The organism is Terrisporobacter glycolicus ATCC 14880 = DSM 1288 (assembly GCF_036812735.1).
In the GTDB taxonomy this organism is placed as follows: Bacteria; Bacillota; Clostridia; order Peptostreptococcales; family Peptostreptococcaceae; genus Terrisporobacter; species Terrisporobacter glycolicus.
The window spans coordinates 461372-519042 of sequence record NZ_CP117523.1 but is presented as its reverse complement, the minus strand read 5'-3'; the positions used below and the strand labels follow the sequence as shown (position 1 = coordinate 519042).

The 57671-nt window shown below is 29.0% G+C and carries 62 protein-coding genes (2 of these 62 running past the window's edge); 9 read left to right on the top strand and 53 right to left on the bottom strand.

Annotated elements, in window-relative coordinates:
• The 19 genes from fabG to TEGL_RS02615 form a co-directional block, all read right to left on the bottom strand.
• Positions 1-712, bottom strand: the 5' portion of a protein-coding gene (fabG, locus tag TEGL_RS02705) for a 3-oxoacyl-[acyl-carrier-protein] reductase (RefSeq protein ID WP_018592438.1). It extends 29 nt beyond the left edge of the window; 712 of the gene's 741 nt are visible here — the first part of the coding sequence; the start codon lies at positions 710-712; the stop codon falls past the left edge of the window.
• A gap of 25 nt (positions 713-737) precedes the next feature.
• A complete protein-coding gene (gene fabD / locus TEGL_RS02700) occupies positions 738-1688 on the bottom strand; it encodes an ACP S-malonyltransferase (RefSeq protein ID WP_018592439.1) in 951 nt (316 codons plus the stop codon).
• Positions 1681-2616 carry an enoyl-[acyl-carrier-protein] reductase FabK gene (fabK, locus tag TEGL_RS02695; RefSeq protein ID WP_018592440.1) on the bottom strand — a complete coding sequence of 312 codons (936 nt, stop codon included), beginning with the start codon at positions 2614-2616 and terminating at the stop codon, positions 1681-1683. Before fabK ends, fabD begins: the two co-directional genes overlap by 8 nt.
• Before the next feature lie 24 nt (positions 2617-2640).
• On the bottom strand, positions 2641-2862 hold the full coding sequence (locus TEGL_RS02690) for an acyl carrier protein (RefSeq protein ID WP_018592441.1): 222 nt from the start codon (positions 2860-2862) through the stop codon (positions 2641-2643).
• 142 nt (positions 2863-3004) lie between these two features.
• Complete coding sequence (locus tag TEGL_RS02685) at positions 3005-3982, bottom strand: beta-ketoacyl-ACP synthase III (RefSeq protein ID WP_018592442.1); 978 nt, start codon at positions 3980-3982, stop codon at positions 3005-3007.
• Between the two features lie 151 nt (positions 3983-4133).
• Positions 4134-4523 carry a holo-ACP synthase gene (acpS, locus tag TEGL_RS02680; protein WP_018592443.1) on the bottom strand — a complete coding sequence of 130 codons (390 nt, stop codon included), beginning with the start codon at positions 4521-4523 and terminating at the stop codon, positions 4134-4136.
• Positions 4524-4689: 166 nt separating this feature from the next.
• Positions 4690-5475 (bottom strand): sugar phosphate isomerase/epimerase family protein, encoded by a 786-nt coding sequence (locus tag TEGL_RS02675; RefSeq protein WP_018592444.1) that lies wholly within the window; start codon positions 5473-5475, stop codon positions 4690-4692.
• 1 nt (position 5476) lies between these two features.
• On the bottom strand, positions 5477-6565 hold the full coding sequence (locus TEGL_RS02670) for an ABC transporter ATP-binding protein (RefSeq protein ID WP_027626966.1): 1089 nt from the start codon (positions 6563-6565) through the stop codon (positions 5477-5479).
• 9 nt (positions 6566-6574) lie between these two features.
• Complete coding sequence (locus tag TEGL_RS02665) at positions 6575-7402, bottom strand: carbohydrate ABC transporter permease (RefSeq protein ID WP_018590949.1); 828 nt, start codon at positions 7400-7402, stop codon at positions 6575-6577.
• Entirely contained in the window at positions 7392-8294 is a 903-nt protein-coding gene (locus TEGL_RS02660) for a carbohydrate ABC transporter permease (RefSeq protein ID WP_027626967.1), read from the bottom strand. Before TEGL_RS02660 ends, TEGL_RS02665 begins: the two co-directional genes overlap by 11 nt.
• Before the next feature lie 72 nt (positions 8295-8366).
• Positions 8367-9665, bottom strand: coding sequence for an ABC transporter substrate-binding protein (locus TEGL_RS02655; protein WP_027626968.1), 1299 nt, complete (start codon positions 9663-9665; stop codon positions 8367-8369).
• A 17-nt stretch (positions 9666-9682) separates the two neighbouring features.
• Positions 9683-10480, bottom strand: coding sequence for a Cof-type HAD-IIB family hydrolase (locus TEGL_RS02650; RefSeq protein ID WP_027626969.1), 798 nt, complete (start codon positions 10478-10480; stop codon positions 9683-9685).
• Positions 10481-10636: 156 nt separating this feature from the next.
• Complete coding sequence (locus TEGL_RS02645) at positions 10637-11212, bottom strand: glycerol-3-phosphate responsive antiterminator (protein WP_027626970.1); 576 nt, start codon at positions 11210-11212, stop codon at positions 10637-10639.
• A gap of 175 nt (positions 11213-11387) precedes the next feature.
• Entirely contained in the window at positions 11388-12545 is a 1158-nt protein-coding gene (locus TEGL_RS02640) for a hypothetical protein (RefSeq protein WP_027626971.1), read from the bottom strand.
• Between the two features lie 213 nt (positions 12546-12758).
• On the bottom strand, positions 12759-13514 hold the full coding sequence (locus TEGL_RS02635; protein WP_207637450.1) for an ABC transporter ATP-binding protein: 756 nt from the start codon (positions 13512-13514) through the stop codon (positions 12759-12761).
• The gene (locus TEGL_RS02630) at positions 13514-14584 is read right to left on the bottom strand and encodes a FecCD family ABC transporter permease (protein WP_154653297.1); all 1071 of its coding nucleotides are present in this window, start codon (positions 14582-14584) and stop codon (positions 13514-13516) included. Before TEGL_RS02630 ends, TEGL_RS02635 begins: the two co-directional genes overlap by 1 nt.
• Before the next feature lie 4 nt (positions 14585-14588).
• A complete protein-coding gene (locus TEGL_RS02625) occupies positions 14589-15686 on the bottom strand; it encodes an iron ABC transporter substrate-binding protein (protein ID WP_051149959.1) in 1098 nt (365 codons plus the stop codon).
• A 44-nt stretch (positions 15687-15730) separates the two neighbouring features.
• Positions 15731-16255 carry an FmdE family protein gene (locus TEGL_RS02620; RefSeq protein WP_027626975.1) on the bottom strand — a complete coding sequence of 175 codons (525 nt, stop codon included), beginning with the start codon at positions 16253-16255 and terminating at the stop codon, positions 15731-15733.
• Positions 16256-16266: 11 nt separating this feature from the next.
• On the bottom strand, positions 16267-17079 hold the full coding sequence (locus tag TEGL_RS02615) for a class I SAM-dependent methyltransferase (protein WP_018590947.1): 813 nt from the start codon (positions 17077-17079) through the stop codon (positions 16267-16269).
• A 269-nt stretch (positions 17080-17348) separates the two neighbouring features.
• On the opposite strand from TEGL_RS02615, the gene TEGL_RS02610 reads away from it, so the two are divergent.
• The gene (locus tag TEGL_RS02610) at positions 17349-18029 is read left to right on the top strand and encodes a Crp/Fnr family transcriptional regulator (protein ID WP_081650696.1); all 681 of its coding nucleotides are present in this window, start codon (positions 17349-17351) and stop codon (positions 18027-18029) included.
• 100 nt (positions 18030-18129) lie between these two features.
• Here the strand turns inward: TEGL_RS02610 and TEGL_RS02605 are convergent, their stop codons facing one another.
• Positions 18130-18435 (bottom strand): DUF1540 domain-containing protein, encoded by a 306-nt coding sequence (locus tag TEGL_RS02605; RefSeq protein WP_027626976.1) that lies wholly within the window; start codon positions 18433-18435, stop codon positions 18130-18132.
• A gap of 230 nt (positions 18436-18665) precedes the next feature.
• Here TEGL_RS02605 and TEGL_RS02600 point away from each other — a divergent pair, with 230 nt between their 5' ends.
• The 3 genes from TEGL_RS02600 (at position 18666) to TEGL_RS02590 (ending at position 21234) form a co-directional block, all read left to right on the top strand.
• Positions 18666-19862: a PucR family transcriptional regulator gene (locus TEGL_RS02600; protein WP_027626977.1), complete on the top strand. Its 1197-nt coding sequence runs from the start codon at positions 18666-18668 to the stop codon at positions 19860-19862.
• Between the two features lie 10 nt (positions 19863-19872).
• Positions 19873-20628, top strand: a complete 756-nt coding sequence (locus TEGL_RS02595; protein WP_242827338.1) for a creatininase — start codon at positions 19873-19875, stop codon at positions 20626-20628.
• A gap of 96 nt (positions 20629-20724) precedes the next feature.
• On the top strand, positions 20725-21234 hold the full coding sequence (locus tag TEGL_RS02590) for a hypothetical protein (protein ID WP_027626979.1): 510 nt from the start codon (positions 20725-20727) through the stop codon (positions 21232-21234).
• 605 nt (positions 21235-21839) lie between these two features.
• Here TEGL_RS02590 and trxA read toward each other — a convergent pair.
• The 12 genes from trxA to TEGL_RS02530 form a co-directional block, all read right to left on the bottom strand.
• Positions 21840-22154 (bottom strand): thioredoxin, encoded by a 315-nt coding sequence (gene trxA, locus TEGL_RS02585; RefSeq protein ID WP_027626980.1) that lies wholly within the window; start codon positions 22152-22154, stop codon positions 21840-21842.
• 19 nt (positions 22155-22173) lie between these two features.
• Positions 22174-23046: an NAD(P)/FAD-dependent oxidoreductase gene (locus TEGL_RS02580; RefSeq protein ID WP_027626981.1), complete on the bottom strand. Its 873-nt coding sequence runs from the start codon at positions 23044-23046 to the stop codon at positions 22174-22176.
• Between the two features lie 15 nt (positions 23047-23061).
• On the bottom strand, positions 23062-23538 hold the full coding sequence (locus TEGL_RS02575; RefSeq protein WP_027626982.1) for a glutathione peroxidase: 477 nt from the start codon (positions 23536-23538) through the stop codon (positions 23062-23064).
• 112 nt (positions 23539-23650) lie between these two features.
• The gene (locus TEGL_RS02570; protein WP_027626983.1) at positions 23651-24082 is read right to left on the bottom strand and encodes a MarR family winged helix-turn-helix transcriptional regulator; all 432 of its coding nucleotides are present in this window, start codon (positions 24080-24082) and stop codon (positions 23651-23653) included.
• Between the two features lie 168 nt (positions 24083-24250).
• The gene (locus TEGL_RS02565; protein WP_027626984.1) at positions 24251-24688 is read right to left on the bottom strand and encodes a gamma-glutamylcyclotransferase family protein; all 438 of its coding nucleotides are present in this window, start codon (positions 24686-24688) and stop codon (positions 24251-24253) included.
• Positions 24688-25329, bottom strand: a complete 642-nt coding sequence (gene pcp, locus TEGL_RS02560) for a pyroglutamyl-peptidase I (RefSeq protein ID WP_027626985.1) — start codon at positions 25327-25329, stop codon at positions 24688-24690. The genes TEGL_RS02565 and pcp overlap by 1 nt, the downstream gene beginning before the upstream one ends.
• Positions 25330-25362: 33 nt before the next feature.
• A complete protein-coding gene (locus TEGL_RS02555; RefSeq protein WP_018590944.1) occupies positions 25363-26292 on the bottom strand; it encodes a DUF979 domain-containing protein in 930 nt (309 codons plus the stop codon).
• Positions 26292-26981, bottom strand: coding sequence for a DUF969 domain-containing protein (locus tag TEGL_RS02550; RefSeq protein ID WP_027626986.1), 690 nt, complete (start codon positions 26979-26981; stop codon positions 26292-26294). The genes TEGL_RS02555 and TEGL_RS02550 overlap by 1 nt, the downstream gene beginning before the upstream one ends.
• Positions 26982-27297: 316 nt before the next feature.
• Entirely contained in the window at positions 27298-29256 is a 1959-nt protein-coding gene (locus TEGL_RS02545) for an SHOCT domain-containing protein (protein ID WP_027626987.1), read from the bottom strand.
• 354 nt (positions 29257-29610) lie between these two features.
• Positions 29611-31479 (bottom strand): sensor histidine kinase, encoded by a 1869-nt coding sequence (locus TEGL_RS02540; RefSeq protein ID WP_161618797.1) that lies wholly within the window; start codon positions 31477-31479, stop codon positions 29611-29613.
• Between the two features lie 329 nt (positions 31480-31808).
• Positions 31809-32267, bottom strand: a complete 459-nt coding sequence (locus TEGL_RS02535) for a YdeI/OmpD-associated family protein (protein ID WP_034855012.1) — start codon at positions 32265-32267, stop codon at positions 31809-31811.
• Positions 32268-32292: 25 nt separating this feature from the next.
• Positions 32293-32676, bottom strand: a complete 384-nt coding sequence (locus tag TEGL_RS02530) for a VOC family protein (RefSeq protein WP_027626989.1) — start codon at positions 32674-32676, stop codon at positions 32293-32295.
• Between the two features lie 271 nt (positions 32677-32947).
• Here TEGL_RS02530 and TEGL_RS02525 point away from each other — a divergent pair, with 271 nt between their 5' ends.
• Positions 32948-35059, top strand: a complete 2112-nt coding sequence (locus TEGL_RS02525; RefSeq protein WP_027626990.1) for a hypothetical protein — start codon at positions 32948-32950, stop codon at positions 35057-35059.
• A gap of 106 nt (positions 35060-35165) precedes the next feature.
• Here the strand turns inward: TEGL_RS02525 and TEGL_RS02520 are convergent, their stop codons facing one another.
• From TEGL_RS02520 to TEGL_RS02425, 20 genes are all read right to left on the bottom strand, one after another.
• The gene (locus TEGL_RS02520; RefSeq protein ID WP_034855015.1) at positions 35166-35477 is read right to left on the bottom strand and encodes a phage holin; all 312 of its coding nucleotides are present in this window, start codon (positions 35475-35477) and stop codon (positions 35166-35168) included.
• Positions 35478-35595: 118 nt separating this feature from the next.
• Complete coding sequence (locus tag TEGL_RS02515) at positions 35596-36525, bottom strand: DUF362 domain-containing protein (protein ID WP_027626992.1); 930 nt, start codon at positions 36523-36525, stop codon at positions 35596-35598.
• Positions 36526-36634: 109 nt separating this feature from the next.
• Positions 36635-37561 (bottom strand): hypothetical protein, encoded by a 927-nt coding sequence (locus TEGL_RS02510; RefSeq protein ID WP_018590474.1) that lies wholly within the window; start codon positions 37559-37561, stop codon positions 36635-36637.
• 58 nt (positions 37562-37619) lie between these two features.
• Positions 37620-38132, bottom strand: a complete 513-nt coding sequence (locus TEGL_RS02505; protein ID WP_018590475.1) for a GlcG/HbpS family heme-binding protein — start codon at positions 38130-38132, stop codon at positions 37620-37622.
• Positions 38133-38177: 45 nt separating this feature from the next.
• A complete protein-coding gene (gene eutJ, locus TEGL_RS02500) occupies positions 38178-38999 on the bottom strand; it encodes an ethanolamine utilization protein EutJ (protein ID WP_018590476.1) in 822 nt (273 codons plus the stop codon).
• Between the two features lie 83 nt (positions 39000-39082).
• On the bottom strand, positions 39083-39607 hold the full coding sequence (locus tag TEGL_RS02495) for a BMC domain-containing protein (protein WP_018590477.1): 525 nt from the start codon (positions 39605-39607) through the stop codon (positions 39083-39085).
• A 74-nt stretch (positions 39608-39681) separates the two neighbouring features.
• The gene (locus TEGL_RS02490) at positions 39682-40797 is read right to left on the bottom strand and encodes a 1-propanol dehydrogenase PduQ (protein ID WP_018590478.1); all 1116 of its coding nucleotides are present in this window, start codon (positions 40795-40797) and stop codon (positions 39682-39684) included.
• 29 nt (positions 40798-40826) lie between these two features.
• Positions 40827-42248 (bottom strand): aldehyde dehydrogenase family protein, encoded by a 1422-nt coding sequence (locus TEGL_RS02485; protein ID WP_018590479.1) that lies wholly within the window; start codon positions 42246-42248, stop codon positions 40827-40829.
• A 92-nt stretch (positions 42249-42340) separates the two neighbouring features.
• The gene (pduL, locus tag TEGL_RS02480; protein ID WP_018590480.1) at positions 42341-42991 is read right to left on the bottom strand and encodes a phosphate propanoyltransferase; all 651 of its coding nucleotides are present in this window, start codon (positions 42989-42991) and stop codon (positions 42341-42343) included.
• Between the two features lie 36 nt (positions 42992-43027).
• On the bottom strand, positions 43028-43306 hold the full coding sequence (locus TEGL_RS02475; RefSeq protein WP_027626993.1) for a BMC domain-containing protein: 279 nt from the start codon (positions 43304-43306) through the stop codon (positions 43028-43030).
• 16 nt (positions 43307-43322) lie between these two features.
• On the bottom strand, positions 43323-44513 hold the full coding sequence (gene metK, locus TEGL_RS02470; RefSeq protein ID WP_034855023.1) for a methionine adenosyltransferase: 1191 nt from the start codon (positions 44511-44513) through the stop codon (positions 43323-43325).
• A gap of 24 nt (positions 44514-44537) precedes the next feature.
• Positions 44538-45851: an aldehyde dehydrogenase gene (locus TEGL_RS02465; protein ID WP_027626995.1), complete on the bottom strand. Its 1314-nt coding sequence runs from the start codon at positions 45849-45851 to the stop codon at positions 44538-44540.
• A gap of 44 nt (positions 45852-45895) precedes the next feature.
• On the bottom strand, positions 45896-46159 hold the full coding sequence (locus TEGL_RS02460) for a EutN/CcmL family microcompartment protein (protein ID WP_027626996.1): 264 nt from the start codon (positions 46157-46159) through the stop codon (positions 45896-45898).
• Positions 46160-46175: 16 nt separating this feature from the next.
• Positions 46176-46583, bottom strand: a complete 408-nt coding sequence (locus tag TEGL_RS02455) for a BMC domain-containing protein (RefSeq protein ID WP_034855025.1) — start codon at positions 46581-46583, stop codon at positions 46176-46178.
• Positions 46583-47371 (bottom strand): hypothetical protein, encoded by a 789-nt coding sequence (locus TEGL_RS02450; protein WP_027626997.1) that lies wholly within the window; start codon positions 47369-47371, stop codon positions 46583-46585. The genes TEGL_RS02455 and TEGL_RS02450 overlap by 1 nt, the downstream gene beginning before the upstream one ends.
• Before the next feature lie 73 nt (positions 47372-47444).
• Positions 47445-47723 (bottom strand): BMC domain-containing protein, encoded by a 279-nt coding sequence (locus TEGL_RS02445; RefSeq protein ID WP_027626998.1) that lies wholly within the window; start codon positions 47721-47723, stop codon positions 47445-47447.
• A 46-nt stretch (positions 47724-47769) separates the two neighbouring features.
• Positions 47770-48552 (bottom strand): propanediol utilization microcompartment protein PduB, encoded by a 783-nt coding sequence (gene pduB, locus TEGL_RS02440; RefSeq protein WP_027626999.1) that lies wholly within the window; start codon positions 48550-48552, stop codon positions 47770-47772.
• 25 nt (positions 48553-48577) lie between these two features.
• On the bottom strand, positions 48578-49495 hold the full coding sequence (locus TEGL_RS02435) for a glycyl-radical enzyme activating protein (protein ID WP_018590484.1): 918 nt from the start codon (positions 49493-49495) through the stop codon (positions 48578-48580).
• 38 nt (positions 49496-49533) lie between these two features.
• The gene (locus TEGL_RS02430) at positions 49534-52077 is read right to left on the bottom strand and encodes a glycyl radical protein (protein ID WP_027627000.1); all 2544 of its coding nucleotides are present in this window, start codon (positions 52075-52077) and stop codon (positions 49534-49536) included.
• A 167-nt stretch (positions 52078-52244) separates the two neighbouring features.
• Positions 52245-52808 carry a DJ-1/PfpI family protein gene (locus tag TEGL_RS02425; RefSeq protein WP_330370775.1) on the bottom strand — a complete coding sequence of 188 codons (564 nt, stop codon included), beginning with the start codon at positions 52806-52808 and terminating at the stop codon, positions 52245-52247.
• 325 nt (positions 52809-53133) lie between these two features.
• Between TEGL_RS02425 and TEGL_RS02420 the strand changes: the two genes are divergently transcribed.
• The 3 genes from TEGL_RS02420 to TEGL_RS02410 are packed head-to-tail and all read left to right on the top strand — an operon-like array spanning position 53134 to position 55475.
• Positions 53134-53820, top strand: coding sequence for a PocR ligand-binding domain-containing protein (locus TEGL_RS02420; protein ID WP_051082132.1), 687 nt, complete (start codon positions 53134-53136; stop codon positions 53818-53820).
• 1 nt (position 53821) lies between these two features.
• Complete coding sequence (locus tag TEGL_RS02415; protein ID WP_051149960.1) at positions 53822-54436, top strand: sensor histidine kinase; 615 nt, start codon at positions 53822-53824, stop codon at positions 54434-54436.
• Between the two features lie 31 nt (positions 54437-54467).
• On the top strand, positions 54468-55475 hold the full coding sequence (locus TEGL_RS02410) for an AraC family transcriptional regulator (RefSeq protein ID WP_242827342.1): 1008 nt from the start codon (positions 54468-54470) through the stop codon (positions 55473-55475).
• 61 nt (positions 55476-55536) lie between these two features.
• Here TEGL_RS02410 and TEGL_RS02405 read toward each other — a convergent pair whose 3' ends face one another.
• Positions 55537-56895: an MATE family efflux transporter gene (locus tag TEGL_RS02405; protein WP_051149961.1), complete on the bottom strand. Its 1359-nt coding sequence runs from the start codon at positions 56893-56895 to the stop codon at positions 55537-55539.
• 89 nt (positions 56896-56984) lie between these two features.
• Between TEGL_RS02405 and TEGL_RS02400 the strand changes: the two genes are divergently transcribed.
• A protein-coding gene (locus tag TEGL_RS02400) for a MerR family transcriptional regulator (protein WP_027627003.1) crosses the window boundary here: on the top strand, positions 56985-57671 show its 5' portion. Its footprint extends 135 nt past the window's final position; the window shows 687 of its 822 coding nt (coding positions 1-687); the start codon lies at positions 56985-56987; its stop codon lies off the right edge, out of view.

Genomic DNA, 57671 nt, shown 5'->3' with positions numbered 1-57671 from the left:
TGACTTGACCTGTTATATAATCAGATTGATTGCTAGCTAAAAATAATGCTAAATTAGCAATATCCTCTGCTTGACCTAATCTTTTAAGAGGCACTTGAGACATTATGTTTTTCTTTTGGTCTTCACTTAATACTTTTGTCATATCAGTATCTATAAATCCTGGAGCAATGGCATTTACATTTATATTTTTGCCTCCAATTTCACGTGCTAAAGATTTTGTCATTCCAATAAGACCTGCTTTTGATGCACAGTAATTAACTTGCCCCGCATTACCTATAACACCAACTACTGAAGACATGTTTATTATTTTTCCAGATTTTTGTCTTACCATTATTGGAGTTACTGCTTTTAAACAATTAAATGCTCCTTTTAAGTTAACATCTATAACACTATCAAAATCTTCTTCTTTCATTCTCATTATTAAATTATCTTTTGTTATACCAGCATTATTAACTAATATATCTACTCTTCCAAAAGTTTCTTTAGCTTCTTTTATTAGTTTCTCAGCTTCTTCAAAATTACTTACATTTGCTTTGATAATCAAAGTATCAGATCCTAGTTTATCTAATTCTTCTTTTAACTTAAGAGCTTCTGTTTCACTATTTCTATAATTAAGCACTATACTAGCGCCTTCTTTGGCATATTTAAGAGCAATTTCTCTACCGATCCCTCTAGAAGCACCTGTAATTACTGCACATTTTCCTTGTAACATTAATTTACCTCCTGTTATTCAAAGCTTAAGCATTAATTTTTTCAAGCTTTAAACTTTCAACTGTTTCTCTTAAAGATTTTAAATCTTCTACATTATGAATTTTTACATCTTTATTTATTTTCTTTACAAATCCACTTAAAGTTTTACCTGGACCTACTTCTACAAAAGTATTAACTCCTCTGTCAATTAAATTTCTTATACTTTTTTCAAAAAGTACTGATGACATTATTTGTTGTCTTAATAACTCCTTCACATCATCACTTTCTTCATAAGGACTTCCTTTTACATTAGAGTAAACTGTCTTTTCAAATTTATTTATATTTACTTTTTTTAATTCTTCATAGAATTTATAACTAGCTTTTTCATATATAGAACTATGGAAAGGTCCACTTACTTTTAGGGGCAGTACCATTCCTTTTAGCTCTTTTCCTATTTTTATACTTGCTTTTATTGCCTTGTGTTCACCTGATATTACAACTTGACCAGGACAGTTATAGTTTGCACCTTCCACAAGTCCAGACTCACTAGCTCTTTTTATAAGTTCTTCAACTTTAAAATTATCAAGTTTTAATACAGCTGCCATAGTTCCTTCTTCTGGACTTACTTCTGAATCCATAATCTGCGCTCTTGTTTTTATAAGTTTCATCCCATCTTCAAAAGAAAGCATTCCACCATATACTAAAGCTCCATATTCTCCTAAAGATAATCCTAATGCATAGTCAGCTTCAACCCCTGACTCCTCCAAAGCTTTTTGACATGCTAGAGATGTTAGCATTATTGCAGGCTGGCTATTTTTAGTTCTAGTTAATTCTTCAATAGAACCATTGAAAATTAAATCCTTTATAGGCATATCTAGAATTTCTTCACCTTTATCAAATATGTTTTTGCAACTTTCTATGTTTTCATATAAATCTTTTCCCATATCTATATATTGGGCTCCTTGGCCTGGAAAAAGAAATGCTATTTTTTTACTCATTGCAAACCCTCCCAAGTACTAAATCTAGCTCACTTATTAATTCATCTATAATTTCTTTACAAGTTTGTTTTTTACTAACAAGCCCTGCTATTTGACCTGCCATAACACTACCGTTATTAACATCACCATCTACTACAGCTTTTCTTAAAGCTCCTTTTCCTAGAGCTTCTATTTCTTCTGGGTCAGCATTAGTTTTTTCAAGTTTTATATACTCTCTAGTAAGTTTATTTCTTAAAACTCTAACTGGATGAGATGTACTTGTTCCTGTAACTTCAGTATCTATATCTTTTGCGTTTAAAACTCTATCTTTATAATTTTCATGGACCTTGCATTCTTTTGATACTAAAAATCTAGTTCCCATTTGGACTCCACAAGCTCCAAGCATAAATGATGCTGCTATACCTCTTCCATCGCCTATACCTCCTGCTGCTATTACAGGGATATCCACTGCATCCACAACTTGTGGTACTAAACTCATAGTTGTCAATTGACCAATATGACCTCCTGCTTCCATCCCTTCTACTATAACTGCATCTGCACCGAATTTTTCCATTCTTTTTGCAATTGCTACAGAAGGGACAACAGGTATTACTTTTACATTGTGTTTTTTCCAATCTTCAATGTATTTTCCAGGACTTCCTGCCCCAGTAGTTACTACAGCAACTTGTTCATCACATACTAACTTTGCGATTTCGTCAATATTGTCTCTCATAAGCATTATGTTTATGCCAAAAGGCTTTTTAGTAAGGGATTTAGTTTTTCTGATTTCAGCTCTAACATCTTCTGTATTCCCTACTCCACTTATAATTCCTAGACCTCCTGCTTCACTAACTGCCGCTGCTAAAGTAGCATTTGATATCCAAGCCATACCGCCTTGAATTATTGGATATTCTATATTAAGTAATTCTGTTATCCTTGAAGTTTTCATATTTCCTCCTGTAACCATATCTTATTATTTTGTCTTTTCTTCTATATAGCTAACTACGTCCTTTATAGTTTTCATACTTTCTGGTGCTTCTACTTCTATTCCAAATTCTTCTTCTATCTCTATTATTAATTGGAATGTGTCTAATGAGTCTATTCCTAAAGATGCAAAAGTACTATCTAATTTTATTTCATCTCTCTCTATTGATAAGTTTTCTTCCATTATTCCTTGTAATTTTTCAAATATCATTTTTTCATCCTCCATAAATTCTAATAATTTTTATTATTTTTGTAATATTAATTTACTTTCTTACTTTAGTTATCTTAGTTAATTCTCTAATCTTAGTTAATCTTGTTAATTTTAAATTTCCTAAATTTTTATTTATTTAAAATTAAATAGCCCAATTTATTAAAGTTGCTCCGTAAGTAAGGCCTGCACCAAATCCGACTAATATAATTTTACTATCTTTTTTTAATAACCCTTTTTCACTCATATCGCTAAGTGCAATTGGTATAGATGCTCCTGAAGTATTTCCATACTCCTCCATATTCATATAAAACTTATTCATATCAACTTTTAACCTTTTAGCAGAATATTGAATAATTCTTATATTCGCTTGATGTGGAATTATATAATCAATATCATTAATATCTAAATTATTTTCTTCCAATATTTTATTAATTGAATTTACTATGACAGAAGTAGCAAACTTAAATATTTCACCGCCATCCATCCTTAATTTAGAATGTCTAATAGTTTTGCTTTCTACAAATGGGCTATCTACATCATTACCTCCAATTGTTAAGCATTTATATTTTTCTCCTACTGATTTGCAAAAAGAGCTCATAAGACCTAAGTTATAACTTTTTGACAAAACAGCTGCTCCTGCACCATCACCAAATAATACACATGTGGATCTATCCTCCCAGTCAAGTGACTTTGAAAGATTTTCAGCTCCTATAACTAGGGCATGTTTATAATTATTTGATGCCATCATAGCTTTAGCCACATCTAATCCATATATAAATCCAGAACAAGCAGCACTTATATCAAAGGCAAGGGCATTCTCAGCACCTATAATACTTTGAACTATGCATGCAGTAGATGGAGTAAACATGTCTGGTGTACAAGTTGCAACTATTAACAAATCCACATCCAATGGGCTTATATTTGCACTTTCCAAAGCTTTTTTACCAGCCTTCGCTGCCATATCAGATGTATCTTCACCTTTAGAAATATATCTACTTTTTATGCCAGTTCGTGAATAAATCCATTCGTCACTAGTATCAATGATTTCACTTAACTGATCATTAGTAACTAAATGGGAAGGTGTATATTTTCCTAAACCTTCTATAATTACCTCTTTCATAGATTTCTCCTTCTTTTATCTTTGAATTTAAAATATCTTGATTATCAAAATATAATATTCAAAATAATCTAAAGTTATTAATAAATTAATAATCCAGCTTTTATTTTGATATTCAAACTATATTACATACAAAGGAATAAGTCAACCTCTTTTACATAAATTTTTCTCTTATTATAGTCATAGCGTTGGCGATAGCATAGTCTTGACCATGAGATATTGATACTTTTATTTCTAGGACATTGTAATTTCTACATATTTCTTCTAAGTTATTATGTGTTATTACTATAGGCTTTCCTAATTCATCTCTTAAAACTTCTATATCTTTTAAGTCGTAACCCCTTATGCCTAGTCCAAGAGATTTACTTATAGCTTCTTTAGCCGCAAAATTTCCAGCTACCGTCTGCGAAGCATATCCTTTTGATTTAAATAGTTTTATTTCATTTTCTGTAAATAATTTTTTTAAGAAGTTTTCATTTTTGTTCATATACTGTTTTATTCTTCCAATTTCCACAATATCTATTCCTATATCCAAAATATTCATAATTTCCTCCATATAATAAATGTGCTATCTATTTTTCATTATAATTATATTATTTATACATTTTAACACTAATTTCACATGAACTGTAAAATTATTAAATACCTTCTACCAAATTAGCTTCATACTAAAAAGACATTGCTCTTTAACAATGCCTTCTCATTTATTATTAAATTTTAGATTTTATATAAGCTATATCTTCAATTAAAATATTAACCTTATCTCTATAATCTTTGCTATATTCTAAAACTAAATCTGCTTTATTAGTGTATTTTTTATATATTTCAATAAACTTTTCCATACTTAGCTTTCCATAACTTATTGAATCATGGCTATCTCTATCACCATCATTATTATGTAGATGATAAGACACTATTTTATCTTTTAACTCTTTAATTACATACTCTAAATCCCATCCATTTGCAAAGGCATGGCCAATGTCTATTAATACATCATTATTGCTTTCTTTGCAAATCTTAATAAATTCTTCCTGATCAAACAACATATTCTGACTGGATATTACACCAGCATTTTCTATTACTATATTGGCATTATAATATTTAGATAATTCATTTAATTCTTCTAAATTTATTTTAGAGTTATTAATCATTTTTTCTTTATCATATATTTTACAATTATTATGATGATAAACAATATATGAACTGTTTAACTCCTTAGATAATTTTAAAGTATCCATAAAATACGCCTTTGATTTATTATAAATAGCAGAACCTTTTTGTGCAGAGTGTTCAGTTTTATAATATGGACCATGTAATGAAATTTTATATTTTTTAAATCTATTAATATTTTTATTAACTATCTCTACAAATTCCTTATCATTAAATTCTGTAAATAACTCTATCCCCATATCTTCGTATTGAATAGCTTCCAGTATATTAAATACTTCATCCAGCTGATTTACTTTATACATGTTTGTACTTATATAAATATTCATCCTATATCTCCTCTGGGTATCCTATTGACGTTGTTGTTTCTCTATTAAATAAATGTATTTTCTTAAAATTAGGTTTATAGTAGATTTCATCACCGTTTTTAAATGCATCATCATCCACTAATGCTATTACTTCTTTGCCCTCTATTTCAAAATATACACCTATTTTATTTCCATAGTCTTCAATATATTTTACAACTCCTTTAAATGAGTTTACTGCCTGTATCCTAGATAACTCAACGTGCTCTGGTCTAACTCCAAAAGAAAGATGACTTATTTGATTTGACTCTATAAGTTTAATCCAACTATTTGGTATATCTATAGTTTGATTATCTAAATTTATAAATCCATTTTTATAATCAACATCAAATATATTCATAGATGGTGAACCTATAAATTTAGCAGTAAATATATTACTTGGTTTATTGTATACATTTTGTGGCGTATCAAGCATTTGCAAGTCACCTTTATTCATTAAAGCAATCCTATCTCCTATAGTCATTGCTTCCACTTGATCATGAGTTACGTATATAAAAGTTTGCTTATATGTTTCGTGAATTTTTACCAATTCTTTTCTAGCATGACCTCTTAATTGAGCATCAAGGTTTGATAAAGGTTCATCCAATAAGAAGAAGTCACCTCTTTTTACTACAGCTCTAGCAAGGGCAACTCTTTGACGTTGACCACCAGATAAGTCCTTAGGTTTACGTTCTTCTAAGCCTTCTAATTTTAACATTTTTACTGCCGCATTTAATCTTTTCTCTATATCATCTTTAGTAACTTTATGAGCTTTAAGTCCATAAATTATATTTTCTTTTACTGTCATATGAGGAAATAATGCATAGTTTTGGAATACCATAGCAATATTTCTATCGCCACTTTTTACTTCATTTACACATTTACCATCTATATATATTTTTCCTGATGTGGGTTTCTCTAAGCCAGCTATCATTCTTAAAATAGTAGATTTACCGCAGCCAGATGGACCTAGTATAATTAATCTTTCCCCTTCTTTTATAGTTAAGTTTAAATTTTTTACAACCTGTGTTTTACCATAATTTTTGCATATATTTTCAAATACAATTTCTTTCATAATTCTCTCCTATCCCTTTATTCCAGATGATGTAAAAGTATTTATAATATGTTTTTGGAATATTATATATAGTATTAAAGGTATTATCATTGTTATAACTGATACTGCCATTGCCACAGTAAAATCAGTTCCTCCTTCTGCACTTATAAATAGCTGCAGGGCTAAAGGTAGCGTAAAGTTTTCCTTAGTCTTTAATATTAATACTGGCCAAACATACTCATTCCAAGAGTTTATAAAGAACATTATTCCTGTTGAAATTATTGCTGGTTTGACCATTGGAACTATAATATCTCTCATTCTTTTAAAATGACTTATCTTTTCTATTTCTGTAACTTCAATAAGCGATTTAGGTATAGTCTTCATAGACTGTCTAAGTAAAAATATTCCTGTGGCATCACTTAGCTGAGGTAATATAACTCCCCATAAACTATCTCTCAAACCTAACTGAGATATGGTTAAATAATTTGGTATCATAGTCACCGTAAAGGGTATGAATATGGTACTTATTATTACAAAGTACAAAATATTTTTATATTTAAAATCAAAGTATACAAATGCATATGCTGCTAAAACAGATGTTGTAACCTTAAATAATGTAACCATTGTAGCTATAAAAAAAGTATTTCCTGTTATATTTATAAAAGGTAGTCTTTTAAATACTTCTATATAGTTGTTTAATGTTGGTTCGTTTGGTATAAGCCCCAATACATTATTGTATGCTTCTCCTAAACTTTTAAATGAACTTGATATGGCAAATATTATTGGAAAAAGGGATATTATCACAAATATACCTAAAATTATGTGATATTTTGTTTCTGAATTGAATTTAGTTTTCATAGTGCACTCCTTTTTCTACATACTTGAACTCTAAAATTAACAATACTATGAATAATGCCATCGTTATTATTGCAAATGCCGATGCTGTGCCCGTCTTATATAATACAAAAGCTTCTTGATAAACATTATAAATAGCATTGGAACTTGCATAGTTTGGCCCGCCTTGAGTAATAACTTTTATAGGAGTAAACACATACTGTAATCCTTGAACTATCGTCATAATCAATACGTAAATTCCTGTTGCACTACTCATTGGTATTATTATGTCTATGAATATCTTATACATTGGAATGTTATCTAGTTTTGCTGCCTCTATAACTTCATTAGATACACCTGATACCCCAGCCAGAACAACAATAAAGTTATATCCAAAAATTTTCCAACTTGTAATTATGCTTAATATGACTATTACTAATCCGTCTGTTTTGGTCCATACAGGTAATGTTATTCCAAACCAATTTGCAATTACTGCTGCTGGTCCAGAAATAGGATTAAGAATCCATAGATATAATATAGAACCTACTACTAAAGAAATTACACTTGGTAGAAATATAATACTTTTATAGAATCCTTTTGCCTTTGTTATTACTACAGAAAGTATAAATGATAGTATATATGGAGCCACAAAGTTTATTAAAAGTAATATTAATATATATAAAAATGTATTTCCCATAATTTTATAAGTTAGAGGATTATTAAATATTTCAATATAATTATTTAATCCTACAAAAATTTTTGTTGGTTTAACCATATTCCATGAAAAGAAACTTAAATATATAGTTCTGATTAATGGCCAAAACATAAATAATGCAAAAGCTAAAATTGATGGCAATATAAGCAAGTGGGGAGTTAATTTATCTTTGATTTTGTAAATACTTCTTTTTTTACTCATTTAATGTCTCCTTATTTATATCTTTATAATAAAAGGTAGAAATTATTTTTCTACCTTTTATCAAAATGAATTTTATTGTTTCTCTAGTAATTTATTAATTTTATTTTGTGCATCTGTTAATCCATCTTTAGCTGATATTTTGCCACCTAGAATTTGATCTCTTGTATCTAACAATATTTGTTCTGCTTCAAGACCAGCATCTCCCGGGAAAGATGTCCAAGATACAACACCTTCTATTTGACTTGTAGCTGCTTTCATCATTTCATTTTCTTTTAAGAAATCTTTTAATCCGTTTTTAGCTTCTGCCACATCTTTTCTTGGAGGCACATAACCAGTTCCTATAGTCCATTCAGCCATAGACTCTACATTATATAAGTATTTTTGGAATTCCCATGCTGCTTTTTGCTTTTCTTCATCTTGGGCTGTAATTGCAAGGAAACATCCACCTGCTGGTAATCTTACATCTTCACCTTCCCAAACTGGTGAATTAACTGCTGCCACATCAAAAGATGCACCTTCTTGTATACTTGCTCTTCTTGCAATTGTGGTATATAACATACCTACTTCACCATTTATAAACGATTGAACACCTTCATCCCACGATATATGTAATGCTTCTTCATTTTTAACCATATCTGCATAAGCTTCATATGCTTCTATACCTTTTTCAGATGCAAATGTCGCTTTTCCATCAGCTATCATCCTAGCTCCGTTACTTTCTAATAAAGCTTGTGTCGCCCAGTTATCAGCTGGTTCTTGTATATAAACACCGTATTTTTTAGATTTCTCTTTTATCGTTTTAGCAAATTTTTGAACTTGTTCCCAAGTTCTTGGACCATTTTCATCCAATCCACATTCTTTTAATATATCTTTATTTATGTATAATACTGGTGTGCTTAAAGAATAAGGTATACCAACTTGACTTCCTTCACTGTTTTTAGCAAGATCTAAAATATTTGGTAAGAAGTTATCTTCTAAAAATGTTTTATCCTCTGGAAAATATTTATCTATTATGTCTTGAGATTTTGTGTATGCGAAATTATTTGAAAAATAATCTAAAAATGACCAACCAACTTGTATTAAATCTGGTGTAGAGCCTGTTGCTGCTTCAGCTTGAAAGTTTTGTAATAATCCCTTATACATATCTGGATTGTATTTAGCTACTACTTCTACTGTGTCACTTTGTTTGTTGAACTCCTCAACTAATTTATCTACACTTTTGCCACCTTGAGTTTCAGCATTCACATGCCAGTACTCTATTTTTACTTTTTTATCAGATGATTGTGCACTACTTCCACCATTATTACATCCAACAGTAAATAATGATAATACACTAACTAAAGAAAGTATTTTAACTAATTTTTTATTCATTTTCTCTCTCCTAATTATTACATGAATTTTTTTAGTATTTCTATAACACCATTCTCGTAATCTTCTTTTGTTATATAATCGGCTATTTCTTTTAGATCATCTACTGCATTGTTAACAGCAAAACCAATATCAGCTACTTCAATCAATTCTTTATCATTCATATGATTTCCAATAGCTATGATCTCCAGATTTTCTATGCTTAAATGTTCTTTTAATATCTTCAATGCTTTTCCTTTTGATATATTACTTTGAACTATTTCAAAATAATCGTCTTCCGAAATCACATACTTAAATTTCTCTCTTATGGAGATATCTAGATTGCTCCAAGCCTTCTTGTATCGTTTTACATCTCCAATTACTAATACTTTGTTTACTTTTATATCCGTTTCAAACAAAGATTCATCTACTTCTTCACACTTTGTAATTTCTTTTTTCTCATATACAGCAATTCTTTCTGTATATTTGAAACAAAGCACTTTCCCATTAACATAAAATATTATTGAAGCACCAAATTTTTCAATTTTTCTTAAAAAAGATAATATTTCAGTTAATGAAAAAACCTCCGAATAAATTTTTCTTCCTTTTATATCTATTATTTTAGCTCCGTTATAAGTTATATAAGGTGCATTAATACCTACTTTTCTAGCTACTTCTATACTTGTCTCTATAGGTCTTCCTGTAGCTATAGTAAATATATTTCCCTTGCTTTTAAATTCTTCCACGTTAGATATAAGTTCTTTTGATACCTCATATCCATCACAGTCACTATTGAATAAAGTTCCATCTAAATCGGATACTACCATTTTTATACTCATGCAAAACTCCTTTAACTAAAAATTGTAAAGTTAACCTCCTCTCTTACTTATTTCACAATTAACGGTTTTCTCCAGTCTCCACCACTAATCATAAAATTCGCTTTGCTCATGTGACCAAAGAGATGTCTTCGCTAAATAAATCTATCCGTATAATTTTTATTGAATTATTTCCTTATCTATTTTCATATTCCATAATGCTTCCTTACTAAATGATATGGCATCAGCCCCACATCTTAAGCCTTCAATGATTTGTTCTTCTTTATCTATCAATCCACCAAGAATAATTGGTTTATTTATTTCTTTTTTTAATTTATTTACAATTTCTCCACATAAAGCAGGCATAACTTCTACCATATCTGGATCATTTTCTATAATACTTGCTATAGAATTTTTCAGAGATTTGCTGTCGATTAAAAATATTCGTTGTATTGTCATTAGCCCTCTTTTTTTAGCAGCATTTAATACTGTACTTTTAGTTGATACTATTCCCTTTGGGTTTATATTATCTTTAATAAACCTTACTGCTTCAACATCATTTGAAAGACCTCTTAATAAATCAAAATGTATAAATATAGGTTTATTGTCATTATTTTTCTTAAATTCTTCTTTTATTAAGTAACTTAATTTTACTTCCATTAATATAACTGCTGAAACATTAGATCTTACAGCTTTATCTAGATTCTCAGATCTTGCGGCAGCTATTAAAGGATTTTTTATTATATTCTTTTTCATACTTAATTCCCTTTTCCCATGCAATATTTTTATTACATTTATATGTTAACAATCAAATGTTAGGTATATATTAAATTCTTGTAAGGTTTTATCTTTTTTTGTTAATTATTGGTTAATATGATTTTTATATATTTTCTGTAAAATAAAAAATAAGCTAAAGGTATAAACCTTTAGCTTATAAATTATTTATAATAACTTCTGCTTCATCACTGAAATTATTATAATCATATTCATTTTTAATATGGTCGATGTTGTCTACTTTGCCATTTGCCAGTTTATATATTTCCTCTTTCATGACATCATAAATTAATTCATTACTTTCTACCCTATCTTTCCAATTAATATGTAACTTATTTAAAAGCACTCCTTCTAATGAACCTACATAGTAATATAAGTTTTTATCCATGAATCCATTTAGTCCAGAACCTTTAACAAAATTATCTAATGTTTCTTTAGTAAATACATCTTTAAATCCTAATACTTTTCCATCTACAGTGAATGGTGGCTTTACAGTATCTCCAACTAAACTAGCATAGCTATATTCTACATACTGAGCACATCCTTCTAATGTTTCAACTTGCTTTTCTTGCTTCATATCTGGAAATTTATCGTAACGATGTTCTCTTACTGTAACATAATCATTTAAAACATTTATTAATTCATCTCTATTACTTATTTCATTAGCTTTGTCCAAAATAGAAAACTCTAATAATAAAAGTTGATATTGATCTTTATTTCTTTTGTCTATAAAAATATTAGAAGATAAGTTATCTACATTTTTCCACAGATGCACTTGTCTATATTCATGAAATACTTCATGCATTAAAAAATATTTAAATGACTTTTCTGTATTCATTGTTTTAGCATTCAAAGGATTATACTTAAAAAGAGTAACATGTTGATTTCCTATCTCTGAAAAAAGAAAATTTACTGGCATCCATGTCTTAAGTAGATATGGAGATAAGAAGGATACTCTATAAATAGGTGGTAAATTCATTTCTTTAGGAACTTCTATTTTTTTAGAGAATATTGAATTTTCTAATTTATCAACTCCTACAACATATGAGTATGCATGTAACATTCCTCTATCCTTGTTTACTGGAGTTAATACAAGTGGTATATTATTAAAATTATATCCTTCTTTCCATATATCCTTCGAATTATTATCATATGTTTTATAAACTTGTGATAGTTGCTTTATCATATTCTTATCCATGTCATTTAATGAGCTATATTCTGTATTAAATAGCTTATTAAGTCCTATTGCACCTATCATTCCTAAAAGTAAAATTAATAAAATTATGCTGAAAAAAATCTTAATATTATGTTTCATACTGTCTCTCCTTATATAGTATTCTACAGTCACCAAATGCTGAAGAATATTATACTTTTTATTTATAAGTATTAATTATAACTATATTTCCTAATTAATACACTTTTATTTTACACTATTAGACTTATCCATTTATTAACTAAATCTTAATAAAATATTAAGTTTAGTATAAACATAATTTTTACCTCATAATACAATATTTTTAACTAATTTTTATATTAAAGGTATAACTATACTTTTATTATTATAAGTTTTTACTTCTACAGGTACCTTATATACCTCTTCAATATTTTCAGGAGACATTATCTCTATGCCGCCATAATTATATATTTTTCTATCTTTTAAAAATATGAATTTATCACAATATCTTAATGCTAAATTTAAATCATGTATTACAATTATTACAGAAATATTATTTTCATGAGCTATCTCATTAACAGTTTTCAATACTTCAAGTTGATTTTTTAAATCTAAATTGCTTGTTGGCTCATCTAGTAATAAAACCTTAGGCTGTTGTGCCAAAGCTCTCGCTAGCATTACTTTTTGTAACTCTCCTCCACTAAGTTCATCTAAATATCTTAATGAAAAATCTTCTAACCCCATTCTTTTTATTACATCTTCAACTATTTCTATATCTTCTCTAGTTTCGCTAACTTTTATATAGGGCTTTCTCCCCAATAATACAGCATCAAATACAGTAAATTTAGTGGCTTCGTTTTTTTGAGCTACATAAGCTATCTTTTTTGCAATATCTCCTTGTTTGAGCTGAAGCACATCTTCTTCTTCCACATAAACACTTCCCTGTTGTGGAGAAATTATTCTATTTAAACATTTTAGCATGGTGCTTTTTCCTGCTCCATTATTACCAAGTACTGCTATGCACTCTCCATTTTCCACATCAAACTTTATATCATCTAAAATCTTAGCATTATGTTTGTATGAAAATTTTAAGGAATCTATTTTTATCATTATTTTTCAACCCCTTTAAATAAAATATATAAAAATAGTGGTGCTCCCATAAAAGATGTTATTGTTCCTATTGGTAAAATAATTGGAGATATAACCATCCTAGCTATAGTATCACTAAATAACAATAAGAATGCTCCCAATATGGCTGATGCAGGTATTAAATATCTATAGTCGTTTCCTACAAATTTTCTCATTATGTGAGGCGCTATTAAACCTATAAAGTTAATTATTCCAACAAAAGACACAATAACCGATGCTGTCAAAGAGCTTATTACCATACCTACAATTCTCATAGTCGGTACATTTACTCCTAATCCTTTTGCTGTTTGCTCTCCACTTTCTAATGCATTATAGTTCCAACGATTGTACATAAAATATATAAGTGCGAGTCCAGATACTACCGTTACAATTAATATTTCTCTCCATGAAGCCCTTCCTAAATCTCCAAAAGTCCAAAATACTATAGCTGCAACCTGAACATCATTGGCGAAATACTGAATTAAAGCTGTCGCTCCAGAAAATAATGAACTTATGGCAACGCCTGCAAGGACCATTGTTTCAGGAGTTACTTTTTTAAATCTAGAAAGTAATAAAATAACAGCTGTAGCTCCCATAGATCCAATAAAAGCACATATACTTGTCATATAAGGATTACTTATTGCTACAGCATCCGCTGTATTGCTTTGTATAGAACCTGCTCCAAAATATACAATAGCCAGAGCTGCTCCAAAAGCTGCTCCTTGAGATACTCCTAATGTTGATGCTGATGCTAAAGGATTTTTCAAAATACTTTGCATTACACATCCTGTAATAGCCAATCCTACTCCAGATACTATTGCCATAGCAGCTCGTGGTAATCTTATATTGTATAAAAGCATATTACTCTGTTTACTGCCTTGTCCTACAAGAGTTTTTATTACTTCTATTACAGACAAATTAGATGAACCAACACTGATTGCATATAGTCCCATTCCAGCAGTAAGTAAAAATATAATAAATAATATTAATCTTTTTTTATAAACATACTGATTATAGTCATTTAATACTCCATGCTGTTTAATTGCTAACATCCAATCACTCTCCAATAGTAATAGGCCCAAATCCTAATCCTTCTTTTTCAAAATCACTATATAACTTTTTACCTAAAAACTTTTGGTAGATTTCATCAGCTTTTTCTTCAACATTTACATCTTTAAATTGTTCTGGATATATTATAGAACCTGCATAGTAAGCATCTGCAATGGCAATTTCCACATTAGTTGTATACCAGTTATAAGATGGCTGAGAATAAACTTTCTTATTTTTTACAGCACTTAAAGAATTATAAAAATCAGGATTTTTCTTATAATCTTTATTTACTAATTTCATATTTTGAGGATTTAAGAATATTATATCTGGGTCCCATGTAGACACTTTTTCCAAATCTACTAATAAAGCTCCCTCTTTCTTAGTTTCATCTACCACATTTTTTGCATTTATTGCCTCAAAAGGAGGATATTTTCCGTAAGTTCCTTCAAATCCGTGCTCTCCTCTAAAACTTACTGCACCAGTGTATACTGTTGGCTTATTTTTATCACCTATATCCTTAGTTCTATCATTTAAATCTTTTTCTAATTCATCCATATATGTAATTAATTCTTTAGCTCTATCTTGTTTTCCAATAACTTCACCTATTAATTCCAATGATTTATCCATGTTTTTATCAAATATACCGTTATAAGAAACTGCAACTACAGGAACTCCAGTTTTTTCAGTAAGATCTTGTGCCATATCTTTATCATAAGCAGCTATGATAACATCTGGTTTTGCTTTTATTATTTCTTCTTGATAAGCAGTGCTACCATTACTTCCTCCTTCACCTACTACAGGTAATTTAGCAAGTTCTGGATAAACATAACTATATGGTCTAGAAATAGCTATTTCACTTTCCAAATTTTCTACCCCTACTACCTTATCACTTCCTTGCATATAACATACCATTCTTAAAGCTCCAGCACCTAAGGCCACAATAGAATTCGCTTGGCTAGGTATTTCTACTTCTCTTCCTAAAACATCTGTTATTTTTTTTGTTTTAGATTCATCTTTTTCTTTTTCATTGGAAGTCTGGCTACATCCTGTAATAGCCAACATTAATATAAGTAACATAGGTAAAATACGTTTAATAATTTTCATTTTTATCCCCCTTTTTTATCTTTTACATTTGTATATTTTAACTTTTACCATCCTCTATTATATGGATTAAAGCAATCTTCACATACAACTTTCCCACCTTGTAAATGTATTTTATGCTCTGGTGCCTTTTCTTTACAACATTGGCATTCTATACTAGTAAAAATACGTGCTTGTTCTGGTAAATCAAATTTAGGTACAGAAAAATCAAATACTTCATCTATAGGTCCTTCTAAAATAAATTTTTGCTTTTCTTGTCTATCGTCTGTATGACTTACTCCCTTAAAATAAAGACGTAATTTTTCACCATTCTTTCTATTAAAAAATGAAAATGCTTGTTTTCCTGTTCCTCTATAAATCAAGTTTCCTTTACCTATGGAACACCCTAATAAAGATTGAATTGCATCTACTCCACAAGCGTCATTTTCTGTAATACAAACTATTTCCTCATCTTCTGCACATCCAATACCCATCTTTTCCATTGCTACCTCACATGCTCTTACTCCTATTGCAAGACCTGGACACTCATGTCCATGAAAACCTACTGCTTTTTCCCATAATTCTTTCTTCATCTTATATCCTCCTATACTTGCCAATATATAGTCGCTATAGTTGTATTTACTTTTTCACCAACTATTCCATCTTTACATATTGACTCTAAATATTTTTTAATAATTTTTTCTTCCTCTAAAGTGATCTCCTTGTATGATTTAACTCTGTTTATATATAATCCAAAAGCTTCTTCAAGTGTTTTTTCCATATGCCATACTTGTTTTTCATATTCCACCTTTGGTTCATATCCTTCTAGCCATAACATCTCAAATGCATAGGCAACGTCCATATCATAACTTTCTTTGTTTTTACTTATACCTACAAGTTCTTTTACTTTATCAGACACTGGATCATTTCTTCTTGTAGACTTACACAATACACAGTATTTTTTACTAGCCTTTGATAGCTTTTCAAAAGTTTCTGCACTATTTATAGCTGGTGTCATATGAGCAAAAACTAAATCAAACTTATTGTTAAATTCATGCTTTGATAGATCAAAGCTACTCCAGTCTTCACAGTAAAACTCCACATTACTTGCTTTATATATTTCTTTATTATTATTTGCATTTTCAATCATCTTTGGTGATAAATCAATCCCTATAATATTTTCGCACAAATTAGATAAAGCAATGGAATACTTTCCACTACCACAACCCACATCTAAAACTTGAGAATTAGAATTTATCATATCATTCTCTGATACAAGTTTTAAAAATTGACTATCTTCTACTGTAGGTACCGTAAACTTATTAAAACTTTCTGCCATAGAATCCCATAAATCTACACTCACCTTTTTATTAAAATCACTATTTTTCCACTTATTACGAATATTATCTAATTCCATTTAACCCCTCCATATAATAAAAAAAGACGCCATTAAGTTAGCGTCTTCATAACAATTTTTTAGCCTTCAGGCTAGAGATTATTTCATCATTAAATTTTCAGATTATATTTTTTTAATAACATCATTTAATATTAATAATAATTTAACTATTTAAGTTTGTGTGTTGCAAATGTAACACTTTTATCATTTTTCAAAAAAATTGATGTTTTTTAACGAAAGTTAATATAATATTTAAATTAGTAAGGCATTTAATCAAATAGGTGGTGAATATGATGATTGATATATCTAGTGATATAAATTTGCTGACTAAATTTAATATATTTTCAAAATTCCCATTAGATCAGTTAGAACATCTTTTAAACTGTTGTGGCGCATATTATAAGTCTTATGAAAAAAATGAAGTTATTTATTTCCAAGGAGATGAGATAAATTTTTTATGCATAATAATCTCAGGTAGTGTTTGCATAGAAAAAGTAGATATCTTTGGAAATAATGCATATATACTAGATTTTTATTTAGGGAATTTCTTCGGTGAACAAATGATTTTAGACACACCTTCCATAAGTCCATATACCTACAAATGCTCTACAAAGTGTAAAATTTTATGTCTTCCTTTTCATAAAAAATATAGCACTAATAATTGTAGAAATACTTGTGAATGTAGAGTTTTGTTTAGAGAAAATTTACTTAACCAAATTGCTAAAAATAATCTATTATTTATAGATAAACTTGAAGTATTATCAAAGAAAAATATTCGTGAAAAAATAATGACCTTTTTAATTAATGAGTCAGATAAGTGCAATTCTAACAAAGTTCAAATACCATTTAGCAAATCGAAATTTGCTGATTATTTGGGTGTAAATAGATGTTCACTAATGAGAGAATTATCTAATATGAAAAATGATGGCTTAATTGAATTAAATAATAAAACTTTTACTATTTTAAAATAGTTGCTCGTTTATCATTTTAGTAAATATTAAATATGTTATAAACTTATTTTAACAAAATAAAGGTATTATCAATAATAAAATTGATAATACCTTTATTTTGTTACTCACATTCAAATGTATTACAACATGCATTTTGAACATCTATTTGAACATTATCTGCATGGCATCCTTTATTTTCGTTATGTACACAATTATGAGCTTCGCATTTTATATTACATACATCTGTATTTAGAGCATCTATACTATTCACAAAGCTACTTTTTGCTTTATCTACAAAAGTTGTACAAGTAGTATCTAAATTTTCCACAGCACTATGTCCACCTACATTTATGGCACCTGCTTTACATTCATAACCAAAATTATGTGCACAATTTGTTACATTACAGCTTAAATCTCCACTTTGCATTTTTTTACCCTCCTTAGAAATGTTTCTTTATATTATTTCCCAAAAATCAAAAGAAAATGCTAACTCAAATGTAGTATTCTATGCACATAAAATAATAATGAAATTGTATCTTAAGTACAATGACTAAAAACTTATTATTATGATAGCATGAGTATACATAATCTCTATTTAATAGACAGTTTTTGTTATAATAATATTATTATTATAACAAGAAAGGAATCATAACCCTTATGATTAACTGTCAGGATTTATTAAATTTAGAAATATTCAAAAATATAAAATTGTTAGCAGGTGAAAATGGCTTATACAAAACAGTAACTTGGCCATATATATGCCAATCTATAGATTTTTATAAATGGATAAATGGTGGTGAGCTACTTTTCTTAACTGGAATGGGAATGGATTTAAATGAGGACAAACTAATTAATCTAATATATAAGTGTAGGGAAAAATCAATCTCTGGATTAGTAATTTTGACAAGTGATGAATTTATAAAAGATATTTCTCCTCATATAATCAATTTATGTGATGAAATAGATTTACCCTTATTTAAAATGCCTTGGAATTTAAAGATTGTAGATGTTAGTAAATCAATTTCAAACTATATAATGAAAGAAAATTTTAAATCTAATACTGAAAAAGAACTTTTAAAAGAACTTATCTTTAATAAAGACTTAAATATGGAAAAAATTCATGAACTTATAAGACTATATAATATAAAAAGCAGTAAAATTTACTGTTCCGCTATTTTTAAAACTTCTAATATCAATCTTATTGATATTAATCAACTTGTTTCTAAAATTAAGAGTAAGATTTCATCAAATTGTAATACTTTTATGATCGATGTTTTAAATAATGAGATTATCATAATAATTGGTACAGACTCTGAAGATTTATACTTAGAGATAAAGTCAAATTTAAAATATATTCATAATGAATTTAACAAAAATAATAATATATTTTTAGTATTTGGTGATATATATAAAAGTTTACTTTCTATAAAAGATAGTTATTCTGACGCCATTAAAGCTTATGAACTTTATGAATATAACAATTGGAATGATAATTATATTGATTACTCTACTTTAGGATTTTATAAGATTTTATTTGAAGTAAATTCTATAAATAAACTAAGAGGTTATTGTGAAGAATCTTTAGCACCTTTAATAGAAATTAGTAAAAGCAGTAATTTAAACTTACTAGAAACTCTAAGGTGCTATTTAACTAATGATTGTAACTTATTAAAAACTTCTCATGAATTATTTATTCATAGAAATACATTAATTTATAGATTAAATAAAATTAAAGAAATGCTAAAAAATGATCTGGAAAATGCCAGATACAAAAACGAATTACTTAATTCTCTTATGATAAGAGATTATTTAAATTATATAGATTACAAAAACAATAAACTTAAATATATTTAGGAGGATATATATGACTTTAGTGGCAAACATGACTTGGTATGAATTTAATGAAAGAAAAGACAAAGATGTGGTAATACTACCTGTAGGTTCTGTTGAACAACATGGACCTCATCTACCTTTATTTACAGATACTATTATATCAGAAGGTTTTGCAAACCTTTTAGGTGATAAAGTAAATGGTATTGTTATGCCGTCTATAAATTATGGATACAAATCACAACCAGCTTCTGGTGGGGGTCCATTATTCCCTGGTACAATAGACTTAAATGGAACAACTTTAATAAATTTAGTAAAAGATATAATAGAAGAGCTTATTAGAGATGGTGTTCGTAAAATAGCACTAGTTAACTCTCATTTTGAAAATCAAGCTTTCTTATTAGAAGCAATTGATTTAGTAAGCAAAAATATGCCAGCTGATACTAAAATCATAATGATGAGCTGGTGGGATTTAATAACTCAAAATACTATTGATAAAATATTTGATGAAGTTGAGTTTCCAGGATGGGCACTTGAGCATGCAGCTATTACAGAAACTTCTTTAATATTAAAATTTAGACCTGATCTTGTTCATATGGATAGATTAATCGATGAAAAAATCGATGAAGTTCCTACTTATCAAGTTTATCCTATTCCAAAAGATTTAGTACCTCAGTCTGGTCTTTTATCTATTGGTAGAACAAGTACTAAAGAGAAGGGCGAACTTATTATTGAAGAAGCTTTAAGTAAAATGATTGAAATAGTTAATAAAGAATTTATATGTAAATAGATAATTCTAAATTAAAAGGTAAATTTATACATGATTAAAAAGTCTATTATTATGAATAATATTAATAATAGACTTTTTTATTATGGAGGATTAACAATGAAAAAAGCAATTATATCCATGCTTATTTTTTCTATAACTTTTACAAGTATAGGGTTTAACTTTAATAAAGTTTATGGTCAAAATCTTATACTTGAATCTAGTAATCAACAACCCGCTGATAAAGAAAAAAAATATTTAACTCAACTGCAAAGTATTTCTAGTCAATTAGATATACTTGCTGCAAACACATTAGATAAAATAACTAATAATGATGATAAAACTCCTCTTGTAAAAGATGCTTCTTTTATAAAATCTCAGATTAAAGAATTAAGGTTAGAGTTATCAGAATATCATAAAACAGAAAGTGGAGATATAGAAAAAAATCCTATATCACTAGCACTTTTAAATTCATTAAATTTTTATAGTATGTCACTTTCGTATTTGTTATCAGTTATAGACGCTACTGATTCTTCTTCTGAAAGTAAATCTTTGCAATATTATTACACAAACAAATCTCTTGGAGACTATATGCTATTATGGGTTGAAAATCAACTAAACAAAAAATAAACGCTAAGTTTATAAAACTTAGCGTTTTTTTGTATATCTAATCAGGATAACGTTATCCACAAATCATATTTTATTGCTTTTTTATTTATCCCCAGTATCAATGGTAAATTATATATTTATGTGGATAAATCTAATTAATTGTTCTGAATTGTAATTATTATTTGCTATTTCATCTTTAATCTGCTTAATATAATTTACTTCTATTTTATTTATAGATTTAAATTTTTTCGAATAAATATAATCTAAAAAGCTTAAGTTTTTCATTATAATTATCTTTTATTTTTATAGTTTCTCATGATTATAATCCCCATCATTAGTATATAAGTATTTATAAATGGTATGTTTTTACATAATACCCACCATAATTATATATAATGTAAGTCTGATTCTGTAATATCAAACCCTTAAAAGATTCATTAGAGTATTTGTAAACCAGTAAAGTAAGTTATTTGTTATGATTTAATTATTCATATTAAATGTAAAATTATAACTTGAACTATAAAAAATTAGATAAAAAAAGAACTAACAAGCTAATAGCTTAATAGTTCTTATATATATTAAGATTTTAAAAAGGGGGTTAAAATCTTTTGGGGCATATTTTAATTTTATAGATAATTTTCTATATTTGATTTAATTACATCTTTAGGTAAGAAACCAACCATTGTTTCTACTGGCTGTCCATTTTTTATGATAGTCATTGTCGGTATTGATTGAACTCCATATTCCCTTGCAATATCTACACTTTGGTCAACATCAACTTTTATAAATTGTGTTTTTCCTTCCATTTCATTTGATAATTCTTCAAATATTGGAGCTAGCATTTTGCAAGGTCCACACCAATTTGCAAAGAAATCTACTACGACTATTCCTTCTTCTTTTATTGCTTCTTTAAATTCATTTGAATTAACTATTTTAGCCATTTTTTATCTCTCCCATTTATTATTTATTATTTCTTCTTTGTTCATCTAAGTAAGATACTGCAGAAAGGGCTGCTATATTACCTTCTCCTGCTGCTTTTATATATTGATATGGTGTTCCAACTATATCTCCTGCTGCAAAACACCCTTTTAAGTTTGTACTCATTTTTCTATCTACGTCTATATGATTTCCGTCTAATTGTAAGCCTGGTACTAATTGACCTGGAGATATGCTATCTCTAAGTATGAATATACCATCAGTTTCTATTTCTCTATCTTTTAATACTAGTTTTTCTACAAACTTATCTCCTACTATTTCTACTGGAGTATCTTTTATTATTTCTATTGAAGAATCTACCTCGACTTCTTCTTTGTACATAGGTATGTAGTATACCTTTGAAGCTACTTGGGCTATAAAGTTTGCTTCTGACTCTTCATGTTTGTTATAAGCAATTATAGTAACTACTTTATCTTTGTATAAAGGAGCATCACATGTTGCACAATATCCTACCCCTCTACCTAAAAGCTCTTCTTCTCCTTTTAACGGTTTCCCAAAGTTTACCCCTGTTGCTAGTATTACAGTCTTTGCTTCGTAGTTATTATTTGTTCCCATTAGGGCAAAATAATCGCCCATTGAATATATGTTATTTATTTTATCTTCTGTTATATCTATGTCCATTGATTCTAAGTGTTTAGCAAACTCATCTCTTATTTCCAATCCACTTTTACCATAGAATCCTAGGTAGTTATTAACTTTATGAGCCTTTACTAATTTGGGACTTATTTCTTTGCTACCAAATATTTTAAATGTTTTTTTTCTTATACTTGCATTTAAAGCTGCAGATACACCTGCTGGCCCACTTCCTATTATTGCTATATCTATTCTATCGCTCATTTTTGTACCTCCTGATTATTTTAATAAGTTTTCTATATCATATTTGATCTTTAATGGTTCTACTGTTGGTGCATATCTTTTTACTACATTTCCTTCTGAGTCTATTAAGAACTTAGTAAAATTCCATTTTATTTCTTTACCTAGAAGTCCTTTTGCTTCATTTTTTAAGTATTTATATAAAGGATGTGCATTATTACCATTTACATCTATTTTTTCAAACATTGTAAAACTTACTCCATAATTTAATTGACAAAATTCGTGTATTTCTTCATTACTTCCTTTTTCTTGGTTTGCAAATTGATTACAAGGAAACCCTAAAATGTCTAATCCTTGATTCTTATACTCTTTGTATAATGCTTCTAAACCTTCAAACTGTGGAGTTAATCCGCATTTACTTGCTGTATTTACAACTAATACAACCTTTCCTTTATAATCACTCATACTTACTTCTTGCCCATTCATCTTATTTGCTTTAAAATCGTAAAATCTCATATTAATTTCTCCTATCTGTAATTTACCCAAATTTAATTTAGTTCAATCAATCTTTTTATATTTTAGAGTTAAATTCTTTACTGAATTTAACTCACTATTATTTTTAGTAATTTTAGTCTAACATATTTAACAATTTATCTATTTGTGTTTTTACACAAGATAAGTCTACCTCTTGACCACAACATAGAGTATATATTTGTTCTGGAACATCAAGTATTTCCTCTTTCATTGATCTTCCCTTTTCTGTTAGCTCTACTGTGACTACTCTATCATCTTCTTTATTTCTATATTTTATTACTAAATCCATAGATTCTAATTTTTTTACTACAGGTGTTAGTGTACCAGAATCTAGATGTAATCTCTTTCCTAATTCTTTGAAGCCTATTTTTTCTTCTTCCCACATTACTAACATGGCCACATATTGTGTATAAGTTAGTCCATGCTTATCAAGTAATGGTTTGTATCGTTTTATAACTTCTCTTGATAGTGCATATAGAGAAAAACATAGTTGATTATCTAATTTTATCGCTTCATATTTATCCAAATTACCAACTCCAATTTATATCAATTTAATTTAACTCAATTAATTTATGTTTTTATTATATATTCATATTTTATGTGTGTCAAGATTCTTTATTAATTTTTTTATACTTTATTATTTTGTATAAAAACCCTATGGAATTAAATCCTCATAAGGTTTTTATTTATTTTATTATAAGTTCTGGTATAACATATATTCTTTCCAGTTTCCAGATTTTATATATAATGCTTCTTTATTAAATAAGTCATCTTTATCTTTATTATAAAAATAAACAAAGCATTTTTCTTTTTCTTTAGTATGAATATTTTCCACTTCTAAAAGTACCTTATGATATTCATTTTCTGGATTTTCATATCCTAAGAAACCTTCCATCTTATCCATTGCTTTCATAGTTTCTTCATAAACATCTTCATTTATAGTTACTATTTCACCTACAACTGCATTATTACCATGTATTATGGCTGGATATCCTTTATAAGGCATATGATATAATGACATATTTTCAATTTTCCCTGGTTTTAGGTCATATACTTTCCCCTGTAAGTATTTCTCATAGTTAAAGAATCCTTCTCTTAAACTTCCATAAACAAAAAAGTTAGTATTTTTCATTAACAAATTTCTCCGCCTATTACTTTTACATCTTCATCATATAAAGTACAAGCTTCTAGAGCAAACTCTAATCCTTTTACTATTTCATCTAAAGACATAAACGGTGTGTTTTTCTTATCAATAACTTGAGATGTCATATAAGGTATGTGTATAAATCCACCTTTTATATTTGGATATTTTTTGTCTATCATATATAATATTCCGTACATTACATGATTACATACAAAAGTTCCTGCTGTATTAGATAGAGTAGCTGGTATATTATTATCATTCATATGTTTTACCATAGCCTTTACTGGTAAATTAGAGAAATATGCAGCTTGTCCATCTTCTTGTATTATTTCATCTGTAGGTTGATTTCCTTCGTTATCTTCTATTCTAAAATCATCCATATTTATAGCTACTCTTTCTGGAGTTATATCAAATCTTCCTCCTGCTTGTCCCACAGATATTACTACATCCGGGTTATGCATTTCTATAGCTTTTTCTATGGCTGCAACTGATTTATTTTTAACTGTTGGTATAGTTATTTTTATAATCTCAGCTCCATTTATATTATTTCTTACTCTTTTTACAGCTTCTTCAGCTGGGTTTACAGGTTCTCCTCCAAATGGATCAAATCCAGTTAATAATATTTTCATAGTCAATCCTCCATGAGTCCTCTTTTATTTTAATTAAAATCCTAAAGTATACATTAATACAACGTGAACTGCTAATAATGTTAAAGCTATTGGTGCTTGTGCTTTTATTACTGCGTTTTTGTCTTTAAGTTCTAATAATGCAGCTGGCAACACGTTAAAGTTAGCAGCCATTGGTGTTAGTAACGTTCCACAATATCCTGCTGTTAATGCAAGTATAGAACAAACTGCTGGATCTCCACCTTGTGCAAATACAAATGGTATACCTACACCTACTGTAATAACTGAGAATGCTGCAAATGCATTACCCATAATTGCTGTAAATACAGCCATACCTACACAGTATGCTATAACTCCTGCTAATATACTTCCACTTGGTATAACACCAGATATCATTGAAGATATTTTATCTCCCACACCTGCTGCTGTAAATAATACTCCTAGTGAAGCTAATAGTTGAGGTAGTATTGTAAATGAACCCATTGATTGATACATTCTGTTAGTATCTTCCAATAGCTCTTTTGGTTTTGCTTTAGTTATCATAAACGTTACTAATAAAGTTACTGTAGATGATATTCCTATAGCTACTGTTCCAGAGAAAGATGTGAATTGAGCTACAAGCATAGCTATAACTGCTATTGATAAAGAAGGAATAAATATTTTTAAACCTAACTTTTCTGCTTTTAACTGTGTAAATGTTTCATCTAGTTGTTTAAACGTTCCAATATTTATTTGTTTAGTTGCTGATAAAACTGCTATAACAACTACTAATAATCCAACTATTGTACTTGGGATGTATTTTCCTACAATAAATACTGCTGCTAATATACCCCAAAACATTGCTGTACCTATTCTCGTTTTATGATTCTTATCTTTTAGAGTAAATACCATGGTAATTCCCATGTATAAGCCTAACATAATGTAAAATACTTCTAATAAGATATTTGAAACTTGCGTCATATCCATTATGCTACACCTCCTGAACTTTTCTTTCTATTTTCATATTTTTTCTTTAATTTTCTATCTAATAATATATTTTGCCCAATCCACATTGCTAAAGCTATTACTGCTACTGGTATTGCAACTTTTGATAATTGTAATGTATCTACTGGCATTCCTAAACCTTCCATAGTAGATGCAACTAAAAGTATTCCTGCATTCCCAATAAATATGTTCTGAGCGTAGAAATTACCTATGTTATCAGATGCTGCTGCATAAGCTTTTATTTTATCTAAATCTTCTTCTTCTACCTCATTGTATTTAGCAATTGCTGCACCTTCTGCCATTGGACTTACTAAAGGTCTAACGAATTGTGGATGACCTCCAAGAGTAACTCCCATTCCTATAGTTAATTCTCTTACGAATGTATATCCACTTAATAATATTCCTGTTGATAAAGAACTTGCTTTTTTTATAAGCATTATTGCTTTGGCTTTTAATCCATATCTTTCACATAGTCCTATAATTGGCACTGTAAGCATAAATAAACACGTCGTTCTATTTGTGATAAACGCTTCCCCAAGTGTGCTTAAAATTTCCCCTATTCCCATCTGAGCTACTAAGCCCGTACTTATCCCTGCTGTTACTATGACAGCTATTGTGTCTAGTTTTAATGTAAAACCGACGATTATTATTAATATTCCTATTAATTCCATATTGTACAAAACTTCCTTTCTTACAATTTCGTTATATTTTTTATTTAATTATATAATTGTTTTTCATTAATGTAAACAATTTTCGACATTTTCTGATTATTTCCTGAATTTCTATGGACTCTTAATATTCAATCAATTACAAATATTATTCTATTTAAATTGCTCTTTCTAGTTATTAAAAACGTTGAAATTTCAATGAAAATATTATTTATGTGTGTATAAATACAATGATTAAAATTAAAGGGACTGCGCAAGGCAATTTTTTTATAAATTGCTACACAGCCCCTTCATAAATAATTACATATAAGCACAATTCTTATAGTAATTCCTTCTTACGTTTATTAAATTCTTCTTCCGTTATTGTTCCCTCATCTAATAATGATTTAAAATTCCTTAACTGTTGTGCTATAGTTTGGTGAGAGCTATTATTTTCATTTACTTTTGATATTTGTTTGAAATTAAACTTTATCATTATTTCTTCTATTTTGATTTGTTCCTCCTCTGGTGTCATTGAACCTTCAACAATTTTCCTTCTTAATTTAACTACTTCTGGAGCTAATCTAACTCCTATACCATTGGACTTTATTCTTTCTAAAAAGAAGTAAAGACTGTCTCTATCAGTAATTTCTTTATTTAAATAATTATTTAAACTAGCTTTTTGATTTATTTCATAAACACCATTTTTATTTGGCTCTCCATATTTATCCGATAATTGTATTTTTTTACCAATATAATTAAACCTAATTAAATCATACTTTCGTCTACCTGATTTATATTTTGAGCCTGTTCGGTTACGCATTTTTCTCATATTATTATTTGATTTTGATAACTTTTCATAACTCATAGATTTTATTTTACTTTTTAGATTACAAAAGTCTTCTTCAGTCATTTCTATATCTGATTTAACTACTTTTATAAATCCATCTTCAATTTTAATAGAATCAGATTTTTTTAATTGATTATATGCTGTTGAAAAGTTAATATCGCTAATTTCTAATATATTTGCAATTTCCCTTCTCATCTCATAATTATTGTCTAAATCGATTAATTCTATTTTTTTAAATATCTTAATTAAATCGTTTGAGTATTCTACATTTCCTAAATCAATTACATTATCATAGTATATATTTGTATCTTCATTTATAATTTTTTTAAGATTTTTAGTATCTCTAATTTTAGCCCAAGATAAATCTATCTTTTTAGTTTTTGATTTTCTTAAAACCTCCATTAAATTTTCATTATCAACATTAGGCAGAGACTCTATTACCCATAAATTATTTGCCTCATATTTAACACTATATTCCTGATTTACATCAGTATCTGTACAAATGCCTTTTATATATCCTTCATCAACTATACCTAAATGTGGCAGAACTAAGTTTGCAATCCCTATTTTTTTATTATTTTCATCATAGAAAATAGCTTTTATGCTTCCGTCTATATGATACATTGTATTGTTTTTTACTTTTACAGTTATTTCTCTAGCTCCTGTTTCACTAATTACTAAGTTTGTTTGTATTATTTCCATACCACTAAAAATTGCTTCTTTTGAAATTATATTGGAAGTTACAGCTTTTGATAATTCACTATGCAACCTTCTAAAACTATTTTCTTTTTTAATTAAATCTGAACTTGCATTTATTTTAGTATTATTTAAACTTTGCCTATTATCTTCTTGTTTTATGGATTCTCTTCGATTATCTGCAATATCTGAAACTAAACCTATAGTTTTTGTTATCTGGTATATTTCCATTTGACAACAGTTTTTTAATTTTTCTACACCATACCAAGAAGCTTGCTCCTTCTCAGATTTAGCTTGTCCCTCTTCTTTTAATATTATTGGTTTTAACTTTCTGTTTATTTGTTTGATTGGTGATTTAATTAAGATTATTCCTATAGTAAAGACGATTACACACAGCAACCCCATGAAATTCATTTCATTATCTGTGATACCTGAGCCTCCATGACTCCATTCATAATATGACGTAGATATAAATATAAAACTAATTAAAGATATGATTGTAATTACAACTCCAATTTTTAACTTTGAATTATGTTCTTCTTTCCTTTTTTCTAGTTCTTCTTTAATTATTGTTTCTAATAAAATAATTACTGGTATTATAATCATAACTATCAATGCTCTTAGCATATACGAATTTATAATAAACTTGTTCACTATACTAAATTCAAACAAATGATTTATAGTACAAAAAACAAATGCACCTATTATCCATAAATAACTAATTGTTTTTACAATATTCTTTTTATAATCCATGCTGGTAACTCCTTCATTTTAATACAATTATTTGTATTATACTAGAATCCTTATTATTACTTTATAATAGTTTATTTTTTTAACTATTTGTATTCTAATATTTGCTTCATCTTCTTTCAATAGTAGCATTTTCCATTGTCTTGTACTGTCGAATTTAGTTGTTTAAGTATTTTTTTATGTATTATTTGATATTTATTGTAAAAAAAACTACCAAGCTATAAACTTGATAGTTTTTTATCTTTGTTAATCTATATTTTTTTCATCATCTTAAATGTTTATAAACTTAATTTTATATTAAAATAATCAAACTAGGCATGCTTAAATTTCCACACCTAATTTATGTATGTAAATTATTTATACATATATATCTGAGAATTCAATATTCATTCTGTCTATTTTTGCTTGTGTAAAACCTATCTTTGTAGCCGCTACCTCGTCATTTTCCATCCTGTCCGGCAGACTTATTACAAATTCACTTCCTTTACTTAACTCACTATTAAGTATTATTTTTCCACCATTTAATTCAACTAATGACTTTACTAAGAAAAGGCCTATTCCACTTCCCTCATGTTCTGTCTTCATTTTATTTTTTACTTGTCCAAATCGTTCAAACACTCTGTCCTGTTTTGACTTAGGTATTCCTATTCCATTGTCTTTTATACTTATTTGTATATTATTCTTGCAATTTATATTAACTTCAATATTTCCATTAGCTTTGTTATATTTTATAGCATTGGATAATAAATTTAATATGATTCTCTCCATATTATCTAAATCAAAACTAATTATTTTTTCTTCCGTATCTGTATCAAAAATTATATTCATATTGTTCATATTCACAAATTGTGATACAGACATACATATATTCTCTACAAAGCTAATAATATCGTGATTTTGTGGATTATATGTAAAGTTACCACTATCGATTTTGGTTGTATCTATTAAATTATTTACTAATTTTAATAATCTGTAGCTATTTTGCTTCATAATATGTGTATATCTATAGAAGTATTCTTGATCTTCACTGTCTAACATATCAATTTTTGCTGATAATAATTGTATACAACTCAATATTAAGGTGACTGGTGTTCTTATTTCATGAGATACATTTGCAAAAAAATCCATTCTTAAAGATTCTAGTTTCTCCTCTAATTTCTTACGTGCAGTTATATCACTTATTATGCCTATTTTTTCAACTATTTGTCCATTACCACCTAATACAGGTACAAATCTACTTTGTATCCACTTATCAAATTTACCATTTCTAACTCTAGCTATATTTGAGGTAATTTCTAAATTGTTGTAGTCTATACTTCCATCTATTAATTCTATATTCTCCCACTCATTGTGCCATAAAGTTATATCTTCATATAGACGTTCTGGGTTAAATCCAAATATTTTTTCAAACGAATTACTGATATAAATACATTTTTCTTTATTTCTTATTATTATTGCATCATCTATATTATTAGATATTTCTAGAAAAAATTGTTCATTCTTTTTTATATCGTCTCTTAGCTGTACTTTTTCATTTATATCTAGCCCCAACCCAATAGTACCTTTAATTTCTCCATTTTCACCTATTGTAGGCCACTTTACAGTTTGAAGATATTGAACTTTATCTTCTGCTAATATAACTTGACTCTCAAAGTCACACTTTTTTTCTTTTTCAATTACTTCTTTATCTTCATGTATAAATTGATGTGCGGTATTTTCAGGCCAAATATCATAATCCCTTTTTCCTATTATGTGTTTATATGTTAGATTAGCTAACTCTACAAATTTATTATTTACATCAACATATTTGCCATCTTTATCTTTTATCCATGCAAAAAATGGTGCAGTTCTAATAATATCTGATATTCTTACTTCTCCTATATTTAATGTTCTTAATATCTTAAATTTTAAGTAAAATCTGTCATTTTTACCGTTATATAGGTCTACATTTATGAACAATTCATTTTTACCAATGTAGTGTTCATATGAATATTTCTTACTTAAACTAGATTTATCAAGTATCTCGCCAGAATTTATAGTTGACCTACATTCCCATGGCAATAGGTCTAATATATTTATTTCATACTGTTCTGACAATTTTTCATAAGATTTATTCATGTCTATAATTTTTATCTTGTCTAATATTCCATTGCTATTTTTAACTTCAAAACAAACATATGCATCTTGACTACCTTCAATTATATCCCTATATATTTCCTCCAACATATACTCCTCCATACTATAAATTAATATATTCACCCTACCATATTACGGTTAATGCGTTTGTATTTTGAATTTATATCAAATAAAAGTAATAACCCAAATTTATCTAGGCTATTACTTTTAATTTAAATGTCTTAATAACTAAAGTTTTTTATTAAATTTTAATAATATTTCCTTACCTTTATTTTAATTCAAGTTTCTAAAATATAAAACAAAAATACATAATATACTGGAATTTTTTTGATAAAAAGCCTACTCTGTCGTAATAAGAGCGGGCTTTCTTAATTATTATTTAATTAGGATAAATTTCCTTTTATTCTTCAAAAATATCCTTACAGCTTAGTATTGGTTTCTAACTTTAAAATTGCATCAGCAATTCTTTTTCTTCTTGTCTCTTCTTTTTTAGCGCTTGTTATCCATTGAAAGTATTTTCTTTTTGTTGAATATGATAAGCTGTTATAAAACTTTAATGCTTCTTCATTTTGATATAATTCATTTTTAAAATCTTCTGGCAGTCCAATTTCACGAATTTCCTCATCTTTTTCAACTTGAACAAATATACTATCTCCAGGACCTTTTCCCATTTGATTTCTTATGTCTTTAGTTATGCCTATCATATAACATTCTTGTCCCATTCTTACGATAGAACCTCTATAGTCTATGTCATCAAACTTAACTTTTACCTTAACCCTCTTTGCTTCAAATTCTTTTTCCACATCAAATGGAATTTCAATAAAGGCTGCATCTTTATCTGGTACTTTTCTTATTACAGCTTCAAACTTATAAATCATGTGGTACTCCTCTAATTATACTTTTTTAATATTTATCTTCTCTAACTAAGTACTCATTTTTATCTTGATCTGCAAAATTAAACATTTTTCCATATGGCATTATCATTAATTTTCCTACATTAACATCTTTTGATTTTAATTCATTATAAGTAGTTTCTATATCATTTGTACTTAATATTATGTTTGGGTGAGATACAATCTCATCCGGTTTTTGAGTTAACATTAATTGTTTTTCGTATATTACAAAAGACGTAAACTCGTCTTCACTAGGTCCAACTTCTAACCACGTCATATTTGGACCCATTGGTTGTTCTAATTTTATAACAAAGTTCATTTTTTTAGTCCAAAACTCTTTAGCTTCTTCTTGATTGTTTACGTAAATTGTTATTTTCCCTATTTTATTTATCATTTGTTTGCCTCCTAAAATTTTACTTATTACTAGCTTTTTACAGTACTGATTTAAATATTCCTTAATTTTGTTGTTATCATTAGAATTTAAAATAATTTAATCTATGTCACCTATTCTGTAATAAATTTATTCAAATTACTATTATATTTTACATTAATGTTACATCTCAGAAAAAAAATCAATATAACTAGGCTTTATACTTTATAAGTAGATTAGAAACACCACCATAATCTGTGCTAAATTTAAAATAATATATAACGAGGAGAAAATAATGTTAAAAAAAGCTAGAAAACTATCTATTTGTTTATTATGTATTACCATGCTACTTGTATTTTTACCATCAAGTACATATGCGTCTTTGATAATTGGGGGAGATGATTTTGAAATTATTGGTGAGGATATGCTTCAGGAGAATCCCACAGGTTCTGATAAACCCTACTTTTCATTAAATGAAGTTATGGAGAAATTAGGTGGAGTTAAATTAGATAATAAAAAAGACAACACATTTCAATATAAAATTTCAAATGAGAAAGACAAAGATATCATAACTTTTAATAAAAAGAACTCTCAAATTAGTATAAATGGAAAAGTGCAAAAAGATAAGTATTATGAAAAAGATAATAAGATCTATGCACCTTATAATATTTTTAAAAAAATGAAAACATCTCCATCTGTAGAGTCTGGACTTATGGATAAACTTATTGTTGATCCATCTAAACCTAAGTATAGTGATGTATCTGTTTACAATTTAGGCAAAGATAAATATTTGTTTCCGCATAATATATATAACATACTAGATGAGGGAAGTACTTCAAAGTATATAACATATGATAATAATGGTTCTATTACTGTTCCTGAAGGTAATAAATTGCCCCTTGTAATTTTCCTTCATGGTTCATATCAAGGAACTGGTCTGTCAACATACTTTGATGTTGGTTTTGCAGATAATATGAAAGCATTAGCAAAGGAAGGGTTTGTATCACTTGGTCTAAATTTAACACCAGTATACTCTCTCGATTCTTCTGATTCTGATAAAAATTCACGATATAAAGCACAAAAATATTTATTCAACAAAATATTAAAAACACATATAGAATCACTTAAGGATGCTGTTAATAAGGGTAATGATAATATTTATGGTTTTGATATGAAAAATAAAATTGATTTCAACAATGTTATTCTTGTTGGACATTCAAGAGGCGGGCAAAACATATTTTTAGGTAATGAAATATTAAAAGAAATGGGGCTCAATGTTAAAGGAAACATTTCAATAGCTCCAGCAAACTACTGGCCAGCTTTTGATAGTTATCCTGATGTTCCTACTGGAATTATATTACCTCAACTTGATGGAGATGTTATTACATTAGATGGACGTCAAATTTTTGATACAATGGCATTACAAAAAAGAAAGAGCGATCTTCAACTAATATATTTATACTCTGCTAATCATAATAACTTTAATTCTACAATCTTTAAAGAAGACAATTCATTTGTAGATGCAAAGGGTAATATACTAAAAGAGCCTATGTCAGGTAAAGTACAACGTGATTTTGCAAGCAAATATATTGTAGACTTTTCTAAATCAACCATTGAAAAAGGCAACTTATCTGCCCTATCACCTAGTGAAGACGGAACTTTATATAAACAAAATGTATTAATGAGTTTTGTCAAAGGTGGAAGTAAGCCATTATTTAACGCAACTTCTAACTCTGATTTTAAAATGCTTTTAGGAAATTTCAAAAAGGTTATTGCAAGTAAAGATAAAGAAAAAAATACTGCAGGAAATGTAAGATTACCAGGAGTTTCAAACAATTACCCTCTTGTATCACTTACTTTTAAAAATACAAAGGATAAAGTCAGCTTTAAACTTCCAAATAACAATGACTTTACTAAATTTGATACTCTTTGTCTTGAAATCATGCAAAATTCAACAGATCCTATTAATGAAGGTAAAGATAAAATGTTAGATATAACTCTTACTGATAAAAACGGTTCATCATATACTATTTCTACAGAACCAAATACAAATTCATTACAGCATCAACCTGGTAAAATGACTAGTATATCCCTAAGAGATGAAGAAGCCCAAACAATGTATTCAAATATTACACCACTTTCCACACTTATGATTCCTCTTAGTAAATTTGATGGCAAGGTTGATATTTCAAAGATATCCAAAGTTGATATTTCTCCATCTAAATCAACTGAGCAAGGTAGTTTCTTGCTACAAAGCATGTATCTATCTTATATAAATAACCCTAATAATTCGGAAGTAACAACAGGTCTTTCAAGGACAATGATTTCATATATATTGATTTTTGCTTTAGCATCTTTTATTGTCCTTATTTTTTCAAAAAAACTAATTAAGCACAATACAAAATAATTTCATATTAAACATAAAAAGAGTATATCTCACTAAAAATAGTGGACATACTCTTCTTATATTTTTCTAATAAAAATTAGTCTTTTTACTTAAGTTTAAGCTGATATTAGTTAGCTATATTAATAATTTTTTTTATTTCATATACAGCTGCTTCTATAAGTGTCTCAGCTTGTTCTTTAGTAATCTTATTGTTTGTTAACTCTAAGATTTTAGAAACTGCTAATTCTTTTTTTGCACTACCTAATAAATCATGATTCGTTTGCTCAACATACATAACTACTTGCTTTGCTAAATTATAATAAGTTGCTATTTTTTCATTATTTATTTTTTTCTTCAAATAATTAATTACAAATCCGCCACCTATAGTTATCACTGCAGTTAGTATGGTTAATAAAGCATTAAATAAGTCAGCATTCATAATATGTCTTCTTTCTATTTTGAATTAATACAATATTTTACAAATAATATTGTATTAATCTAAGATATGTTATAAGTTAAAAAAAGTTTACTATGACACTTACACTTTTATTAAAATATTACCCGTGAATATCTTTTAGCTTTTCTCTGTCCACTATATTTTTCTTGTTACCATAGGCAGACTTACTAAATATTTTTTCTGCTTCTATTAAATCCATACCTTTTATAGTCATATTTATAGGATTCGCCTCTCCCAGTCCATCCTTGTAAAGTCCATACAAATAAGCCACACCTTGTGGTAAGAATCCAAGTAGTCTAGCTCCCACACTATCTGCTGCAACAGGATCTGTACTTGCTATTATAAGACCAGGCGTATCTACTGCCTGACCAAATATTGGACCTGTACCTATCATAGCCTTGTCTAAACTTATTATTGACAAATCTATGGGAACTTTCTTTGCAAAACTTCTTATAAAGCCATGTAAGTCTTCATGTATTCCTGTTTGTTTCTTTGGAAATCCATGAACACTTGCAGGAGGATAACCCATGGCAATATTTTTAATACTAGCTGTAACAGTGGCTTCTTCGTGATATTTTAGCTGAGTAAATGATATTATTACATCTGCTTCATCTACTATTTTATTTATGGGTGTGGTTTTGATTATGTCATGATCTAATTTTAATTCAATAAATGTTCCATAATTCATGTCTATAAATTCAACATCTTCTTCTTTTATTACTTTATCATATCCCACATTTATCATAACCTCAGTCGTTTCTGTTCCGCCAGACCCTGTGGCTATGTATATCGCTGATGGCTCTTTTGTTTTTACATATTGTATAAGCCTTTGTAAAGTTTTAGGCCCAACTACAACGCCCTCTTTTGCTTGTTTGTCTTTTACCCAGTTTGGTGTGATTATTACCTTATCTCCTTTTTGTATAATTTTATCTATGGGTAGTAAATCTAAGGCTTTTTCTAAGGATTTTCCTTCTGTTAGTGCCTTTGTTATGGCAACTATAGGTTCTTTTATTTTACGATTTTCTCTCATGCACTCACCTCTTTATATAAGTGTTTGCATTTATAGTCTTGTTATACTTTATATTAATTACAATTAGTATTCTAAACTGAGAAAAAATAAGTACTAATATTATATAATACTAAGCAAATATAGCTAAAATTATAAATGTCATTACAAATATAGTACAGGCAGGTGGATCTATATGGCTATCAACATAGCTATTAAATGTTTTTGTAAAGAAGTCTCCTAACAGTGCACATAAAATAGCAACTATTATTCCTACTATAGGATTTCCTGACAGTACAAATGCATTTGCAGCAGGAAGACTTATATGATGAGTTGTTGGTACTCCTGTTCCAAATTGTGCAAAAATTAAAGTTATTGCACTTATTCCAAAACATAGGGCTGGATATGATCCTTTAACTGAATCCATAGGTACTCCACCCTCAATTAATACTGCACCTGTATAACTTACTACAACGCCTACTACTAAACCTAGTGCAATATTGTAAACTAGTTCATTGCCCTTTGATATAAATGCTCTTGAATTTGTACCTGTGTATTTACCAATTAACCCACTTTTACCCAAGATTAATCTTGCTAATATACCTGATGTTGCAACTGTCATAGCAACTGTATCTGTTTGTAAACCTATTATATTTGCATATAAATGATTTATTAAAAATCCTATTACCCCAAATATTCCCCCAACAATAATAATAGAATAGTCTCCCTTTGCATTTAAAGCAAATGTAATATCAGAACCATTAAATACATCCTCACCTGCTAGTATAGCTGTCTCCCCATTACTCAGTTGGCCTGTTCTTAAAGCTGTGCTTTTTCTACCAGCATAAGCTGCTGCTGCAACACCACCTGCAAATGCTATGTGGGGACCAAAAAATGATCCAAATGCTAGATTTCCTACTAAAACATCAGCACCTCCAGCCAAAGCTATTCCAGTTCCTGCTAATGCTACAAATCCAGTCATGATAAATGCTGGTAATGCTCCTAAAGCTGCACCAAAAGCGCCTCCACCAAAAGCTGCAATTAAAGATAAAAAACTCATATTATTTCCCTCCGTTTTTAATAATATAATTTAGTTAAAAATTAAAATATAATAAATTTCATTTTGATATTATTTTTCTAAGAGCATATTCGCATACACACATATCCTCTTCCACACTTCCGCCACTTATTCCAATTGCTCCCGCTACTTTGCCATTATATTTGAATGGTATTCCTCCCCCAAATATTACGATTTTATTGTTCGTATGTTGGATACCATATAAGGCTTCCCCTGGTTTACATAAATCTTTAAGCTTGTCCGTTGGCATTTTTAAGCTTACTGCTGTGTATGCTTTCTTTAAAGATAAATCTATACTTGCAAGAAGAGAATCTTCCATTCTATGAACTAAAATTACATTTCCTCCATCATCTACTATTGAGATAACCATAGGTACTTTTATTTCTTTCGCCTTTTCTTCAGCGAACTCTGCTATTTTTTTAGCGCTTTGTAAATTAAGTTCTACTGATGTATTTTCATCTTCATTAAAATTTTCTTTATTTTGATAATCTAGAAATTCATTTTTAATTACTTTTTTTATTATAGATTCTATTTCTTTCATATTTTCAGACAAATTTATATCCTCCCTTAGCTTGGATTGCATATTCTACAATTTACTCTAAATTGTACAATTCATAGCTATTCCTAGAGGTGTTACTAAAAGTGGATCTATAGGTTTTATAGTTTTCACTCTTATTTCTTTTTCAAATATTTTTTCGAATTCCTTAAAACAGCAAGCTCCTCCTACTACGTATATTTCATGAACATCATAGTCTTCTATGTATTTTTTTACTATTGCAGCCATTTTTTCTACTACTGGTCTAATTATTGAAAATATTTCTTGTTCCTTGTTAGTTTGTTTTTTTACTTCTTCCGCTTCTTCAAGTGTCTTTTGTAAAAATCCAGCTAAGACAAGTGTCATATGAGTACCTCCTGTAGCCTCGTCTGCAGTAAAGATAACTTCTCCATCTTTCAATATGCTTATACCTGTCGTTCCTCCTCCAACATCCACTACTACTCCTTCTTTTATACCTAGTGCATAAGAAGCAGCTGTTGGTTCATCAACTATATTAACAACTTCTAAATCAGCTGACTCAACTACATTTGCTATAGCTTTTATATTTCCTTTTGTTATTCCAGGAGGTATAGCAGTTGCTGCATAAGATAACTTCTCTCCTATTATCTCTTCTACCTGTTCTTTTAACATTCTTACTATTCTTATAGCTCCCATATAGTCAACTACTATTCCATCTTTTACTACACTTGAACCATATGTTGCTCCTGCTATAGGATTATTATTTTCATCAACTACAGATAAAACAATATTAGCCGTACCTAAGTCAACTCCTACCTTTAATTTTCCTTCATACTTGTTGCACTTTTTTTCTCTTATAAGATACGAGAATTCTTCTAGCAATTGATTACTTTTATCTAAGCTCAAAATATCACCTATCCTCCCTCTATTTTTTAATCATATATATTCTATTAATTTATATACTTATTTTCTAAATATAATTTTGTTGTTTAGCTATCGGTATCTTTATCATCATAATGAATACAATTTACTCTTAAATCACCTTTTTCTCTAGGACATTTAGGATCTTTGCATAAATTACATGTATATTTCTCTTCGTAAGAATCTTCTTTAAAATCATTCTCTTCTTCTTTATTCATATCTTCTTTCGTATTTTTATTTGTTTCTTTATCTTTTTCTTCTTTATTTATTATTAAGTCGTTTTTATCAACATCTGTATTTATATATATATCCTCATATCCAACTGTATTTTCGTTTTTGATTAGACACTCAATTCCATCACCAGGTCTTGGTATAACCTTTTTATTTAATACTTTTGCAATCTTACTTGATGCTTGTACAGCTGCTGTAACAGCGCCCACATCGCCTTCTATTTTTATTAGTACCATTCCATGTCCTTGACTTAACTCATATCCAATTAAAGTAACGTTTGCAGATTTTACGCAAATATCTGCTACCTCAATTGCACTAGAAAGACCAATTACTTCTATAATTCCAATTGCTAACCGTAACATATACTGACCTCCTTTGATACTAGGTGATAAGCAAAAAGCTGGATTATAAACCCAGCCCTTTATAATATATACATTTAGTATATTTGCAATAATATTTCTCTTATATCATCGATACTTATATCTTTAGGTGTGGTAGACAAACATCTATCTTTTAATGTGTTTTCTACCATAGTATTAATACTATCTTTATAGTCAACCTGACTAATATTCATATCTCTTATTCTAAGTGGCATATTCATAGATATCATCATAGTTTTTATAATACGTTTTAATATTTCTACTGCTATTTTAGGGTTCTCGTCTATACTTACAAATTGTAGTTTGTATGAAAGTTTTGCATATTTTTTTAGTATCAACTCATCTTTACAGTTATAGTCGATTACACTATTTAGTAACATAGCATTTGCAAGTCCATGTGGAATATGGAAGGTAGCACCTAATTGATGTGCTATACTATGATTTACGCCTAATCCAGCCATATTAAAAGACATCCCTGCAAGAGTAGATGATTCCTGCATCATCATTCTACTATCTAAATCATTACCCTCTTCATAACATTTAACTAATGATTTTATTAATAGTTCTATTGATTTTTCTGACAATGCATCAGAAAATACATTATTATTTTTGGACACATAAGCTTCTAATGAATGAGTTAATACATCCATTCCTGTATTGGCAGTAACTGTTTTTGGAACTGTTAGTGTTAACGTCGGATCCAAAAGCGCTACATCTGGTAAAATCTCATCTGACTCTATTATCTTTTTTACATTACTATCTTTGTCTGTTATAACAGTTAAAGATGTGACTTCTGTTCCTGTTCCACTAGTAGTTGGAACCGCTATAAATAAAGGATGAGATGTTAAGTTTTCTAACTTGGTAAAATAAAGTATTGCTTTTGCAGTATCAATAGAAGATCCGCCACCAAAACCAATTAAAATAGAAGGTTTTTCTTTGCATATATGTTTAATTCCTTCAACAACTACTTCTGTAGAAGGATCTGGTACTACACCATCATATATGTAGACATTATTATTAACTTGTAAAATATCTGTAAGATATGATACTGCTTTACTTTCTACTAGAAACTTATCACATACTATTAAAATAACTTGATTATTAATTTCTTCAAGATATTTTATAGACTTGTCCCCACTATAAATTCTTGTTTTGATATATACATTTGACATTACATTTCTCTCCCTTAGTGTTCTATCAATTATCTTATGCTGAATGAATCTGATACAACACATCTACGAATTCTACAAAAAGATTTTGGAGATGTTAATCCTTCACCTGTAGGTCCAGCTATTGTAAATGTTGAATGTCCTTCTCCCCCTACACCTATTCCAGCATAAGAAGGTGCATTTTTAACAAATATTGTAGTCTCCATAATTTTTGACATTTTACTTAACTTATCTATATTTTTAGAGTGCATAATTGCTGTATGTCTATTTCCATGTTCAGCTTCTTGTGCATATTCTATAGCTTTATCTACATCTTCAACTCTTACAATTGGTAAAATAGGCATCATCATTTCTTCTTGAACAAAGGTATGATCCTTATCAACTTCCATAATGATAGCTTTAATATCATCACCAACAGTCACCCCTATTTTATCTAGTATGTATTTTGCACTTTTCCCTACAAAGTTAGTTTTTGGAGCTCCATTTTCTTTGGCAACAACACTTAAAAGTTGTTCTATTATCTGCTTGTCTTTAACTAAATAAGCTCCATTTAACTTCATATTTTCAATTAAGCTATCACAAATAGAAGCTACTGCGAATACTTCTTTTTCTGCTATGCAAGGAACGTTATTATCGAAACTACATCCAGCTATAATATCCTTAGCTGCTTTTTTAATATCTGCAGTTTCATCTACAACAACTGGAGGATTTCCTGCTCCTGCTCCAATAGCTTTCTTTCCTGATGAAAGTACTTTTTTAACTATTGATGGTCCACCTGTTGCTACTAAAAAACGCACTTTTGGATTTTCAATCATTTTATTTGTATTTTCAATTGAAGGTTTTTCAACCATAGTTATGAGATTTTTAGGTGCTCCTTCCTCTTCTAATGCTTTGTTAAGCATTTTTATAATAGTTTGAGAAACATTAGTAGCTCTCGGGTGTGGACTGAATACTACTGTATTTCCTCCTGCTATCATACCTATAGAGTTACAAATAATAGTTTCTGTAGGATTTGTTGTAGGAGTTATAGCCCCAATAACCCCAAATGGACAATACTCTACTAAAGTGAGACCATCATCTCCCGTTTTTACAGATGATACTAAATCTTCTGTACCAGGAGTTTTTTCAGCTGCTAATCTATTTTTTATTAACTTATGCTCATAACACCCTATTTCAGTTTCATCTACTGCTAATTTAGATATAAGCTCAAGATTTTCTTTTTTTAATATTGCTCTTCTTATGGTATCCACATATTTTTGTCTATCTGATATTTTTGAAAATAATAGTTCTTGTTGTGCTACATATGATGCATCAATAGCGTCTTCTATAGTTTCAAAAACTCCATAGTTATCTTCCATAGAATCTTTTTTTACTTCTTTATCAACATTTTCAATTTTTATTTCTTTAAGTGCATCTGAAACCATTTTTTCAATCAATTTTACATCTATATCCATATTTACACCTTCCTTAAAGTTAACTATTCCTGTCATTTAGAGATGATAACAACTCTAATAATGTATTTAAATTTCTAAGATATATTTCTTAATTACTTTTGTTTTTTTATAATGACATAATCATTATTTTTTAAATCAAATGCATTTGCTTCATCCATATCTACATGCATTTCTAATTTATATTTAGGCGATACTCTAACAAGTACATCTCCTAAAATTCCTGATCGTTGACCACAAATTTGTACTTCTACAGTATCCTTGTCTTTAATTCCCATAATTTGCCCATCTTCCGGTGTCATGTGAATATGACGCAACGCAATTATTGCTCCATAAGGAAGTTTTATAACTCCCTTAGGTCCAATAATTTCTATACTAGACGTTCCTTCTAAATCTCCTGACTCTCTTACTAAAGCTTTTAATCCAAGACGAAAACTATCAGTTCTTGAAATTTCTACTTGGCTTTCTTCTCTTACAGGTCCTAGAATGCGAACCTTTTTAAACTCACCTTTTGCCCCTCTAATAGTAACCGTTTCATTACTAGCAAATTGACCTGGTTGTTTTAAATCTACTTTTTTTGTAAGACTATATCCTTCTCCAAATAACACATCTAAATCTTTTTGTGATAAATGAATATGTCTATTTGATATTCCTACTGGTATTCTTGATTTTTCATATTCTTTTAATTTGTCTATTACCTTCTGAGTAATAATTTTTATTAATATTTCTGAATCTTCTGAAATCATATTTTATGCTCCTTTTATAATACTACAACCTCATTTTTATAAAGATTTTGGTAGTATTTTTTCAACATCTGTGTGTGGTCTTGGTATTACATGAGTAGAAACTACTTCTCCAATAGCATTTGCTGCTGCAGTACCTGCATCTACTGATGCTTTAACAGCTCCAACATCTCCCCTAACCATCACAGTTACTAATCCAGAACCTATTTTTTCGTATCCTATTAAATTTACATTTGCTGCTTTTGTCATTGCATCTGCTGCTTCTATAGCGCCTACTAATCCTTTTGTTTCCACCATTCCTAATGCTTCATTTGACATTTTTATGTCCTCCTATTTAAATTAATATATTTTTTAATTTTCTTTTTATTTCATAAATTTTATCAGTTTTCTCCCAAACAAAATCCTCATCACTTCTTCCAAAATGGCCATATGCTGCCGTTTTCAAATACTGTGGTTTTCTTAATTGAAGATTTTCTATTATATCTACAACTTTAAATGAGAAAACCTCTTTAACTATTTCTTCAATTTCTCTATCAAGTATTATGCCTGTATTAAATGTGTTTACAGTAACAGCTAAAGGTTCTATTCCTCCAATAGCATAGGCAATTGATACTTCACACCTTCTGGCAATATTAGATGCTACTATATTTTTAGCAACATATCTTGCCATATAAGCTCCTGAACGATCAACTTTTGTTGGGTCCTTTCCTGAGAACGCCCCTCCCCCATGTCTAGAAATAGTACCATAAGAGTCCACCATTATTTTCCTTCCAGTAAGACCTGTATCTCCTGTTGGTCCTCCAATTACAAATCTACCTGTAGGATTAATATATATTTTCGTATATTGTGTTAACCATTTTTTATCTATAATAGGATTAATAACAGATCCAATTATAAATTTTCTAAGCAAATCATTAGATATTTTTTCGCTATGTTGAGCTGAAATAACAATACTTTCAATACTTATAGGATTATCATTTGAATCATAAGCCATTGTCACCTGTGTTTTTCCATCAGGATATAAGAAGTATGCTCCTTCAACTTTTCTAACTTTAGCAAGTTGAAATGATAATTTATTAGCCAGTTCACAAGAAATAGGCATATAGTTTTTAGTTTCATCACAAGCATAACCATACATTATTCCTTGGTCACCGCTTCCTATTATCTCTTTGTCTTCATTAATAGATTTTTTAACTCCTATTGATATATCTGATGATTGATTGTGTACATTAGTTAAAACTAAACAAGAATCGGCGTCAAATCCCTTGTTTAGCGTTGTATATCCTATCTTTCTAATAATATTTCTGGCTACTTCAGCAATATTAACTTTTGCAGTGGATTTAACTTCACCAGCAATTACTAATGTATCTGTAGATACCATAGCTTCAACAGCTACATGAGATTTGCTATCCTGCTTTAAATATTCATCTAATATACCATCTGATATTTGATCACAAATCTTATCTGGATGACCTTCTGTAACAGATTCTGATGTTACATAATATCTTATTTCTTCTCTATTCATCTTCCCCTATCACTTCCTTATCATTTAACGAATGGAAAAGCCTGTTGTTAATATACATCTTCTTTTTCTTCCAAAATTTTTGGAAGTTGTTGAACCTTCTCCTGTAACATTAGCTATTGTGAACGTTGTATCTCCTTCTTCATCAAACCCTATTCCAAAATATGAAGGTCCATTTTTCACAAATATAGATGTTTGCATTTTTTTAGCAGCTCTATTTAAATGTTCAATGGATCCTGAGAACATACTTGATGTATGCTTAAAGCCTTGCTCGATCTCCATAGCTGTTTCTAAAGCTTCATCAAAATTTTTAGCTCTTACAATTGGAAGTATTGGCATGAATATTTCTTTTACAACAACATCACTATAAGAAGAATCTTCAAATACAATTAACTTTATAGTTTCATCTACTTTTATGCCCGATTTATGTAAGATTAGATTCGCATCTTTACCTTCTAATTTTTTATTTATATTACCCTCTTCAGTTATAATCGTATTTAATAATTTTTCTTTTTCTATTTTGCTAGTAATAAAGTAAACTTCATTACGTTTAATTTCTTCTACAAATTTATCAGCAATATCCTCAACTAAAACAACACTTTTCTCAGATGTACACATAAGATTATTATCAAAAGATGCACCTAAAAATATATCATTTGCAGCTTTTCTAATATCTGCTGTTTCATCTACTATAGCAACTGGATTTGCAGGTCCTGCAGCTATAACTTTTTTCTGAGAACTTAAAGCCTTTTGTAATCCAGTGCTTCCACCTGTAAAAACTACTAGATCTACATCTGGATGGCTCATTAATTCTTGTGTATATTTTATAAGACTTTCATCTAAGGTCACTACTAGGTTGTGAATACCGCAAACTTCTAAAATAGCTTTATTTATTAATTCAGTTACTAGTTGTGATACTTTCATTGCTCTTGGATGAGGACAATGAATAACAGAATTGCCTGCTGATAATAAAGCAATTGTATTGTTTATTAAAGTTGCACATGGATTTGTACATGGCTGTACTGCACAAGTAACTCCATATGGTGAAATTTCGTACAATGTCATACCATGATCTCCTGTACTTACTTCTGTAGTTAAATTCTCAATTCCAGGTGTTTTGTCAATAGCAAGAGAAATCTTCTTAGCTTTATCATTTATATTCCCCATACTAGTTTCAGCAACAGTTATCCTAGCTAAATCATTAACCAAGGGACGAAGAGCTTTTTTAATAGCCTCAATAATTTCTTGTCGCTCATTTAATGTAAATTCTGTATATCTCTCAAATGCTTTCTTTGATACAAAAACTGCATCACAAACACTTTCATAAATACCACTTTTCATTTGAAGAAACTTCACCCCCTTTTATACTTTTGAAAAATTAATTGCTAAATATCTATAGCATCAATAATTCCTATAATTGCCATGTCAATTATGGATTCTTTTCTTTTTGGATCCACACGGACTGATGATCCTTGAGCAATTAGAACAATATCTCCTATTCCTGCTCCCACAAAATCTACAGCAATTTCTTCACTATCTATATATTCACTCGTACCATTAACTCGCCTAATTATCATTAACTTACACCCAACTAGTGACTCTTCTTTTCTAGTCGCTACAACAGTTCCTATAACTTTTGCCAATTTCATAATCTTTACGCACCTTTTACTCTTTATTTTCTAAATTATCATCAGCTTCTTCATTTAATTCACTAATTTCACAATCCGTTAAAGAGTTATCTATTTTAACATTTTCTTCATTGTTTTCTTTTTTATCTATGTTTTCATTACTGTCTTCTTTATTTGTACCGAAAACTTTATATACAAAATCTGATGGTCTTGGAATAACTTTAGATGATACAAAGTTATTGTTTGTAATTCCTATTTGTTTACCTGCACTTACGGCAGCATTTACTGCTCCAATATCTCCAGTAATTTTTATAGTCATATATCCTAAACCTTTTGAATTTTCTATTCCAACAATTTTTATATTAGCGGATTTTGCCATAGCATCAGCCACTACAACTGCTGTTGACATTCCTCTAATTTCAACTAATCCTAATGATTGATTCATTATCTGTCACCTCCATAAAATTGCTTTATTTCTATATTTAAATTTCTGGCTTTTTCTCTTGCCAAGTCAGTTATAATATCATCAGAGTTGACAATAATAGTTCCATTAGCTCCATATTGTTCTACATTTTCTAAAGTTATTACTTTCTTTCTAACTTTATCTTCTTGTAATGAAGTATTCTCTTTTATATTTAATTTAACTTTCATTTCTTCATTTGAATTCTTTTCTTTGTACAATTTAATTAATTCTGATGTACTTCTTATCTCTATTCCATACTCTAAAACCTTTCTATAATAAGATACAATCTGATTTATATAGGCTTTAGGCTCTTTACTTGTAAACTTTTTCAAACCTGATTTCAAAAATACTATCTTTCCCCCTTCTTCTATAGCTGATGAAATCCATTTATTGTAAAATGTATCACTTATACATAGTGCTGTTTTCACAACTAAATCCCTTTCAACTACTGGAAATATACTTATTGCATGGGAAAGGTCTTTTGCTATTCCATCTGAAAAATATATTATGTTTTCATCTGGAACATATTTATTTATATGTGATTTACAAAGATTATTTTTTAATATATCATCTGCAACTAGGTGAATATGAAATAAATCACTTTTATATATCTGTTCTAAAAAATCTAAATACTCTGAGTCACATTTTTTACTACAAAATATATAGACTTTTAATTTTTCTATATTCTGTTTTAGAGTATTGCTTTGATTTGTAATCTCTAACAATACTCTCTTTATAATTTCTCTTAGTTTTTCTTCACTAATATTCAAATCTACACCTCATCTCAATAAGCGCCTCAATTGTAAAATTGAGGCACTATTTTACATTTATATGTAAATGTTTCTATTTAATATTAGAAAGAATCTTTTCAACATCTGTGTGTGGTCTTGGTATTACATGAGTTGATACTACTTGACCTATAGCCGAAGCTGCTGCTGTACCTGCATCTACTGATGCTTTCACAGCTCCTACATCACCTCTTACCATTACTGTTACTAAACCTGAACCTATTTTTTCATATCCTACTAATATAACATTTGCAGCTTTAACCATTGCATCAGCTGCTTCTATAGCTCCTACAAGCCCTTTTGTTTCTATCATTCCTAATGCTTCAGAATTCATATATAAGCCTCCTTTTAATAAAACCAGTTTTTAATTATTTTTTATATTATATATATGGAGTTGTTGTAGGTTTAGGTTCATCACCTAAAGCTCCAAGCATTTTTTTACCAGCTGAAATTGCTGCTTTAACTGCTTGTCTTACTGCTCCTGAATCTCCTGTGAAAGTTAAAATAATTTCATTTGAATAACTTGTTCCATTAGATGGAGAGCAGTATCCAACAACCTCTACATTTGCGGCTTTAACTGCTATATCTGCTAAAACTGTTCCTATAGCAGCTGGCCCAGCACAAGTCATTCCAAACGCTTTGCCAAGAGGAGCCCCTAAAGCTTTTTCTAAACAATAGCTTGCCCTTGCAGTATATTGAAATTCTAAATGACCTGCATCGTTACTATATACATCGCCAAAATATTTAGGTAATGCTTGAAGTGCTATTTCAACTGCTCTTCTAGCATCGGATACGTCATCTGCTCCTATGTATATAAGACTTCCATGACCTGCTCCACCTTTTGTATCTCTTGGTAATTCAACAGATATAATTTCTGTATTTGTAGCTTTTACAGCTTCATCAACTGCCCATATTTGAGGTCCTGCGCCTGTTCTTCCACCAATAATACCTATTGAACGATATTTTCCTAAATTCATAGTTTCAACTAACATTGAATCTACACTTGCTATTACAAGACCTATAGTATCACCCATTGCAGTACCTACAAACTCAGTCATACCAATAGATTTATTTTCAGTACAATTTTCTTTAGCTTTTTCTTTTTTAACACCCAACTCTTCAGTTACTTGCTTCATTACTTTTTCAATTAAATTCTGATCCATTAAACTTTCCTCCACTCTATTTTAACTATCCACCTATGATACATTGAATACCATAGCTTTCTACGATTTTTTTATGCTCATCTAAATCTTCTTCGTTCAATCTTTTAAGTCCATCAAGAACGTACTCTCTGCCTAAAAGATCGTATTTGTTTTCACCAAAAGTATGATATGGTAAAAGGTGTATTGTATCTACGTTTTCAAGAGTTTTTACAAACTTGGCAATATCCTCAATACCTTTACAAGAATAGTTAAACTCAGGTATTACAGGAACTCTAACAACAGTTTTAGTAATTTGAGAAATACGTTTAGCATTTTTCAAAATTATTTCATTAGATACACCAGTAAATTCTTTGTGAATTTGTGGATTTATATGTTTTATATCTAATAAAACTGTATCTACATATGGTATAACTTTCTCAATAGCTTCTTCACTTCCAAACCCAGTTGTTTCAATAGCTGTATTCCATCCCTGACCTTTACAGGCTAATAGCAATTCTGATGCAAACTCATATTGAACAAGGGGCTCGCCTCCAGAAAGAGTAATACCTCCATCAGATCTTCTAAATATAGTTCCATCTTTTTTTAACTCTTTTATTGCTTGTTGAATTGTCATCATTTTGCCTTTTAAAACTAATGCGCCTGATGGACAAACGTTAGTACATTCTCCGCAGCTCGTACATATATTCCTGTCAATATGAGTTTCATTATTAAAACTTATTGCCCCAATTTTGCAAACCGAAATACACCTACCACATCTAAAACAATCACTTTTTTTATACATTACAATAGGATTATTATTTTGACTTTCAGGATTACTGCACCATCTACAGTGTAAAGGGCAACCCTTAAGGAATACAATTGTACGAATACCGGGACCATCATGTAATGAGAATCTCTGTATATCAAATACAGTTCCTGCCATATTATAATTAATTGAATCCATAATGACTCCCTTCACTCTCTTATTCTATCTACTAATTTTTATAAATTTTGTTCTGTACGGCTAATGATGTCATCTTGTACTTCTTTAGCTAATACAGTAAATTGAGCACTATATCCAGCAACACGTACAACTAAGTCTTTGTGTTCTTCTGGATTATTTTGAGCTTCTATAAGTTTTTCTCTATCTATTACGTTAAATTGAACATGCATACCTTTATGATCAAAATATGATCTTACTATTGATGCGAATCTCTTAAGTCCTTCATCTCCTGCTAATGCTGAAGGTAAGAATTTTTGATTATAAAGTGTTCCATTTGAATAATTTTCGTGATCTAATTTTGCAACAGACATTGCAGCTGCTGTTGGACCATTTGTATCTTTACCTTGTCTTGGTGAAACACCATCAGCTAAAGGTTGTTTTGCTAATCTACCATCTGGTAGAGCTGCAACATCTTTACCAAATAAAACGTTGGCAGAAACTGGGTAACAACCTGCTTGGAATGCACCTCCACGAGGATTCTTATATTTTTCAACTTCGTGAGAATATATTTGACCACATTTTCTTGCTAATAAATCTACTTCATCTTCATCATTACCATACCAAGTTGTATTTTCCATTACTCTCTTTATATCAGCGTATTTTGAAACATCTCCCCCTGATACTCCGCATGCTAATTCACTTGTTATTGTATTTTGTATATCTGATATATTTATAGCATTTGATGAACCCATGCTACTTAATATACGTTTAACAGCTTCGTATATCTTAGCTTCTTCATCATTAGTTGCTGAATCTCCACAACACTGAGTATCTGCACCATATCCAAAGTTGTTATCTAAAGCTTCCATAAGGTCAGTCATAGTAACTTCTTTATTATCAAATACATGCTTCTTAATTGCATACATTGAGTCACCACTATCAGCTACTCCAAATGCTTGCGGTCCTGTAAAGTTGTAGATTGCTCCACCTTCTTGAACACTCTTACCTCTACCTATACAATCATCAACTAAAGCTGAAAGGAATGGTAATGGAGCCCTTTCTGCATGAGCTAAATCTACACAGTTATCAGCTTCCACTAAGTGATATATGAAGTATTCCATTTGCTTTTTATATGCTTCAAATAATTGATCTATTGAAGTGAACGTTGTCACATCACCTGTAACAGGCCCAAGTTGTTTATCTCCAACTTTACCGTTATGAAGAGTTATTTCTAATATTTTTGCTATATTAAAGAATGCTGCATCATGCCATCCTTCAGTTTTGTGTGGAGTTTGAGGTTCAACACAACCTATTATGCAGTAGTTTCTAGCATCTGCAAGAGATACTCCTCTATTACAAAGTGCTGGTATTATAACCTCATCATTGTACATTGCAGGTACACCAAATCCTAAGCGTGTAACCTCACAAGCTCTATATAGGAATTCGTCTGGTGTATTTTGATGAACACGTATTGAGAATGATGGTGCTGGTAATTTTACATGAGCAACAGCTTCCATACACATGTAAGAAACATCATTTGTAACATCTAAACCTTCTTCATTTTGACCACCTACTATAAGGTTTTGGAAAACTGCGTATCCAGCAAATGCTTGAGCTGACACTTCATCACGAGTTTTATTAACATCATTTAGTTTTACCCATATACAATCTACTAGTTCTTGAGCTCTTTCTTTAGATATCTCTTTATCCATTTGTAAATATGGATACATATATTGGTCAAAGCGACCTGGAGATATTGAATGGCCATTTGCCTCTATTTGAAGTAATATTTGAACAAACCAGAATGATTGACAAGCTTCATAGAAGTTTGTTGCTCTATTTTCTGGAACTCTTTCACAGTTTGCTGCTATTTTAAATAATTCAGCTTTTCTTATTGGATCTGAACAACTTGTTGCCATTTGTCTAGCTTTTTCAGCATAACGATGAGCAAATTTTATTGCAGCACTATATGTAATTATTACTGCATCATAGAAATTTCTTTTCTTTATATATTCAGGATCTGTTGTATCCATTTTTTCTAATGCTTGTTTAACTTCCTCTATTATTCCAGAGAAACCTATTTTTAAAACTTTTCCATAATCTACACAAACGTGGCCAACACCACCGTAGAAGTAGTTACCAACAGTAAATACACCATTAGCTATACAATCTTTTGTATCTTGAGACATGTATGAATCAGCTAATTCACTTGTTGTTTTACCTTCCCAGTACTCAAAAGCACCTTCAAGTTCTCTTGCTGTTTCCTCAGGTATTTGGAATGGATCTGCTATTCTTGTTCCCATTGTTTCAAACTCTTTAGCAACCCACTCATATGAAAATTCTGGACAAAGCTCTGTTGAACGTAAATTTTTAGTAATTGCACCTACAACAAGTTCATCTTCATGAATTGTTATTGGTAAATTATTAAATATATGTTCAGCAGCTTTGGCACGTCTCATTATTGGAGATAATCCTTCTGTTTGCTTATATGACTCTGTTACTAATAAAGCTCTTTCTGACTCTACATATGGTACTGCATTAATAATAGCTTTCTTTAATCTTTTTATACGTTCTGTTGGTTCTGTAAAACCTCTTCCTATCATAAATATCCTCCTCATAACTTGTCTAAGTAAATTTTAAAAAGTTTTTATTTCTAATTGAATTCTATCTTATGGATAATAAAATCTATAAATATTTTAAAAACTTAAAATATGTAATTTTAAAACTTATATTTTTTTTCATTTATTCTTTATTTCACACGAAATTATGTTTATATTATATTTAGTAGCTTTAAAAACCCTTTTAATATTTCTATATTTCCAGGCCATGCTGGAGAAGTAACTATATTTTTACATATAACTGCTTCATGAGCTTCCTTTTTAATAAAGTTTCCACCTACTGATCTAACTTCTGGTTCCAAAGAATAATATGCAGTTACATCTAATCCTTTAATCACATTAGCTGCTGTTAAAATTTGTACCCCATGACAAATTGCTGCTATAGGTTTTTCTAATTCCATAAAATAGTGAATTATATCAAGTACTCTGTTGTCCATTCTCAAATATTCTGGTGAGCGCCCACCTGTTATAAACAATCCATCATACTCATGCAGTTTTATATTTTGGAATGAAGCATTCAAAACAAAGTTATGTCCTAATTTTTCTGTATAAGTCTGGTATCCTTCAAAATCATGAATAGCTGTTTTTACCACATCTCCCTTGTTTTTATCAGGACATACTACATCAACATCCATCCCCACTACTTGTAATGCTTGATAGGGTACCATCAGTTCATAATCTTCTGTGAAATCGCCTGCTATCATTAAAATTTTCACAATATTCCTCCTTAACTTAAAAGGCTTTTCTACCTTTTATATAAATATTAGTAAAACATGATAATCTAATTTCATTTCATTATAATTTATTAATAATATAAGCTCATGCGTTTATCACATATATTTGATGTAAAATTCAGACTATTCATAATATCTATTTGTACATTAAAATAGTCATGATTTTACATCTTAAAGTTTGTAATTTACACTTGGGTTTTTAAGGTTATTACTTAATTGTTAAAGAATATTAGTTATGCTATAATTTAGCTTAAAGGCAGGGGTTATAAGAACCTACTTTTACAAATATGTACTAAGGATTGATAAGATGGATAAAAATTTGTTAAGCAATCAAATTAATATGTTGTATGATAACTATTCTTCAAATCCAGTCGATGAAAAGGTTTTACTGGACAAGTTAGATATTATACACCTTTTCGGACGAGAAAAACTTGAACAAATACAAACAATTCTTTCAAATACCACAGGTTTGGCTTTTGTTACTGTAGACTTCAAAGGCGACGTAATTACAGATGAAACTAGTTTTTCAGAGTTTTGCAAGAGTATAAGAAATAGTCCCCTTGGATTACAAAGATGCAAATCTTCAGATGCTTTTGGCTCTATTCAAGCATCAGTTACTAAAAAGGCCAATGTGTATCTTTGTCCATGTGGTTTAACAGAAGTCGCTATACCAATTATTATTCATGGTAACTATTTGGGAGGATTTATTGGTGGACAAATTCGTTGTAATGATGTTCCTAGTGAAATTTGCGATCTTAGGACAGTAATGCCTAATAAAGAATTTGATGATTTTTCTAGTAAATTTAAAGATTTATTTAATGACATTCCAATATTTCCTTATGAAAAATTAAGAAGTATTGCAGAACTTGTTCAACTTGTAGTAAATCAACTAGGTGAAAATCTACTTTCAAAACAAGTAACACAAAAAATTGCAAATTCTAAAATTATGGAAATTAATGAACTGAATAATAATTTAAAAAAAAGATTTAAGTAAGGTGACATATGAACTAAATGAATTAAAATCAGTAACAAATTTATATGCTCTTTTAGATATGATAACTTTAATTAGTAATCTTTCCATAATAGAAAAATCACCTAATACTGAGTCTACACTTTATTTATTGTCAGAATATGTTAAGTATACACATCAAGTTAAAGAACCTTTTTCTACTGTAAAAGATGAGTTAAAAAATATTGAAAATTATTTGTCACTACAAAAAATAAAATATAAAGAAAAATTTCTATACTCTATAAATGTTGATAATAATATAACATTTAAAAAAATACCCACAAAAGTATTATTTCCTTTTGTTGAAAATGCCCTATACAATGGTATCTTTCTAAATAAAAATGGAGGTTATATTGAGATAATAGGTGAATTTGAAAATAATGAAGCTACAATTACTATATGTGATAATGGTCCAGGACTTACAGATGAAGAACTTTTTATACATTTTGAAGATTACGAAGATAAACATGAAGGTTATTACATAAAATTAGGGATGGATAGTTCAATTAAAAAATTAAAAAATATCTATGGTGATAAGTTTGAGTTTTATGTAAACATGTCTAAACTCAAAGGTAGAGAATATAAATTTATATGGAAATAAACATAAAGGGGGCTGATTAATTTTGTATAAAGTGCTAATAGCTGATAATGACACCCTTATGTGTGAAGCTTTAAATATTAAAATTTCAAAAAATCAGAACTTTGAAGTTATTAATATTGTAAACACTTATGAAGATACTTTAAAAGAATGTAGTAAAAATTCTGTTGATATTCTTTTTTTAAGTTCTCATATTTCCGGAATTAATTGTATAGAAGCTAGCCAGTTCATCAATCAATCGTTCCCAGAAACATCCATATATGTAATTTCATCTTTTCAATCTAAAAATTTACTTAAAGCCAAGGGAAATAATGCTATACAAGATATTATTGAAAAGCCATTAAATAGTGTATACCTATATAATCTATTAAATTCATTTACTGGTAAAAAGCAGGATTTACCTTGTTTTAATCCTTTTGATGAATTGGTTAAATCTCTAGATAATAAAAGCTATACTGATTTTTATCTAAATACTAATCAAACTTCTGACAAAATATATAAATACAGTAAAAAAGATCTATTTAAGGTAAATGAATTATTTAAGATAAATGTGCAAAATATTTTATTGGATCAAGGTTTTGATATGAATATATTTGATTCTATTGAAAGTCAATTTCCTTTAACTTCAAATACCCTACAGAACTCTAAATCTACTGAAATTTGGATTTTTAAAGTATTTGATTTTATATTTAAGGAAAATAGTATAAAGCGTTATTCTATTTTAAAAAACATTTTTATTTATATTGATGATCATATTCATGAAGAAATTAATTTAAGTTCTATAGTAAAATCTTGTAATATAAGTCAAGGCTATCTTAGTAGGATATTTAGAGAACAATTCGGTATTAGCGTTACAGAATATTTACATATGAAAAAAATTCATTTAGCTAAAACTTATTTTTATTTTAATAAAGACAGTATTGTAGATGTGGCGTTTAAGCTGGGATATAATGAAAGTAGCTATTTTAGTAAAGTATTTAAAAAATATGAAAATATGACCGTTAAAGAATATAAAAATTTATGTGCAGATAATACTTTATAAATACAATTTAAAAACAAAGTATGTGACTATTATTATAAAAAAGAAGTACTAAGTTATAAACTTAGTACTTCTTTAATGTTATACTATTAAATTCACCTTTGCGCTTAATTGAAAACAGTAAGGCTATACATAAAAGAAATCCCATTACTCCTGACATAAATGGTGACAACCAGATTCCTTTTAACTGGATCACTGGTACTAAAACAGTCACTGATACTAGTGGAAATATTATACTGTTAGCAAAAGTTATAACTAATGAAATCACTGGTTTATTAAGGGCTGTAAAAAATGATCCACATATAGTTGGTGCCCATCTAGCGATATAAGATAATGAATATATTTTTATCGCCACTATACCCATTTCAAGAAGATAAGAATTTCCCTTTTCCACAAATATAGATATTAAGTTTTCAGAGTTAAACTGTATAAAAATTAAAATCATTATAGAAAATAAAAAACCTCCTAATAATGTTGTTCCTTCTAAACGCTTAACTCTCTCCATATTTTTTGCACCATAGTTATAACTAATAGATGGCTGCATTGCATCTGCTATTCCATAAATCATAGGGCTTACTACACCTTCAATATACATTATAATACTAAATACTGCCACAGATGTACTTCCATATAAATTAAGTAAAATGGCATTAATTATTATCATAAACACTGATGAAGATATGTTTGAAAAAAATTCTGATGATCCATTAATAACAATATCTTTCATAATTTTAAAAGAAAAAATAGGCTTTACAAAATGCAGTTGTAATTTGTTTAAAATAAATGGAGTTATGCAAATTATTGTTCCTGTTGCTAATGATATGGATGTTGCAAGTGCTACTGATGATATACCAAGTTTTAATTTTACAATAAAAATATAATCAAGAATTATATTTAAAATTGCTACAATAATATTGGCAACCATACTATAATTGGCTCTACCGCATATTCTTAAATAATTATCAATAGCAAAGAATATAACAATTAATGGGCTAAAAAATCCATAAACTCTAGAACAATCTGCTGCAAGAGAAATAATCTTAGGCTCTGCCCCCATTAACTGTAGTATTGGTTTTATAAAAAATAACAACATGCCACCTACAATTATTGAAAAAATTAAAATTACCATAGCACTCAAAGAAAATATCTTTGATGCATCTTCTTCATTTTTTTCTCCAAGTTTAATTGCCATTTGTACCGATGAACCAACTGCTATCATATCTGCTAATGCAAAGCTTATCATAATAATTGGCATAAATAAGTTAATAGCAACAAGTGAATCTTCTCCTAGAAATTTTCCCACAAAAAATCCATCAATCATTGTATATAAAGACATAAACATCATACTAAACATTGCTGGTATAGCACATTTGAAAAATATATTAATAGGTTCTGATTTTTCAAAATAATTATTGCATTCCATCTTAATTCCCTCCTTGTTTTTCCTTAATGACGATTTTATAATATGATTATATAGTATGGAGTAACTCCATAGTCAAGGAGGTTTTTAAAATGGATAAAAACTCGTATTTTACTACTGGTGAGTTTGCAAATCTCGTTGGTACTTCCAAGGATACGTTATTTTATTATGATAAAATTGGTATTTTCAGTCCTGAAATTAAAGATGAAAATGAATATAGATATTATACTATTGCTCAGATGGAGATATTTTATGTGATTAAGACTCTGAGAGAACTTGGCATGTCTCTTAAAGAAATAAAATCTTATCTTGATAATAGAAGTCCTCGGGGCTTAATCCAATTATTAAATAAACAAACCAAAATTATTGATGAAAAAATAGCCAAACTAAAATTAACAAAAAAATTTATGCTTCAAAAATCAAAGCAAACAAAAGAAGCAATATCTATAAGGAATGATATTACTATTGAAGAGCATGATTATGAAGAATACCTGGTTTTGACAAAAGCATCAAAGGATATTAGTGATCGTATCACTGCAACAGATATCAAATCTCACATTGATTATTGTGATAAAAATAAAATTTATAGTCCCTATGACATTGGTGGTATTCATACTATTGAGAAGATTAAATCTCATCAATTTTATGATTATGACTATTTTTATACAAAAGTTGAAAAAATCAACTCAAAAATGCCTTTGCACATAGTTCCAAAAGGCAAGTATCTTAATATTTTTTCTAGAAATGGATTCTACTCCCTAGAAGATACTTATAGAATG

Excerpts from the sequence above, each read along its gene's own strand:
- TEGL_RS02580 (WP_027626981.1), bottom strand. The coding sequence starts at position 23,046 with ATGAGCGATAGAATAGATATAGCAATAATAGGAAGTGGGCCAGCAGGT.
- TEGL_RS02445 (WP_027626998.1), bottom strand. The coding sequence starts at position 47,723 with ATGAATTCTGAAGCATTAGGAATGATAGAAACAAAAGGGCTTGTAGGA.
- TEGL_RS02575 (WP_027626982.1), bottom strand. The coding sequence starts at position 23,538 with ATGAGATTTTACGATTTTAAAGCAAATAAGATGAATGGGCAAGAAGTA.
- TEGL_RS02665 (WP_018590949.1), bottom strand. The coding sequence starts at position 7,402 with ATGAAAACTAAATTCAATTCAGAAACAAAATATCACATAATTTTAGGT.
- TEGL_RS02530 (WP_027626989.1), bottom strand. The coding sequence starts at position 32,676 with ATGATAAATAAAATAGGGAAAATAACAATTTACGTAAACAATCAAGAA.
- TEGL_RS02430 (WP_027627000.1), bottom strand. The coding sequence starts at position 52,077 with ATGATAGGAAGAGGTTTTACAGAACCAACAGAACGTATAAAAAGATTA.
- TEGL_RS02610 (WP_081650696.1), top strand. The coding sequence starts at position 17,349 with ATGATGATTGATATATCTAGTGATATAAATTTGCTGACTAAATTTAAT.
- pduL (WP_018590480.1), bottom strand. The coding sequence starts at position 42,991 with ATGATTTCAGAAGATTCAGAAATATTAATAAAAATTATTACTCAGAAG.
- TEGL_RS02690 (WP_018592441.1), bottom strand. The coding sequence starts at position 2,862 with ATGATATTTGAAAAATTACAAGGAATAATGGAAGAAAACTTATCAATA.
- acpS (WP_018592443.1), bottom strand. The coding sequence starts at position 4,523 with ATGAATATTTTGGATATAGGAATAGATATTGTGGAAATTGGAAGAATA.
- TEGL_RS02535 (WP_034855012.1), bottom strand. The coding sequence starts at position 32,267 with ATGATTTATAAGTTTGAAGCTGTAATAAGAAAAGTACCAGATAAAGAT.
- TEGL_RS02435 (WP_018590484.1), bottom strand. The coding sequence starts at position 49,495 with ATGGATTCAATTAATTATAATATGGCAGGAACTGTATTTGATATACAG.
- TEGL_RS02455 (WP_034855025.1), bottom strand. The coding sequence starts at position 46,583 with ATGAATCAATCATTAGGATTAGTTGAAATTAGAGGAATGTCAACAGCA.
- TEGL_RS02475 (WP_027626993.1), bottom strand. The coding sequence starts at position 43,306 with ATGTCAAATGAAGCATTAGGAATGGTGGAAACAAAAGGATTAGTAGGC.
- TEGL_RS02600 (WP_027626977.1), top strand. The coding sequence starts at position 18,666 with ATGATTAACTGTCAGGATTTATTAAATTTAGAAATATTCAAAAATATA.
- TEGL_RS02620 (WP_027626975.1), bottom strand. The coding sequence starts at position 16,255 with ATGAAGAAAGAATTATGGGAAAAAGCAGTAGGTTTTCATGGACATGAG.
- TEGL_RS02545 (WP_027626987.1), bottom strand. The coding sequence starts at position 29,256 with ATGGATTATAAAAAGAATATTGTAAAAACAATTAGTTATTTATGGATA.
- TEGL_RS02420 (WP_051082132.1), top strand. The coding sequence starts at position 53,134 with ATGGATAAAAATTTGTTAAGCAATCAAATTAATATGTTGTATGATAAC.
- TEGL_RS02460 (WP_027626996.1), bottom strand. The coding sequence starts at position 46,159 with ATGAAATTGGCAAAAGTTATAGGAACTGTTGTAGCGACTAGAAAAGAA.
- TEGL_RS02495 (WP_018590477.1), bottom strand. The coding sequence starts at position 39,607 with ATGTTACGGTTAGCAATTGGAATTATAGAAGTAATTGGTCTTTCTAGT.
- TEGL_RS02465 (WP_027626995.1), bottom strand. The coding sequence starts at position 45,851 with ATGAAAAGTGGTATTTATGAAAGTGTTTGTGATGCAGTTTTTGTATCA.
- fabK (WP_018592440.1), bottom strand. The coding sequence starts at position 2,616 with ATGAAAACTTCAAGGATAACAGAATTACTTAATATAGAATATCCAATA.
- TEGL_RS02550 (WP_027626986.1), bottom strand. The coding sequence starts at position 26,981 with ATGGAATTAATAGGAATATTAATAATAATCGTCGGTTTTACATTAAAA.
- TEGL_RS02510 (WP_018590474.1), bottom strand. The coding sequence starts at position 37,561 with ATGAGTTTTTTATCTTTAATTGCAGCTTTTGGTGGAGGCGCTTTTGGT.
- TEGL_RS02555 (WP_018590944.1), bottom strand. The coding sequence starts at position 26,292 with ATGGATATGACGCAAGTTTCAAATATCTTATTAGAAGTATTTTACATT.
- TEGL_RS02595 (WP_242827338.1), top strand. The coding sequence starts at position 19,873 with ATGACTTTAGTGGCAAACATGACTTGGTATGAATTTAATGAAAGAAAA.
- TEGL_RS02660 (WP_027626967.1), bottom strand. The coding sequence starts at position 8,294 with ATGAGTAAAAAAAGAAGTATTTACAAAATCAAAGATAAATTAACTCCC.
- trxA (WP_027626980.1), bottom strand. The coding sequence starts at position 22,154 with ATGGCTAAAATAGTTAATTCAAATGAATTTAAAGAAGCAATAAAAGAA.
- TEGL_RS02590 (WP_027626979.1), top strand. The coding sequence starts at position 20,725 with ATGAAAAAAGCAATTATATCCATGCTTATTTTTTCTATAACTTTTACA.
- TEGL_RS02605 (WP_027626976.1), bottom strand. The coding sequence starts at position 18,435 with ATGCAAAGTGGAGATTTAAGCTGTAATGTAACAAATTGTGCACATAAT.
- TEGL_RS02640 (WP_027626971.1), bottom strand. The coding sequence starts at position 12,545 with ATGAAACATAATATTAAGATTTTTTTCAGCATAATTTTATTAATTTTA.
- TEGL_RS02630 (WP_154653297.1), bottom strand. The coding sequence starts at position 14,584 with ATGTTAGCAATTAAACAGCATGGAGTATTAAATGACTATAATCAGTAT.
- TEGL_RS02515 (WP_027626992.1), bottom strand. The coding sequence starts at position 36,525 with ATGAGAGAAAATCGTAAAATAAAAGAACCTATAGTTGCCATAACAAAG.
- TEGL_RS02650 (WP_027626969.1), bottom strand. The coding sequence starts at position 10,480 with ATGAGTATAAAAATGGTAGTATCCGATTTAGATGGAACTTTATTCAAT.
- TEGL_RS02685 (WP_018592442.1), bottom strand. The coding sequence starts at position 3,982 with ATGAAAGAGGTAATTATAGAAGGTTTAGGAAAATATACACCTTCCCAT.
- TEGL_RS02490 (WP_018590478.1), bottom strand. The coding sequence starts at position 40,797 with ATGTCAAATGTATATATCAAAACAAGAATTTATAGTGGGGACAAGTCT.
- fabD (WP_018592439.1), bottom strand. The coding sequence starts at position 1,688 with ATGAGTAAAAAAATAGCATTTCTTTTTCCAGGCCAAGGAGCCCAATAT.
- TEGL_RS02520 (WP_034855015.1), bottom strand. The coding sequence starts at position 35,477 with ATGAATGCTGACTTATTTAATGCTTTATTAACCATACTAACTGCAGTG.
- TEGL_RS02565 (WP_027626984.1), bottom strand. The coding sequence starts at position 24,688 with ATGAAAAATACTAACTTTTTTGTTTATGGAAGTTTAAGAGAAGGATTC.
- TEGL_RS02540 (WP_161618797.1), bottom strand. The coding sequence starts at position 31,479 with ATGTTGGAGGAAATATATAGGGATATAATTGAAGGTAGTCAAGATGCA.
- TEGL_RS02485 (WP_018590479.1), bottom strand. The coding sequence starts at position 42,248 with ATGGATATAGATGTAAAATTGATTGAAAAAATGGTTTCAGATGCACTT.
- TEGL_RS02655 (WP_027626968.1), bottom strand. The coding sequence starts at position 9,665 with ATGAATAAAAAATTAGTTAAAATACTTTCTTTAGTTAGTGTATTATCA.
- pduB (WP_027626999.1), bottom strand. The coding sequence starts at position 48,552 with ATGGATCAGAATTTAATTGAAAAAGTAATGAAGCAAGTAACTGAAGAG.
- TEGL_RS02525 (WP_027626990.1), top strand. The coding sequence starts at position 32,948 with ATGTTAAAAAAAGCTAGAAAACTATCTATTTGTTTATTATGTATTACC.
- TEGL_RS02405 (WP_051149961.1), bottom strand. The coding sequence starts at position 56,895 with ATGGAATGCAATAATTATTTTGAAAAATCAGAACCTATTAATATATTT.
- TEGL_RS02670 (WP_027626966.1), bottom strand. The coding sequence starts at position 6,565 with ATGAAAGAAATTGTATTTGAAAATATATGCAAAAATTATGGTAAAACA.
- TEGL_RS02615 (WP_018590947.1), bottom strand. The coding sequence starts at position 17,079 with ATGGAATTAGATAATATTCGTAATAAGTGGAAAAATAGTGATTTTAAT.
- TEGL_RS02675 (WP_018592444.1), bottom strand. The coding sequence starts at position 5,475 with ATGAATATTTATATAAGTACAAACATGTATAAAGTAAATCAGCTGGAT.
- pcp (WP_027626985.1), bottom strand. The coding sequence starts at position 25,329 with ATGAAAATATTATTAACTGGATTTGATCCATTTGGAGGAGAACCTGTA.
- TEGL_RS02625 (WP_051149959.1), bottom strand. The coding sequence starts at position 15,686 with ATGAAAATTATTAAACGTATTTTACCTATGTTACTTATATTAATGTTG.
- metK (WP_034855023.1), bottom strand. The coding sequence starts at position 44,513 with ATGAATAGAGAAGAAATAAGATATTATGTAACATCAGAATCTGTTACA.
- TEGL_RS02635 (WP_207637450.1), bottom strand. The coding sequence starts at position 13,514 with ATGATAAAAATAGATTCCTTAAAATTTTCATACAAACATAATGCTAAG.
- TEGL_RS02645 (WP_027626970.1), bottom strand. The coding sequence starts at position 11,212 with ATGAAAAAGAATATAATAAAAAATCCTTTAATAGCTGCCGCAAGATCT.